The following is a 56235-nucleotide window of genomic DNA, read 5'->3' as shown; positions in this document are numbered from 1 at the left end:
GACGAGAGCCGCCATGCCGCCGCGTGAGGCACGACCCCGGAGAAGTCCTGCCCGGTCCGCCCTGACCGGTGGCAGAACTGCAGGAACGAGCGCAGCATCACCAGCTGCTTGCTCAGGGTCGATGCCTTCAGCCCGCGTGCCGCTTCCAGGTTCACCCACTGCGTCAGCATCGCCGCGGTCAGCGTCTTCAGCGACTGATCGACCGGCGCGGGAAGCCACTCCACGAACCCCGCGACGCGGGCGGTGTAGGCAGCAGCGGTGCCCTCTTGCGTGGACCGCTCCCGCAGCAGCCACGCTTCGAACTCATCCAGCACGTCCCGCGTGTCGGCGCGGCGCTGATCACGATGAATCACCATCTTGGTCCTCCTGACCCGAAGCCAGGCGATCCCAGCGATCGCCTGGTCAGATCAAGCGAACCCCGACTCGGACGCTCATCGTTATGTTGACCGGATCAGGGCCCAACCCGCGCTGGAGCACGCTCCCCAGGACGCCGGTCAACATAACCCCGAGGTCGACATACCATCGCCCGCAGCCTCCTCGAGGCCGGCGGATTCAAACCCCGACTACACCCTCGATTGTGAAGAGCCGGTTCAGCCCAATGCGCGAAGGTGCTCCGCTACCGGGCCCTGTATACCTACGTTGCGGTTATTGATCTCGCTTCTTGTTACCACTATGACGCTTCCACGGATGTGGATTGGTCGCATCGCATGATGCGTCGTGCCGCGCGACTGGGGGATCAGATACCGAACGACTGTTCCTGAATTGATCGGCGATGCGGCGAGCTGTCTTGAGGCTTCTGGGAGAATCGAGGAGGCGGTTGAACTGTATGCCAACGAGATTGGCCGCGACAGCTATGCGAAGTTCTATTTCGCTAATTGGCTGTTCGGGCGAGGGGATCTTCAGGCAGCGCGTGAACAGGTGTCGGAGCCTGCCGATGAGTATCCCGAGCCTGCCTTGTTGCTCGGGAAGATCTCGCTCGCCGAGGTTGATGTATCGTCAGCTCACTATTGGGCCGGTTGCGGCAAGCTATGGCGTGCCAGGCGCTCGTAGGATTGCGCGGCTCGCGGGACGTCGAGCGAGGCTGCCCTAATCGGGGTCTCGGTTTGAGCATCAGGTGTGGGACTTGAGCAGGCAGCTTTCAGGGCTCTTCACAGAAGGCAGTGGATTGATGGGCCGTGTTCGAGCGGCGGCTGACCCGAGTCAAGGATCTCGTCCTGGGGCCCTGGGTCGAGGAGGGGCCCTCGGGTTGGCAGGATGAAGGTGTCTACGCCTCATCTGAAAACCCAAGGGCCCTTGTGCGAAACGCTACCCCACCATGCCTCGATACGTTCTGCCGACTTGATCGTCTCGGGCTGACCGTGACCGCCCAGCGCGTCGAACCCGACCACACCGTGTTGCGCTGCAGGCCTACCACTCCCGCCGCCCCGTGCCCTGGCTGCCGCACCCCTGGGGTGCGCCACGACGCGGTGCTCCGCCGTCTGGCTCATGAGCCGCTTTCAGCGCTCGTCACAGAAGAGAGGGAGAACCGCCTGTGAGTGTTGGTGGTGGCTGAAGGGACTGCTGAAGGTTTGGTTGACTCCAAGACCGCATGACTTCTGGGAGGAGGTTGTGCTGAAAGGATGGCAACCATGCCGAAGATCACTTACTCCGACGAGTTCAAGCGCGACGCGGTCGCGTTGGTCGCCTCAGGCATCCCGCAGAAGCAGGTCGTCAAGGACCTGGGTGTCGCGAAGACCACGCTGCAGGCGTGGGTCCGTGAGGCGAGGTTCCAGTCTCACGGGATGACGCCGACCACGGACCCCGAGGCACGCAAGGACATGTCGCAGGCTTTGCGTAGGATCCGTGAGTTGGAGATGGAAAACGAGGTGCTACGCCGCGCGGCGGCGTATCTGTCGCAGGCTCACATCACGCCCCCAAAATGATCTATCCGCTCGTGAAGGAGATGGCCGCGGTCGGTGCCCGGGTGAGGGTGCCGGTGGCGGTCGCGTGCCGGATACTGGGATTCTCCACACAGGGCTACTACAAGTGGCTCAAGCAACCGGTGTCAGCCCGTGAGGCCGAGGAGCAAGAGCTCATCTCGGTGCTGCATCAGCTTCACAACGACGACCCGGAGGGCGGCTACCGGGTGCTGGCAGACGACCTCGCTGAGTTGGGCTACGAGTTGTCCGAGCGCAGAGTGTGGCGGTTGTGCCGGGTCGCCGGGATCCAATCGGCCATAGTCAAGCGCACATCGCGCTACAAGAAGGCAGGGGCACCGGTCCACGATGACCTGGTGCAGCGTCAGTTCACCGCTGAGGGGCCCAACCAGTTGTGGCTCACCGATATCACCGAGCACCGCACCCGTGAGGGCAAGGTGTATCTGTGTGCGATCAAAGATGTGAACTCCCAACCGGATCGTGGGCTACTCGATCGATTCACGGATGAAGGCCCGTATCGCCGTCAACGCGCTCGAGATGGCGGTGGCCCACCGAGGCCGGCCCGCTGGGGTGATCGTCCATTCCGATAGAGGGTCCCAATTCCGGTCGCGCCGCTTCCGCAAGGCGCTGAAGCGCCACAGGCTACGTGGCTCGATGGGCAGGGTCGGGGCATGTGGCGATAACGCCGCGATGGAGTCGTTCTTCGCGCTACTGCAGAAGAACGTCCTCGACCGTCGGTCCTGGGGCACACGAGAGGAACTGCGCCTGGCCATCGTGTCCTGGATCGAGGGCAAGTACCACCGGAAACGCCGTCAACGCCGACTCGGGAAACTCACCCCCATCGAGTTCGAACTCATCTACAACCCCGCCGCTACACTGGCGGCATAACCCCGGAGGTCAACCAAACCTTCAGCAGACCCCTCCGGAACTTGTGAACTTCCGCGCGGTCCGCGGCAAGAGCGTGCGTTTGGAACCCCGAACGGAAGACCCGATCACGTCCTCGGTGATTTCGGGTCGGTCAGTTCCACTGTTCGCCCGTCCGGGTCCAGGATGACGAAGGACCAGTAGCCCACCCAAAAGGGCTCAGTTCGCAGCGTCTCGACTCCGGCTTTCTTGAGCCGGTCCACGGCTTTCTGGAAGTCGATGGGCGACAGCGCGACGGAGATGGATCTCACCTGTTCTGTCTCGGGTGCGCCCGGGAGTTGGCCCTGACTCCAGCCGGGTTGGAAAGCCCAACCGTTCGGGCGCTCGAGCGAGATGGCCCTCTGGAAGGAAATTTGCACGCAGCCATGGACGAACGCGATGTCATCGGGCTCATCCCAAATCAGCTCCAGTCCCACGAGGTCGTGGTAGAAGTCGCGGGTAGCAGCAATGTCGGTGCAGTACTCGTAGGCGAACCACGTGATCATGACCGTGACAGTATCGCGCGTCAGGTGTTCAACTGGCGCTTTGTCGATCCGCCACGGACATCACGACGGCGGCATGTCCGGATGTTGTCAGGCAACCGGGTCGAGCCTGCGGACGGCGGGCAGACCGGCGGCACGCTCGGCCGCGAAGGCATAAGCCGACTGCAGGGCCAGCCAAGCATGGGCGGTACCAACGCCGGTCCCTCCAGTCGAACAGCAAGGTTAGGGCTCACCCGGGCCTGGCCGTACAGGACTCGGCTCACCGTCACCCGGGAGATCCCGAGCCGGGACACGGGTCACGTGCCGCTACTCGCCCCTGCCCGCGCACGTGCCGGCCTCGCACGCGAGCCGGCTGGTGGAGCCCTGCCCAGCCGGGTACTGTCCCACCCAAAGCGGTGTCGACATCACTCGATACGGCTCCCGTGTTTCGCCTAGAGCGGGGCATCCCACCTCTTCCGGCTTGGAGGCCCTCGTGAAACAGCCCGGCACCGTCGAGAAGATCTACGAGATCTTGTCCGCGACCTACCCCACCTACGCTGAATCCGACGACGAGTGGATGACGAACGGGCTGTCCGACAACCCGTTCCGCAGCACCGTGTCGGTCGCGCTGTCGACCATGACCAGCTCGCCGCGCTGCATCGAGGCCGCCGTCGCCCTGTACGAGAAGGTCGACTCGTTCGCCGGGCTGGCCGAGATGGACGACGACGACCTGCGCGAGACGATCCGCTCAGTCGCGCACTACAACCGCAAGACCAAGACGTTGAAGGCGATGGCCCGACAGATCCTCGACGAACACGCCGGTGAAGTCCCCGCGACCCGCGAGGAGCTGATGGCGCTGCCCGGCATCGGCCGCAAGTGCACCGACATTCTGATGAACACCCTGCACGCCGCACCCACCATCGCCGTCGACACCCACGTCAAACGTCTGGTGCAACGCCTCGGCCTCGTCGACGCCAGCCTGTCCGCGGAGCAGACCGTCGACCCGCTCACCGAGGCCACCCCCGTGCACTAGCGCCAGCACGCCCACGAGTGGCTGGTCCAGCACGGCATGAAGGTCTGCGTCGCGCGCACCCCCAGATGCGGCGACTGCCCTCTCACCGCTCAGTGCGACTACTACAGCGCTAGCTGAGCAGGTGAGCGCCCGCAATAGGACGCTGCTGAGGCTGCTTGGCCGGGCCGAAGACGTAAGCAGGAGAGCAACATGCTCATCAAGCATGACAGTGAGGTCGCGCCCGTCGGCGCGAGCGTGAACCGCACGGCCATCGTTGACATCCCTCAAGGACCCAATGTGGACGAACCGGGCGCCGCCACCGCAGGAGGAAGACCCACCCCCTATTTCTGACGAGCCCCCCGTGCGTCCCGATCTACCAACTACCGAGCGCAGAAGTGCACAGAGTGAAGCGCGTCTCGACATCCGCCACCTCCGGAACTTGTGAACGTCCGCGCGGTCCGCGGCAGATCCGTGCGTTCGTGACGGCTGCCCCGGTGTGATTTGGGGGTTGATGGGGACGTCGTCGATATTCGCCTCTGATGGACCGCTACTTTGTTCCTCATGGTTGAGGATGCGGCACCGATGGACGTGAAGCGGATGCGGCTGCGCTACGCCTGCACCTGCTCGAGCTGCGGATCGGCACTCAGTGCGGGCACGACCGCGGACTACGACCGGGTAAGCAAGACGGTGGCCTGCGTGACGTGCCCTGCCTCGGTCCCGCCCGACCAGACACAGATGGTTGTTCCGCATGCGGTTGTCGACCAGACGACCGAGACAGTCACAACCGATGCAGTTCGTCCAGGGCCGGAGGTGGACAAGGTGCCTGTGTTGGGGGTGGTCGATGGGCAAGGTGGCGCATCTGCGGCTGCTGAGTACAAGCGGCGCCACGATGCCAGGCAGGAACGGGTGTTGGCCAAGCACCCGCGTATGGGACGGTTCCTTTTGGCGGTCTTCGATGACCCTCAGTCGACGCGGGCGTGGTCGGTTGGTGCTGAGGGTGAGCGGATGCTCGGTGGCATGTTGGCGTCCATGGCCGGGGACTCGCTGCGTGTGCTGCACGACCGCCTCATTCCCCGGACCAGGGCAAACATCGATCATCTGGTCGTGTGCCCCAACGGGGTGTTCGTGGTGGACGCCAAGCGCTACCGCAACGCGCGGCCAGCGCTGCGGGTCGAGGGAGGCTTGCTGAGGCCGCGCACCGAGTCGTTGACCGTTGGGGGACGAGACCGGACAACGCTGGCGGCTGGGATGCAGAAGCAGGTCGCCCTAGTCCGGGCCGCCCTGGCCGAGCGGCCAGAGGTGCCGGTACGGGGTGTGCTGTGTTTCGTTGACGCGGACTGGCCGCTGCTCGGCGGCGCGTTCACCGTCAACGACGTGGCCGTCATGTGGCCCAAGAAGCTCAAGGCGGTGCTTACCGAACCCGGGCCACTGGACGAAGCGCAGATCGCAGACCTCCAGTGGCAACTCCACGAAGCCTTCCCCCGCCAGAAGCAGACACCACTAGGTGAGTGAGCACCGGCCGACAGCGGCAAGAGCGGACGCTCAGGTCGAGTCCTGACGCACCAGCGTGAGCAGGGGTGTCTCTGCATGCCGACCCATCACCTGGGTGCCGGACTTGAGCACTCCAAGCCGCTGCCAACCGGCCCTCCGATAGAGGCGGACAGCAGGGTCGTTCGGGTTGTCGACCGTGCTTAGCAGGCACCGCCGCCCCACGTCGGTCAACAGGTGATCGTGCAGGAACGCGCCCAGCCCGCGCCGGCGGAATGATGGGCTCACAGCCATCTCGGCGAACTCGAAGTGTCCACCCACCCACTCCTCGACAATGTCGTGGGGCAAAGCCTCGCTCACAAGCTCTGTCCAGAACTGCCCCCGATGACCGATGTAGCCCCAACTGAAGCCCACCACTTCCCCTGCCACGCTCGCGGTCACCAAGCGGAACCCTTGCCGGGCGGCGTGCCTGCCCAACAGTTCTGATTGAAAGGATTGCATGTTGGGGAAGCCGCCGAAGGCCTCTCTGTACGTGGGCCATACGAGTTCGGCCAAGGCCGACACCTCAGGTTGCGTGTGGACCGTGATCTCCGGCTTCAGGCTGTCAGATGTCACGGAAAACGCTGACGATGACGTTGCCGGGGCCCCGTAGGTACGCCGTTTCGGTTCCCCAGTCCGTGCGCAGAGGACCGTCGAGAAGTTGGGCTCCAGCCTTCTCCGCGACACGTGCCGCCTCGACAACATCCTCGACTGAGTGGTGCAGGATTATTCCGTCGGTAACCCCCCAGGGCACCATGGCTTCGCGGGACAACATGATTCTCACCCCTCCAGCGTCAACCTCCCCGAAGTTCGCGTCGTCCGTCAGGACGCGCCATCCGTACGCTTCGGAGAGCAATCGCGTAGCTCCTTCAACGTCTTCGACCCGGATGTCGATGGCCGTGACCGCCATGATTCGTCCTCCTTTGATAGAGCCAAGTAGGTTTCGCGCCGCCACCGCAGCGCAGGAAGACCCACTCCCTACTTTGACGAATCTCCGCCCGAGCGTCCCGATCTACAAACTACCGAGCGCAGAAGTCCACAGAGTGAAGCGCGGCTCGACACATCCCGGGTCGCGGAAGGTGACCTTGGGAAATCGCCGCGATCGTGCCATACAGCTACGATCGCGTGGTTTTCTCAAGGTGGAACTTGGGGGCGCCCCGCCAGCCTGCTTCTACGGACTTCTGGTCAGCAGCGCGGTGTACACGCTGTCAGCGGGCGGCCGTACACACCGCATTGCATCTCGACACCGGTGCGGGAACGGCAGGCAGGGGCCCCGGGTCAGCCCTGTTCGAGGCCGAGGAACCGGCGCAGTTCGCTGGCCCCCTCCACGATGACCTGACCGTCGGGGCGGACGAAGCTCTCGGGTGTGACGATGACCAACTGTTCGTCGGCGCAGACAGGGCCGTCCTTGGTCACCTGAGCCAAGCGACGTCGGCCGTTGTCCCGGTAGCCCACCTTGCGGCTCACGGCTGCCGAGCGATGGTTGCCCTCGATGTAGGCGGAGGTGCATTCGAGCGCGCACAACTCGTCGAACGCGAACGCCACCGCCAGTTGCCGCATGAGCGTGCCGGTTCCCTGGCCCTGATGGGCCATGCCCAGCCAGGAGCCCGTCTCGAGGGAGCGGGTCAGCGGAAAGTCGTTGGCCATCATGTCCTGCATGCCCACGAGTTGGCCGTCGCGGCGGACGGCCAACGCCAGTTGCCAGCGATCCACAGAGAAGGTCGCTCGTTGAGTCCACCACCACGAGAGCGACGTCGCCGGGAAGCCATCAGCGGTGCCGGGCGCATAGGGGCTCTCATGCCAGGCGTTGAGGAACGGCATGGGCACGTCCGGTGCTTGGATGCCGCCACGCACGAGCTCAACCAACTCGGGGAAGTCGTCGTCGCGCAGCACCTTGAGTTCCACCGGCCCGCAGGTGATGCGGAGCCCGAACGGCGGGTAGATCTCGTCGAGGGTCAGCATCGCCCCATTCTGGCGTATGAGATCAGACGCCCCAAGCTAAGAACCTCAGACCCGCAGACTTGGGGCTCCCTTCCGCGACTCGTAGCCCGAAGGGCGTCACTCGCGTCCCTCTTCCCCCAGCCTCGGCGGCACACCCCCGCAGTGACACAGGTGCTGGGCACGCCGAGAGATTTCGACACCGCTCGTAGAACTCGCGGGCTCATCCAGCGCGGGACGCGACCGGCTCAACCGGCGTCAGGACCGGCCCGCTGCCCAAGCGTGAAGGAGGGGCCGGGGTCGGGGGTATGCAAGTGCTTTTCCGGCACCGGGCCCCACCCAGATCCCTAGTTGCCCGACAACGCCGAATGACAGCAACGCACCCCGACACCGGACGCTCCGGCAACCACGCCGACAACGGTGTCGGCACCGAGCACCCGCATCAGAAATCTTGAAGCCGAGGGTGGGGGACGAAGGACGCGAGTTTCGAGGCCACGCCGGGAAGCAACAACCGAACGTCGCCACCCATGCGTCAGGGCAACACTCGCGTCCTTCTTCCCCCATCCTCGGCGGAGCACACCCCCGCAGCGGAACGGGTGACAGACCGCCTGCGGGGGCCCGTCGTCGTCCGCTGGCTCGCAAGCTCGCAGGCGAACGCTCAGGGACCAGGTGCTGGGCACGCCGAGAGATTTCGACACCGCTCATAGAACTCGCGGGCTCATCCAGCGACGGACGCGACCGGCTCAACCGGCGTCAGGACCGGCCCGCTGCCCAAGCGTGAAGGAGGGGCCGGGGTCGGGGGTATGCAAGTGCTTTTCCGGCACCGGGCCCCACCCAGATCCCTAGTTGCCCGACAACGCCGAATGACAGCAACGCACCCCGACACCGGACGCTCCGGCAACCACGCCGACAACGGTGTCGGCACCGGGCACCCGCATCAGAAATCTTGGAGCCGAGGGTGGGGGACGAAGGACGCGAGTTTCGAGGCCACGCCGGGAAGCAACAACCGAACGTCGCCACCCATGCGTCAGGGCAACACTCGCGTCCTTCTTCCCCCATCCTCGGCGGAGCACACCCCCGCAGCGGAACGGGTGACAGACCGCCTGCGGGGGCCCGTCGTCGTCTCGACGGCGCACTCCAGATCCCGGAGCGGAGCAGGACGCGATCCGGTCACCACCGTGGTCATGACGAGCGCCGCCAGGATGACCAACAACACCACGCGGGCGAGGCGCTCAGCGCCGCCAGACGCAGCCGTTGGCGTCGTAGCCTGGGCGGTGCAGAGCGGTGCCGACATGATGCCCCCTCAATGGTGGTCGCTGACCACCATCCCACGGCCACACCCCACCGCGGAGTCTGGAACCTCAACCCAAGACCCTGGTGGGACCAGCCATGGCCCCCGGTGCCAGCGGTCAGTCGCCGGTGACGAGCGTGCCGGGCAGCTCGATCTGCCCCTCTGCGGGATCCGTGCCGTCGACCACCTTGTCCTGGATCAGGTCGGCGACCTTCTCGGCGATGGCGGGCCAGTCCTGCTTGACGGTGGCCTTGAACGGGCCGCCCTTCTCGATCTCGGCGACGGCGAAGTCCTGCCCGTCCACCCCCACGACGGGGATCTCGGCGTTGCCGGCGGCGTCGAGCGCCTGCGTGGCGCCGAGGGCGGGCTCGTCCCAGCCGCCCCAGATGCCGTCGACCTCGGCGGCTCGGGCAGTCAGGAGGTCCTGCACTGCGGCGCGTGCGTTGTCGACCGGCCCGGGCACGTCGATGTGCTTGGCCTCCAGGATGGTGATGCCCTTCTCCTCGAACACCTTCTTCGCTCCCTCGGCGCGGGCGCGGACGCCCTGGTGCGGGTCGTGGGTCAGCATCACGACGGCGCCCTCGCCGCCGATCGCGCCGATCAGCGCGTTGGCGCTCTGCGTGCCCAGGTCGATGTTGTCGCTGGTCACATTGGCGAGGATGCCGTCGGCGGGCGCCGCGTCGATCGCGAACACCGGGATCTCGGCCGTGGAGGCGGCGTTGAGGCCCAGCGACACCTGCGTCGGGTCGCCCATCCCCAGCACGATGGCGTCGGGGCTCTGGGCAGCGGCGTCCTGGAAGGCCGAGTTCAGCTTGTTGAAGTCGCCCGCGGTGTCCACCACGTTGACGCTCCACCCGCGGTCCTCGGCCACCTCCTGGAAGTCGTCGATGACCTCCTTGGTCGTGGCATTGGCCAGGTAGGGGGTCACGACGGTGACCTTCAGCGCCTCGCCGCCGTCGCCGGGGGCGGGGCTGTCGGTGCCGCGGGCGGCATCGCCGCCGCACGCGGTGAGGGTGAGGCCGACGGTCACGGTGGCGGCGGCCAGCAGCTTACGGAAGGTGGTCATGTTCGTGCCTTTCAACGGCCCAGGGCATGGAAGGTGTCGGTCAGGGCATCGTAGAGGCCCCGGTGGATGGGTAGCTGTCGCTGGTACGCCTCGTGGACAGGCGACGGCTGGGTCTCGCTCAGTTCCCGCCGTGCGCCGAGCAGCGGGAGCAGCGAGTGGGGGATGCCGACGGCATCGGCCGCGGAGCGTGCGGCGGAGTGGGCGGCAGGCTCGACGGCCTCGCCGGTGACGATCGTGGCGCCGAAGACGTCGGCGAGGATGCGACGCCAGGCCGGGCTGCTCGCCGCCCCGCCCACCAGCGCGATCCTGCGCTGGGCGACCCCCATCGCGTCGGCCGCGTGGCGCAGCCCCATGGCGACCCCGGTGAGCGCGGCCAGATACAGATCGGCGGCATCGGTGCCTTCCTGCACGCCGACGAAAGCTCCACGGAGGGCGCCGTCGCGTACCGGGGTGCGCTCCCCGGCCAGGCCGGGCAGGGCAAGTGGGCGGTTGGTCAGGTCATCGACGCGGCCCGCCACCTGCCCCTCCACCTCGGTGAAGCTGAGGCCGGGGAAGAACTGGGCACGCGCCCAGGCCGACGTGGAGCCGGCCGACTGCACCGAGCCGATCCGCAGCAGATGCTCCCACCCCGGCAGCATTAGCGCATGGATGGGGCCTGGCTCGTGGCCCGTGGGCGTGATCGCCGCCAGCCATCCGGTGGTGCCCAGGTACAGGTACGCGTCGCCCGGCTCGACACCCACCAACCCGTCGGTGGTGGAGCCCGCATCGCCCAGACCGTGCACGACGGGGGTGCCCGGCCGCAGACCCAACTCCCCGGCAGCGGATGCGCCCACCTCGCCGACCAGCGCGTCACCGACGCGCTCACCCGTCAACCGCGGGAACTGCTCGACGCGGCCCCCCGCCGCCTCGATCGCATCAGCGAGCCAGCCCCGCGTCGTCATGTCGAGAACCCCCGCGGTGGAGGCGGTCGTCGGATCGCACGCGGCGTGACCGGTGGCCCGGAATGCGACATACCCGGCAGGGCCCAACAGCACGTGGCTGGCCCGTGCCAGCGCGTCGGGCTCATGCTCGGCCAGCCAGGCGAGCTTCGCCGGCACGTTCGTGGCGTCCTGGTGGTTGCCGGTGCGTGTCTCCCAGTCTGTGACCACCCCGCGCAGCCGCGCCGTCTCGGCCTCGGCCCTGGTGTCCGAGTAGAGGATCGCCGGCCGCGTGGCCCGCGCCGCGTCGTCGACGGGGATCACGTTCTGCATGTGCCCCGTCAGGCCCAACGCCGCGACCCTGCCGGCCACCCCGGAGTCCAGCAGGACGGCCCGCGCGGCCTCCCACCAGTGCTCCGGGTCCTGCTCGGCGACCCCGCCGGGCGCGGTGTGCGTCGGATACGCGCGCTCGCGCCGCGCGACGACCTCGCCGTCGGGCGTCACGACGGTGAGTTTGGCGCTGGAGGTACCGAGGTCCAGTCCTGCGATCAGCTCCACGTCAGCCCCGCTTCCTGCTCAGCCTGCTGAGGCTCACCGCGGCGATGATGATCACGCCGGTGAGCACCTGCTGCAGGTAGCTGTTGACCTGCAGGATGTTGAGCCCGTTGTTCAGCACCCCGACGATGCCCAGGCCCACCAGCGTGCCGCCGACGGTGGGCTGGCCCGCCCGGGAGAGGGTCACGCCGAGGAACACCGCGGCGATCGACGACAGCATGAACGGATCCGCCGCCGTCGGGTGCCCGGAGGCCAGGCGTGCTGTCAGCACCACGCCCGCCAGGGCCGCCCCGAAGCCGGAGACGACGAAGGCCGCGAACCGCACTAGGCGCGTGTTGACGCCGGAGAGTCGCGCGGCCTCGGGGTTGCCGCCGACGGCGTACCAACTGCGGCCGATCACGGTGCGCGACAGCACGAACCACAGCGCCGCGATGAGCACCGCGGCGATGAGCACGGGCATCGGCACGGGGCCCAGCCTGCCCTGACCCAGCTGCACGAACCCCGCAGGCAGCCCGAAGATGGTGGTGCCGTTGCTGAGCAGCAGCGCCAACCCGGTGAACGACGTCATGGTGGCGAGCGTGGCGATGAACGCCGACAACCCCAGATAAGCCACCAGGAAACCGTTCAGCGCACCCGCCGCGAGGCCCGCGAGGAGTGCCAGCGCCACGGCGAGCACCGGATGCATCCCGCCGACGAGCAGCTGGGCGACCAGCACCCCCACCAGCGAGCCAAGGGCGCCGACGGACAGGTCGAAGTCGCCCACCACCATCACGACGGTCTGGGCCGCGGCCACCATGGACAGCACCGCCACCTGCTCCAGGATGTTGCTGAAGTTGAGCGGGTTGAGGAAGACGCCCGGCCGCAGCGCGGAGAACAGCACGATCAGGCCGATGAGGCCGATCAGCGTGCCGTAGGAGGCGAGCTTGGCGTAGATGCTGCGGCCGCGCGCCGGGGCAGCGGTAGGGGTGGTGCTCATGCGGGATTCCTGAAACAGAGGTGGAGGATGGATTCTTCGGTCGCCTGATCGGCCGCCACGACGTTGGTGAGGCGACCCTCGCGCAGCACGGCGATCTCGTCGGCCAGGCCCAACAGTTCGGGGATCTCGCTGGAGACGACGACCACAGCGACCCCCTCGTCGGCCAACCGGCGGATGAGGTGGTAGATCTCGGCCTTGGTGCCCACGTCGATGCCGCGGGTGGGTTCGTCGAGCAGGAGCAGGCGGGGCTTGCGCAGGAGGTACTTGGCCAGCACCACCTTCTGCTGGTTGCCGCCGGAGAGCTCATCGACGCTCTGCCGGATCGAGGTGGCCTTGATCTGCAGCTCGGCGAGCTGCCGGGTGGCGAGGCGCTGCTCGCGGGCGCGGTCCATCACGCCCAGGCGGCTGTCGCCCCTCAAACTGCCCAGCGAGATGTTCTCGCCGATGGTGTGGCGCATGATCAGCCCCTGGCTGCGGCGTTCCTCCGGCACGTAGGCGACGCCGGCGTCCATCCTGCGGGGGAGGGAGGCGACAGTGAGGTCGTCGTCGCCGAGGAGCACGCGCCCGCCGCGGGGTCGTTCGGCCCCGGCGATCAGCTTCAACAGCTCGCTGCGGCCCGCCCCGGCCAGCCCGGCGACCCCCAGCACGCGGCCGCTGTGCGCGGTGAGGCTCACGCCGTCGACGGTGTGGCCGCGCAGGTCCTCCACGCGCAGCAGCGGCGACTCCGGCGCGGTCCGGCGGTCCGGGAACAGTCGCTCCTGATGGCGGCCAATCATGGCGGCGACCACGCCGTCGGGGTCCGTGTCGGTCACCGGGCGGGTCCAGACCACCTGGCCGTTGCGCATGACGGTGACCTGATCCGCCAGCGCGAAGACCTCCTCGAGGCGGTGGGAGACGTAGATGATGGCCGTGCCCGCATCGCGCAGCGTTTGCAGCGCGCTGAAGAGCCGCCCGATCTCGCTGTTGGTCAGCGCGGCGGTGGGCTCGTCGAGGATCAGGACGCGGGCTTCGCGTGTGAGGGCGCGGGCGAGCGCGACCATCGTCTGCTGCACGGCCGACAACTCCCGCACCGGGACGTCCACCGGGATCTCCTGGCCGAGGCGGGCGAGGTCAGCGGCCGCGTCCCGGCGGAGCCGCCGTCGATCCACCAGACCCCGACGGCCGGGGCGCCGCATGCCGAGGTAGATGTTCTCCGCCGCGTCCAGCGTGGGCACCAGCGTGAGCTCCTGCGGGAGGGCGACGATGCCCAGCGACTGGCCGGCCTTGACCGATCCCAGCGGCTGCGGCTCCCCGTCGACGAGCACCTCGCCCTCGCTGGTGTGCGTCGCGCCCGAGAGCATCTTGATCACCGTGGACTTGCCGGCGCCGTTCTCGCCGAGCAGCGCGTGGATGCTGCCCGCGTGGAACTCGAGGTTCACCGAGTCGACGACCCGGACGGGGCCGTAGTCCTTGCTCAGCCGGCGGGTCGCCAGCACGGGCGTGCTCACCGTCGGCCTCCCCGTACGAAGGGCAGCGAGTCGTCGCGGATGGTGGCCGCGTCGGCCGAGAGCGTCAAGGCCAGGCCGGTCTCGTCGGCGCGGCGCTCGGCGGAGACCACGACGCTGTCGCCAGCAGTCAGCGCGCGATCGTCGACGACGGCGCGCCCGTCCGTGCTGAACGTCAGGCGCGCGGACAGCAGCGCCGCCTCGCCCGGCGTGCGGCGCAGGGTGCCGGCGGATTCCGCGTCGAGATCCGTGGCCTGCACCGTCTCGGTGGCCCGGCCCACCACGATGCCCGCGTCGGTGGCGAGCATCTCGTAGAGGGACCGCTGGCCGAGTTGGTCCGCGTCGATGCGCTCGGCGATGTCGAGCGGCAGGAGCGAGGACTGCAGGATGAGCGGCTCGTCGTCGACGAAGCGCAGCCGCACCAGTTCGAAGGCGTCCGAGGAGGGCAGCGCCATCCTGCTCTGCTCCAGAGGCGAGACTGTCACCGGGCCGTGACCGAGCACCTCGGTGCGCAGCGTGCGGCCGGAGGCCTCGATCTGCGCGGCGAAGCTGGCCAGCGGGCCCATCGCCAGCCGGTACGGCTGGGCCCGCACGTAGGTGCCCTTGCCCTGTTCGGAGGTGACCAGCCCCTGTTCGGTGAGGGTCGCGATGGCCTGCCGGACGGTCATGATCGTCACGCCGAAGCTCTCCGCGAGCTCCTTCTGCGACGGCAGGGGTTGGCCCTCTGCCAGCTCGCGCTCGGTGATGGCCAGGGCGATGGCGCGGGCGATCGCCACGTACTTGGGCAGCCCGTCGTTGCGGTTGAAGGAGATCCGCTGCGGGCTCCAGGTGGGCTCAGTCATCGCGGAGTTCCTCTCGTCGCACCAGCGCGGGGGCCACCTCGTCGACGATTCGCGCCACGGCCTCGCCACCCTCGGCCGCGGCCCGCACCACGCGCGTACCGATGATGATGCCGTCCGCGCCGGCCTCCATCAGCGCCACCGCCTCGTCGAAGCCGCGCACCCCGAAGCCGACGCACACGTGGTAGCGACGCGTTCCCATCGCCTCGCGGAGCTCGGTGAGCCGCTCGGCGGCCTTGTCCGGGTTGAAGGTGCCGCCGGTGCGCAGATCGGCGGACTGCAGGTAGATCACCGGCTCGTCCAGCGAAGAGGTGGCGAGCAGTCGGAGATCCTCCTCGAGGTGGAGGAAGATCACCGGCTCGATCCCCCTCGTCTGCGCCTGTGCGCCCAGGGCGAGCTGCTCGGCCATCGGCATCTGCGGCACCAGGTAGGCGTCCACATCCGCCTCGGCGAGCCGGCCGAGGAAGTCGGTGGGGGAGAGGTGGTCGAAGTGGTGGCCGTAGGCCATCGCGATGATGGTGTCGTCGTCGCTGCTGCGGCTGGCCGCTGCCAGCGCGAGCGCCTCGGGGATGCCGGCCAGGTGGTGGGCGGCAGACGCGGCCGCCTCCTGGATCAGGGGCCCGTCCAGGTCCGGGGCCGGGCCGGGCATGGTGGCCTCGAGCGCGTCGAGACCTGCGTCGAACGCGGCGCCCACCACGGTGCGGAACTCCGCCGGGTCGGGGTAGCCGGTGGGCAGGAACCCGAACAGGATCCCGCGCTTCTCGTCGGCCGCCTGGGCGAGCCGCCGCTTCAGTCTGGTGGCCATGTCTCCTCGCTGAGAACAGTTCTAGATGACTAGATCACTATGGCACAGGCTGTGGCCGCGGGAAAAGGCCGTTCAATCGGTGGGCCGACGCCGCGCGGCCTTGATGTCGGCCCGCCGACGCTTCGACTGCAGGCGTCGCTCCACCGAGCCCCTCGTCGGGCGCGTGGCGCGGCGCTTCGGTGGCGGCGGGGCGAGCGCCTCGCGCAGCAGCGCCGCCAACCGTTGCCGGGCCGCGGAGCGGTTGCGTAGCTGCGAGCGCTCCTCGGACGCTTCCACGGTGAGCACCCCGTCGGCGATCCGGTGCCGCAGCCTGTGCAGCACCCGGCGCCGCTGCGCATCGGTGAGCACCGCGGTGGCCGCGACGTCGAAGGACAGCTGCACCTTACTGTCGGTGGTGTTGACCCCCTGCCCGCCCGGGCCGGAGGAGCGGGCGAAGCGCTCGAGCAGTTCGCCGCCGGGGATGACCAGGCCGTCGGGGATCCCCGGGCCTGGTTCGACGGTGAGCGCGCTCATGTCGCCGAGTGTAGGGGGCACCTTGGGCCGGGCAAGCAGGGGCAAGTTGTGCACCGACTCCGCTGCACAACTTGCACCTGCCTAGAGCTGATAGCAGCCGGGCTGCTCGCCGCGTTCGTGGCGGTGCGCAGGATGAGGCGGGGGGCTGTTCAGGCCTCCGGGAGTTCCGCTTCGTCGGAGGCCTTCTCCTTGAAGCCGCGGGGCAGTTCCGCCTCCTGATCCAGCGGCTCCCGCTCGTCGACGAGGCCGTCTGGCCCGATCAGCGTCACGTGTTCCGCGGAGCCCCGGATGGAGCCGCCGGTCACCTCGGCGCCGATCGAGACGATGCAGTTGATCAGCGACACGCCCGGGCCGATGGTGGCGCCGTCGAGCACCACGGAATCCGTGACGGTGGCGCCCTCGTGCACGGTGACGCCCGCCCCGATGACGGAGTGGATCACCGTGCCCTCCACCCGGCAGCCTGACGACAGCATCGCGTTGCGCACCTCAGCCGTGTCGACGACGCGGGCCGGCGGGAGCTGGGGCAGCGCGGAGTAGATCCGCCACGTGGGGTCGTCCAGCGTGGCGCCGTCGCCGTCGAGCAGTTGCAGGTTGGCCGTCCAGTAGGACTGGATGGTGCCCAGATCCAGCCAGTAGCCGTCGTGGCGGTGCTCCACCACCTTCTTGTGCTCCACGAACCAGGGGACGAGCTGCTCGCCGTAGTCGCCCAGTTCGCCGTCGCGCTCCTTCAGCAGGTCGAGCGCATCGAGCAGCGCCTCGGTCTTGTAGAGGAACACCTCCGTGGTCACGAGGTTGCCCTCTGGATGCTCCGGCTTGTAGTCGAAGCGGGTCACGCGACCGTCCTCGTCCACCTGCACCACGCCGTAGCGCGAAGCCTTCTCGGCGATGAGCGTGGTCACGATCGTGAGGTCCGCGTCCTCGTCGACGTGGGTGTCGAGCACGTCGAGGAAGTTCATCGTGTACAGATGATCCGCGCTCAGGATGAGGACGTGGTCCGTCCCGTGCTTGCGGATGAAGGTGCGGTGCCGGTGGATGGAATCCGCGTTGCCGGTGGCGAAGCCCTCGCCGGGGCCGCCCTCGAAGGGCAGCAGCACCTGCAGGCCGCCGTGGTTGCGGTCCAGATCCCAGGGGCGCCCGGCCGAGAGGTACTCGTTGAGCGCGTGGGGGAGGAACTGCTCGATGAGACCCACGTCGGACAGGTGGGAGTGCGCCAGGTTCGACAGCGCGATGTCGATCAGCCGGAACGTGCCGCCCACCGGGAGCGCCGGCTTCACGCGCTCCTCCGTCAACGATTTCAGCCGCGAGCCTTTCCCGCCGGCGAGGATGAGGGCCAGGGTGCGGGGGATGTGCATGCGCAGCCTTCCGACAAGGAATGGCGCAAGAATACTCCGGCCCGGGAGCCGCCGATCGGGCGTTGCCGGGCAGGGCGTCCGGCTGCCCTAGTCTTGTGGGGAGGAGGCGACATGGTGAAAAGCGCACTGGAACGTGCAGGCGACCATCAGGTCGCCCGGTCCCGCCGCTTCGCCGGCGTCCGCAAGGTGGCCACCACATGGGGCCGCGCCGTCGTCATCGCGCTTGCGTTCGCGGTGCAGTTGACGATCCTCCTGGCCGCCATCACCTACCTCTCGCAGTGGTCCAACTGGATCTACGCCGTCCAGATGGTGCTCGGCATGGGCGTGGTGCTCTACATCGTCAACCAGCGCATGGAGACCACCTACAAGCTCGCCTGGGTCATCCCGGTGCTCATCGCGCCCATCTTCGGGACGGCCTTCTACCTCCTCTTCGGGTTCCGTCGCACCACGCGCAAACGCAAGCGGCTGTTCGAGGAGGCGCTGGCGCGGGCCACCGAGGCGATCCCGCTGGTCGACGGTGCCGCCGGCCTCGAGCACTGGGGCCTCGCCCCCGAAGTGGGCCGTCAGATCACCTACCTCAAGACCGCCAGCCACTACACCGCCTTCGACGCGACGGACACGGCCTACTACCCCGTCGGCGAGGAGGCCTTCGAGGCGATGCTCGAGGCCATCGGCCGCGCCGAGCGCTACGTGTTCGCCGAGTACTTCATCGTGGCCGAGGGCGTCATGCTGGACCGGCTCCTCGACGCACTGGCCGCCAAGGCCGCCGAAGGCCTGGACGTGCGGTTCCTCTACGACGACCTCGGCAGCTTCTTCAAGCTGCCCGTCGGCTTCCACGACCGCTGCAAGGAGTTGGGCATCTCCGCGGTGGCGGTCAACCCCGTCGGCCTCGGCTTCACGCTGAACTTCCAGAGCCGCAACCACCGCAAGATCCTCGTCGTCGACGGCGAGGTCGCCTTCACAGGCGGCATCAACATCGCCGACGAGTACATCAATGAGAACGACAGGCTGGGCCACTGGAAGGACACCGTCGTGCGGCTCACCGGCCCCGGGGCGTGGGGTTTCACCGTGATGTTCCTGCACATGTGGGATCTGGTCACCCGCGGCGAGGTGGACTATCCCAGTTTCGTGCCGGAGCGTTCCTCTGCCGGGCGGCTCCCGGCGCGCCCGGCCCAGGGGTTGGTGGCGCCGTTCGACGATTCGCCCTTCGACGACGTCTCCCTCGGCCTCGACGTGCACCAGCAACTCCTGCAGGCCGCGACCCGCTCCGTCGACATCTTCACGCCGTACCTGATCGTCAACGACGCGCTCATCGAGCAACTGCGCACCACCGCCAAATCCGGCATCCGGGTGCGCATCGTCACGCCGCACATCCCGGACAAGTGGTACGTCCACATCGTGACCCGCTCCTACTACCGCCTGTTGATCGACGCGGGCATCGAGATCTACGAGTACACGCCGGGCTTCATCCACGCCAAGTCCATGCTCGTCGATGACGACCTCGCCTTGATCGGCACCATCAACATGGATTTCCGCAGCCTCTTCCTCCACCAGGAGTGCGCGGTGTGGCTGCACCAGACGCCGGGCGCCCTGGAGGGGCTGCGCCGGGATGTGGAGGAGACCCTCGCGGTGTCTCAGCGCATCACCGAGGACAACCTGGACCGCGGCCTGGGCAAGACCGCCCTCGCGGCGGTGCTGAGGGTCTTCGCGCCGCTGATGTGAAAAATTTTGGGGGAAGAATCGCGCAGATCGGGCTGTATGGCGGGGATGCATCGAAATCCCCCCGCTAGATTTCGGCCGGATGGACCGGCCTCCACATGGGACCGCCTTCTTATAGGCTCATGGTGTCCCGCCCGTTGATGGAGAGCGTATGACCAGGACGCGCGCCCAGCATCCGCCCGGCTACCTACACGGCAGGCTGCACACCTTCGCCGGCCAGCCGCTGACCCTGTACACAGAGTTCGATGTCGCGGAGTACACCCGCAACTCCCGCGGCCGCATCCCCGTCGACAAGGCCGCGGTCCACCTGACCGGCGAGGCCCGCGACGATCTGGCGTTCCTCTGGAGGCTCGACAGCGCCCATCTCGCCGAGACCCGCGCGCTGCTGGCCACCTGGACCGGCAACGAGGCGCGCATCACTGCCTTCGTCGCCACCTGGGCGTTCGAGCGGCTCTGGCTGGCCCATGCGGCGCGCGATCTGCTCACCGCCCCCGACGGCGAACTCCCTGTACCCCTGGGCCGCAGGTCCCTCACCGCGAGCCTCCGCGCCCTCTACGTCGAGCGGGGCCTGCCCATCGCCGCCCCCATCTGGATCTCCATCGCGGGCGAGTCCGTCACCGCCGGCCACATGGCCCGGCTCGCCGTCCAGGAGGCCGCGCTCCAGGCCGCGTACCTGGCTCTACTACCCCGGCTCGACGGTGAGGCCAGGCGCGTCGTCGAGGAGATCGCCCGGCGGCGCGACGACATGATCAGGTTCTTCCGGCTCGAGGCCGCCGCCCGCATCGCACGCTCGCCGCAGGAGGCGCGCATGGCGAAGCTGCACCTCCGCAGGGGATGGCGGCCGCTGCGCGTGGTCGGGGTGGCGGATCCCGACGAGCAGCGCGCCCTGCGCTCCATCTTCCGCACGGAGGAGGACCGGCGACGGCTGTCCGAAGCCGATGCCCCGCTGCGCCAACTGCTGGCCGAGCGTCCCACCAGGTACGTGGCTGCCGGCTGCTTGCCCACCGGCGAGCCGCAGAAGGTCGCCCGGGGTGCGCAGCGTCCCACACCGGGCCTGTTGTCGAGGAGGGGCCGCCGTGGCATTCGACCTTGAGAAGTACGCCGAGACCTCGGACCGCGTCCGCTGGGAGGATCTCGATTTCAGCACCTTCGACGAGCACCCGCTGCTGCCGGAGACCCTGCGCTCGTTGCGCTACATGTGCGATGTGGAGTACCACACGTCGTGCTACCTGCGGGATCTGCTGGTGACCCGCTCGCACCGCAGGGACGAAGCCCGCGGCTTCATGACCACCTGGAACCGCGAGGAGTTCTGGCACGGCGAGGCCCTCGCCGCGGTGCTGAAGCGCCACGGCATCGTCGTCGACTACGACGAACTCAAGGCCAAGCGCATCAAGCTCGGCTGGCAACTGGCGCTGGGCCCCGTGAAGCAGGCCACCGGCTCCAACCTGGTGGGCGACGACTTCATCGCCGTGCACATGACCTGGGGCGCGGCCAACGAACTCTCCGCCGTGGCCGCGTACCGCAGGCTCGCCGCGCTGGAGGACCACCCCGCTCTCTCCCCGCTGCTGGAGCGGATCGCGCAGCAGGAGACCAGGCACGTCGCCTTCTACACGACGCAGGCCCGCGAGAAGCTGGAGGCCTCCGAGCGCGCCCAGAAGATCGTGCGCTTCGTGATGACCCGCGTCTGGCGACCGGTGGGCTCCGGCATCATGGACGACGCGGAGATCCGCCACGTGATGGGCCATCTGTTCACCGGCCACGGTGCGGAGCTCGACAAGCTGGACCAGCGGGTCGCCCGGTTCCCCGGCATGGCCAGCACCAGTCTGTTCCGCACAGCATTCGAGAAGATGGGCATCCGGGTCTGACGCCGCTCTAGGATCACCCCATGACGCGCCCCAGCTTCGACGAACTCGGCCTCGCCACCGCCCGGCTGTGGGCCTCCCGCAGTGCCGACGCCAAGGTGCGCGTCGGCGCCTGCCTCCTCGACAGGTGGAACCGGGTGGTGGGCGTGGGCTACAACGGCCGCGCCGCCGGCGAGCCCAACGAGCGCGAGTCGATGGCCCAGGGCCAGAGCGGCTTCATCCACGCCGAGGTCAACGCCCTGCTGGCCGCCAACTGGAACGGCGAGGGGCACACGCTGTTCGTCACCCACGAGCCCTGCGCCACCTGCGCGCGGCTGATCATCAACTCCCGCCGCGTGACCCGTGTGGTCTACGAGGAGGGCTACGTGGAGGTGGCCCGCGACGAGGTGGGCCTCCCCTCGGGCGCGCAGATCCTGCGCGACGCCGGCCTCGCCGTCGACCTGGCGGACTGAGGGCTGGCTGGCCGACGACGGAGGCTGTGCGACACTGTTGCGATGCGATTGCCTGACGTGGTGGAGAAGCTGCCCAAACCCTCAGAGCTCTCTGACAAGGCGAAAGCCACGCTCGTGCTCAGCGCGACGCTCGCCGTCGCCCTTGGCATCGCGCTGGCGCTGACCGAGTTGTTCGCAGAGATCCTCGAGTCCGTAGGCGAAGAGGATGGCATCGCCTTGTGGGACCGCCCGGTGCTCGACTGGGCCATCGCCAACCGGACCCCGGGTTTCACCAACTTCGTGGCCTGGTATTCCAACACCGGCGGCCCCATCTGGCAGCCCGTGGTGACCGGCATTGTCGCGTTGATCCTGAGCTGGCGCTGGCGTGACATCACCCCGCTGGTGCTCACCGTCATCGCGGCTGGCGGTTCCCTGCTGATGACCGTGGTGGGTAAGGGTGCCATCGGCCGCCTGCGTCCGCCCATCGAGGAGGCGGTGCCGCCCTACGAGACGTCGATGAGCTTCCCCAGCGGGCACAGCCTCAACGCCCTGGTGATCGTCGGCATCCTCGCCTACCTGCTGATCCGGCACTTCTGGGACCGGTCCTGGTGGCTCAAGGTGCTCATCATCGTGCTGGCCGCGGTATACGCGATCACGATGGGCCTGACCCGGGTCTACCTCGGCCACCACTGGCTCACCGACGTGCTGGCCGCCTGGGTGTTGGGCCTGGCGTGGCTCGCCGTCGTCATCGCCTGCCATCGCGTGTGGCGGGCGGTGCGGAAGCGCTCCGAGCCTCGCTCCATCGAGGAAGAGGGTTCCGCATGAGGTCAGATCCCACGCGCGTGAAGCTGCTGTGGGCCCGTCCTTGGTCAGCAGCATCATCCGCCACCTGCTCAACGACTCCGATACGGATCAGGTGACTGACAGGCTGCGGCGGAAGAGGGCCGCGATCTCGTCGTGGACCTCGATGTAGCCGTCGAGCAGTGCGCGACCCAGGCGCGGCGAATCGACCAACGGGTGCAGCGCGAAACCCTTCCACGCCAGGTCCTCGTCGCGCGTGATGGCCGCCTCCGCGATCGCCTGCTCGGCGGCGCGCAGGCGCGCCATCAGCCCCAGCTCCACGAGGCTGACGGGGCCCACGTCGAGGGGGTGCACGCCGTCGGCGTCGACGACGCAGCCCACCTCGAGCACCACGTCGTCAGGCAGTTCGGGCACGACGCGGCGGCCGTCGGAGAGGTTGGCCACGTCGAGGATCATCCGCTCGGCGCGCCCGGTGGCGAGCGCGCCCATCATGCGCAGCGCCACCTCCTGGTAGCCGCCGCCCATGTCCTCCTCGCGGCGCTCCTCGTCGCGTGCCTCGGCCATGTAGGTGGCCTCGCGCTCGTGCAGCACCTGGTGCCACAGGGCCAGCGGATCCTCCGAGCCCGCCACGTTGTCGTAGAACTGGGCCTGCTGCTCGGCGAGGTACTGCCCGCGGGTCTGCGCCGTGGCGTCGATGCGCCCGACGGCGGCATCGGTGTGGAAGTAGTAGTACAGGTACTCGTTGGGCAGCGCGCCCAGCGCCCGCACGAAGTCCTTGCCGATGAGGCGGGCCTCCTCGATCTCCTCGAGCCGCGCGTCGTCGGCGAGGATCTCCGGCAGCCGGTCCAAGCCGTCGACGCTGACGGAGCGCAGGAAGCCCAGGTGGTTGAGGCCCAGGTAGTCGTAGTCCACCCGGCTCTGATCGTGTTCGAGGGACACGCCGAGCAGCCGCGACACCCGCCGCACCAGCCCGATGGGCGTGTCGCAGATGCCGACGACCCGCTCGCCCAGCACGCGGCGCATGGCCTGCGTGACGATGCCCGCGGGGTTGGTGAAGTTGATCGTCCACGCGTTGGGCGCCACGTCGGCGATGGCCTCGGCCACCTCCATCATCACCGGGATGGTGCGCAGCGCGTAGGCCAGACCGCCGGGGCCGATGGTCTCCTGGCCGAGCAGCCCCAGGTTCAGCGCCACCCGCTCGTCCTGGACACGACCCTCCGGCCCGCCCACCCGGATGGCGGAGAACACGAAATCGGCACCGGCCAAGGCATCGCGCAGATCTGTGCTGGCCCGCAGGGACGGCGGGGCGTCCAGTTGTGCTGCCCGGGCCTGGATGACCCGCTGGATCCCGTCGAGGCGGTGCTGGGAGGTGTCGTAGAGGACGACCTCCTCGATGAAGGGGGAGCCGTCCGACATGACCACCTCATGGGTGGCCACGGCGTCGTAGACCAGCGGCACGCGGAAACCGCCGCCGCCCAGAATGACGAGCTTCATGTCGCTGGCACCTCCATAGCCGGTTCCCGGGTCGCACTCGAGCCTATCCCGGCGGTTTAATGTTCAGTCATCTCCTGCCCAGTTCGTGGCACACTCGGGGCAGGAAAGTCTTAGGAGGACCGACTATGTCGCCCAGCCCACTCAACCGGCTGCTCAAGATGGCCGTGGCCGGTGTCGCCGCGCTCGGCATGCTCGCCGCCTGCGCGCCCGGGTCTGACCCGGCCGGCCCAGCCACCGACGGCGGGAACACCGCCGAGGCCCCCGGCGATATCGACGTGGCATCGCTCGGCGACGTCACGCTCACGGTGTGGGATCAGGAGGTCCGTGGCTCCCAGAACGACGCCCTCGTCGCGCTCAACGAGGCGTTCATGAAGGAGTACCCCAACGTGACCATCGAGCGGCAGAGCCAGTCGTTCGACGACCTCAAGGCGCAGGTCACCCTCGCTTTGAGCGGCAACGACGTGCCGGACGTGGTGCAGGTCAACAACGCCCGCGGGGACATGGGCCAGTTCGTCACGGCCGGCCAGCTCACCGACCTGTCCCCGTATGCGGAGCAGTTCGGCTGGGAAGACCGCTTCCCCGCCTCCGTCCTGTCGAAGGTGCGCTACTCCGAGGACGGCACCACGTTCGGCGAGGGCAACCTGTACGGCCTGCCGCAGACCGGTGAGATCGTCGGCATCTTCTACTCCAAGAAGAAGCTCGAGGCGCTCGGCGCGGAGCTGCCCACCACGTGGGAGGAGTACTTCGCCATCCTCGACCAGGCCGAGGAGGCCGGCGAGCAGCCCATGATCCTGGGCAACATCGACCAGTGGCCCGCCATCCACGTGTTCGGCCCGCTGATGGCCCACTACGTGGAGCCCGCGGAGGCCGTGAGCCTCGGCATGGGCAACGCCGGCGCCAGCTGGACCTCCGACGGCAACCAGGCCGCCATGGAGCAGTTCGCGAAGTGGGGCGCGGAAGGCTACTTCGGCAGCTCCCCGAACGGCACCGATTACGACGCCGCGTGGAACGACTTCACCCAGGGCACCGGCGTGTTCCTGCCGGGCGGCTCGTGGCTGGGCACGGACATGGAGAAGACCATGGGCGAGGACCTGGGGTTCATGGCCCCGCCCCCAGCCGTCAACGGCGAGCTCGCCACCACCGGCGGCACCGGCATCCCGTTCTCCATCCCCGCCAACGCGGAGAACAAGGAGGCGGCCGCCGCCTACATCGACTACATCACCAGCGAGGAGGCCATGGGCCTCATCGCTGAGAACGGCGGCTTCCCCGTGCTCGAGGCCGCGTCGCACGCGCCGGAGAGCGGCGTCCACAAGGAGATCTTCGAGGCCTTCGAGAAGGTCTCCGAGGAGGGCACACTGCTGCCGTACCTGGATTACGCCACGCCGTCGTTCGCCGACACCGCGGGCCAGGGCCTCCAGGAGGCGCTCGACGGTCAGCGCACCCCCGAACAGGTGCTGCAGGCGTTCGAGGACGACTACGCGGGCTTCACCGGCGAGTGACCCATGGCGCGAGGAGAGGGGCGACGGCGGGGCCGCCCGTCCGCGGTGGTGCGGGGACGGTGGACGCCGTACCTGTACCTGCTGCCCGCCCTCCTCGTCTACGGCGCCTTCCTGCTGTATCCGCTGCTGAGGGCCGGCCAGTTCTCGCTGTATGACTGGCCGGGCTTCGGTCCCTCCACGTTCGTGGGTCTCGACAACTACGTCAGCCTGCTGGGGGACCGGCGCTTCCTCGCGTCGATCTGGCACGCGCTGCTCCTGATCTTCTTCTACTCGATCCTCCCCCTGACTGTAGGTCTCGTGCTCGCCGCCGTGCTGCGCCGCGGGCAGGTGCGCGGGCTGGGATTCTTCCGCGTGGTCATCTTCATGCCGCAGGTCATCGCCCTGGTCGTGGTGGCCGTCGCCTGGTATCAGATCTACTCGCCCAGGGGCCTGCTCAACGACCTGCTGAGCGCCATCGGCCTGGAAAGCGTCACCCGCTGCTGGGCGACGCCACCTTCGCCCTCCCCGCCGTCGGCATGATCGGCTTCTGGGTGCAGACCGGCCTGGTGATGCTCCTGCTCCTGGCCGGCATGGGGCGCATCCCCAACGACCTGTTCGAGGCCGCCCGCCTCGACGGCGCCGGACCGGTGCGCGAGTTCTTCGCCATCACGCTGCCCAGCGTCCGCGGCGAGATCGCCACCGCCCTGGTGCTCACCATCATCGCGGCGCTCAAGACGTTCGACCTGGTCTACGTGACCACTTCCGGCGGCCCGGGCACGGCGACGACGGTGCCCAGCTACGAGGTGTACAACCGGGCGTTCAACCTCAAACAGGTGGGATCGGCCTCAGCCGTGGCGATCGTGCTGACGGTGCTGGTGTTCGTGATCAACGTGTTCGTCTCGCGGATCGGGGAAGAGAAGGAGGTGCGGCGATGAGGGTCTCCTCCGGTGAGCGGCTGTTGAACTACGTCATCCTCAGCCTGTTCGCGATCTTCGCGCTGTTTCCCATCGTCACGATCTTCGTCACTGCGCTGCGCCCGCAGATCGGCGTCACCGACGGCGGGTTGCACTGGGACAACTTCGTCACCGCCTGGGAACTCGGCCGGTTCGACGAGGCCCTGATCAACTCGCTGCTGGTGGCGGTGCTGGTGGTCAGCGCGGCGCTGCTGCTGTCGATCCTGGCGGGCTACGCGTTCGGCACCATGCGGTTCCGGGGTTCGACGGTGCTGTTCTACCTGTTCCTGCTCGGGTTGATGGTGCCGGCCGAGGCCATCGTCATCCCGCTGTTCTTCGACCTGCGCACCCTGGGGCTCACCGACACGATCTGGGCAGTCGCGATGCCGCAGATCGCCCAGTCCGTGGCATTCGGCACGTTCTGGATGCGCGCCCAGTTCCGCGCGCTGCCGAACAATCTCATCGAGGCCGCGGCGCTCGACGGCGCCACCGGCATGGCCGCGCTGTGGCGCGTGGTGGTGCCGCCGTCGCTGCCATCGATCGCCACGGTGTCGGTGCTGATGTTCATGTGGACGTGGAATGAGTTCCTCATCCCGCTGATCATGAGCCCCGGCGGCCAGTGGCGCACCGCCCCGCTGGGCCTGGCCGTGTTCAAGGGCCAGTACACCTCGGATCACGCGTTGGTGGCCGCCGCCGGTGTGATCATCGCCGCGCCCATCATCATCGTGTTCCTGATGCTGCAGCGCTACTTCATCAGCGGCATGCTCGAGGGGGCGTCGAAGGAATGATCGACCATCAGCACCAGGAATCCGTGTGCGCCGATTGCTGGAACTGGGACCCGCTCCTGGAGCAGCGCAGCGACGGCGACCCGCCGCTGGACGTGCTGACCACCGGGCCGCTGTTCTTCGACCTGATCTTCTCCGGTCTGCCCCGCCTGCCCGAGCCGGGGGAGGAGCTCTACAGCACCGGCATGGGCTCGTGCCCCGGGGGCATCGCGAACCTGTCCACGGCGACGGCGCGGCTGGGGCTGCGTACCGGCCTGGTCACCGGGTTCGGCGACGACGCCTACGCTGATTGGATGTGGGACACGCTCGCGAACCAGGAGAACATCGACCTGTCCTCCTCGAGGCGGTTCGCCAACTTCCACTCGGCCATCACCGTGTCGATGGCCTTCCGTGGGGACCGCGGCATGGTCACCCACGAGCACCCGCTGCCCGAACCCCTCGACGCCGCCCTGCTGTCGGCGCCCAAGGCCCGCGCCGCCGCCGTCGACCTGAAGCACCCCGGCGCCTGGTGGGACAAGCTGCACGACGACGGCACCCTGATCTTCGCCGACGTCGGCTTCGACGAGACGGGGCGCTGGGACCGGGCCCACCTCGAGGCGCTGGAGCGCTGCCACGCCTTCACCCCCAACGCGGTGGAAGCGATGGGCTACACGCGCACGGACCTCCCCAGCGACGCCGTCCGGGCCCTGGCCGAACTGGTGCCGCTGGCCGTGGTGACCGACGGGGTGCGCGGCTCCTATGCCATCGACTCCACGACGGGGGAGGAGGCCTACTGCCCCAGCGTCGCCGTCGAGGCCATCGACCCGACGGGGGCAGGCGACGTGTTCGCCGCCGCCATCATCCTGGGCACCCTCTCCGGGTGGGGGTTGGAGCAGCGGCTGCGGTTCGCGTCGCTGAGCTCGTCGCTGGCGGTGAGCCACTTCGGCGGTTCCCTCGCTGCGCCGGGCTGGGGCGACCTCGCCGACTGGTGGCGTGGCGTGGAGAAGCTCCGCGACGCCGGCGACCTGCGCGCCGCCCACGTCGGCCGCGAGTACGGCTTCCTCGCGGACGTGATCCCGAGGCACCCGGTGCACGGCGTGCGGCGCGCGCAGGGCACCTTCGCGATGTCGTCCGACGCTGACGCCGGCGTCACCCCACGGCGCGAACCTGGCGCGCTGCCGTGATCGGCCTGGGGACGTTTCTTGGTCAGGGCCGGCCCCGCGCAACGATGCCCCTGGCGACTACTGATGTCCGAGAGAGTGGGGGCCACCACCCGAGACGGCGTAACCCTTGGGGTAAGGCACGCGGCTGGGTCGTCCAGGCGCTGATCGTGGCATTGGTGGCCGCCGGTTTCTTCGCCCTGACCCCCGGAGGGGCGGGCGACCAGGCCGCGTATGCGGCGGAGACCGTCGCGGATGAAGGCACCCGCACGGTGGACTTCACGAAGGACTGGAAGTTCTTCCTCGCCACCCGCACCCCCACAGTGACCGACGTCGGCGGAGACGACGCCGGACCCGACGCCTGAGCCCACGGACACGCCGGACCCGACGGTGGATCCCACGGTTGATCCGACAGATGAGCCGACGGTGGATCCCACCGACGAGCCGACGCCCATCCCGACGGTGACGGTGACCGTGACGGTCACGGCCGAGCCGACGTCGACCGTGACGGCCCAACCGACGGCGACGCCCACTGTGACGGTGACGGCCGACCCGTCGTCGACGCCGACCGTGACCGAGACGGTGACGGTGCAGCCCACGGCGACCGCCACCACGACGGTCACCACCGAGCCGACCGGCCGTCCGCCGAAGGACCACCCGATGTTGACCGCGCCCTACGAGGTGCCCGGATTCCACTCCCTCAACGGGCGCCGGTGGTACACCGAATGTGAGCCGTACTCGCAGACGGTGCGGTGCCGCACCGACATCTGGTCCACCCAGGTGCGCTACGTCGACGGGGCGTTCGTCTCCGAGACGGGGTGGCACTTCAACAACCTCACCTCCCTGCCCTACATGGCTGAGGCGGAGTGGGGCAGCAACCCGCTGGCCAACGCCGGCGAGTTTGCCTCCGCCGGCAGGAAGTGGAGGACGGAGTGTCACACGCCCAACACCGGCCAGGGGGCCTGCCGCTCCTACATCTGGATGCAGAACGTGGCCGAGGCCAACCAGGCGGCAGACGGGTCGTGGAGTTACCGCCTGACCGACATGTGGGTGTTCAACAACCTCGTGCGGTTCGCCGAACGGTGAGCTGAACGCCCCGAGATCGATCCGCCCGTGGATTAAAAGTCCACGGGCGGATCATCGTGAGCGGCGAGCTCCGGGCCGGGTGGAGCGGCGTAGCGCGTCCTGGATCCGGATCGCCAGGGCGGGTTCGAGGTCGCGGCCGTCGGCGCGGAGCGACCGGTTGAGCCGGACGACGGCGTGCTCGGCGTCGGCCCGTCGCCCAGCCTGGGCGAGGGCTTCGACCTCGCGGACGGCGAGCGCGTCATCCAGCGGGGCTCCGAGGCGGCCCTGCGCGATGGCCCACAACGCGGTGTCGAGGTCGCCCTGGCTGAGGGATCTGTCGGCGAGCACGCAGGCCGCGTCGACGATCATCGCCACCATGTCGGCGCGTAGCTGTTGCGCCCAGTGCCATTGGAAGGCGAAGGTGCCCAGTGGCTCGCCGCGGACGAGTTCCAAGGCGTCCCGGAGGGCGGCGGTGCCGGCCATGTTCACGCCTCCGCTGAGGAGGGCGGTGAACTGCTCCCAGTCTGAGGTGACGCGGTCGTCGAGCATGATCCGGCCGGTGTAGGCGTCAGGAAGGTAGGGCAGGGATTCCTCGTCGGCGCCCAGCCAGGTGCGCAGCCGGCTCATGTTGGAGCGGCGGGTGGCGTCTGCCACCTGAAGGTCGCGCAGCATCAGGGTGGGGGTGGCGCCGGGGTGCTGCAGCAGCCAGGCGCAGTACTCCATGCACTGGCCCATCGCGCGGCTGGGGGCGGTGCCGGCGGTGCCGGTCAGGCTCACCTCTCCGAGCAGCAGGAGGACGGGGTGTGGCCGGGGCGGTCCAACCCGTGCCGGGGGAGGGGGAGAACGTTGGGTGGAAGGTCGTCGTCGTCCTTCCACCAGGGGGCGGGCTCGGTGTCCAGCTGGCCTGTTGCCGCGAACAGTTCGACGAGGGCGCGGCGCGCCGGGGTGGACACGAGTTGCGGGGCGAAGCGGCGCCCGCGCAACGTGGCCTGTTCGGCCCCGACGTGCACGTACGTGAACGCGTGCTGCAGGGGATCGGCGGTGGCTGCGAGGACGCTGACCCCCACATCGCCCAGGGCGAGCGCGTCGCCCACCGCATCGAGCTCCGCGGCGGTGAGTGGGCTGAGGAAGATCACGACGGTGGGAGCGAACGCCTCGGCCAGGTTCTCGTCGGCACGCGCTGCGGCCAGGGTGCGCTGCCGCAGCGCGAGGCGCCGTTCGGAGCACAGGCGCGCCAGGCGGGTGAGGCCTTCGGCCGTTGAGGGTTCACCACTGATCCGGGGATCGTCGAGGGCTTCCACCCAGTCGTCGCCGTCCACGATGATCAGCTCAGCCTCGCTGGCCCAGGGCGTGCACGCCAACCCGGTGATGGCGGCCCCCAGCGCGGAGGCCGCCTCACCGCCGGTGAACATGACGGCCCGCTCGGCCTCCACGTCCAGCTGCACCGCCTCGTCGCCCTCCCACCCGAGGACGAGGGTGGTGGGGGTGGGATCCGTGGGTTCGACGGTCCGGTCCTCGGAGCGGTGGGCGAGCGCCGTCCAGAACCGGGCGACCTGAGCCGGTACCGGCACCAGCCTGCGGCCCACGGCGCGGGCCAGCACCTGGGTGCGTCGCCGGGTGGCGACTCCCAGCAGCACCGCGCCGGCCAGGGCCGCACCCACCGGCAGGAGCAGGCCCTGATAATCGGTCTGGTCCTCGTCCATGTCCGCATCTGTGTCGTGGACGTCCACAGGGCTGGTACCGGCGTGCTCGACGGCGGACGCGCCACCATCGGTGGGTGCGGTGGTGGCCTGGGGCGTGGACGGGAAGGACTCCCGCACGGCGTCTGCCGCAGATCCCCGCCGTTCCTCCAGCGGAGGATCCGGCACCCGGAGATCGTCGATCCCCATGGCACCGCTGGCCGCCGGCGCAGCGGCCGGGCCCGGTGTGGGCTCAGGTGGCGGCGGTGGTGCCTCATCGGCGGAGGGCGGCAGCTGCAACTCCCACCCCACGTCGATCTGATCCGGATCCTGAATCTGGTGGAGGTTGGCCTGGTGGATTTCGGGCCAGCGGTGCGGGTCACCCAGTTGGTCCTCGGCGATGTGCCACAGGGTGTCGCCCTCCTCCACCACGACGGTGGGAGCGGGAGGCTCGTCCTGCGGCAACTGCAGCGCGGCTCCGGGCGACAGCCTGGAGGACTCGGTGACGCCTGGATTGAGGGCCACGATGTCGCGCCACCGCTCACCGGAGCCCAGCTCGCGCTCGGCGATGGACCACAACTCGTCACCGGGCTGCACCTCGTAACTGCGCCCGGCAGTGGCCGTCTCCGTCATCGAGGTGGGTGTGCCCGGCTCCGCGGAGGCGATCACGGGCGGTGGGAGGTGGGCCTCCACGGGCGGCGCGGCGACTCCGGTGTCTGCGGAGGCCATCGTCGGGGCCGCCACGGCGGTGAGCACCAGCGCCCCGATGGCAGGGCGGAGCCAAGCCGTGCCGGGTAGCCGGATCCGGATGCGCTGGCGGCTGAGCACGGCGACGAACTCGAAGAGGATCGTCAGCGCGACCACCGCCCAGGCCACCCAGGCGATGGTGCCCAGCAGGGCGAGGATGAGCCGGGAATCCGCGCCGACGGTGAGCGCGTCGACCCAGTCGACCTGTAGCAGGTACGCGGGGTTGGCGAACTGCAGGAGGAACCAGGGCACGCCGATCAGCAGCGCGCCCAGCGCGATCAGCGCTGCGCCCGCCTTCGCCAATCGCTGGCCGAGACCTCCCTGTGCCATGTCAGCCCGGCAGGTTGTCGGTGACGTAGGCGGTGATGACGGTGATGATGATCACCGCGATGCCGGCGGCGCCGGCGAGCAGGATGGCGTTCTCCGTGCTCTGGCTCAGGCCCCGCTCGTCGCGGCGGGGGGCGGGGGCGAGGGCCTGGACGATGAGGCCGAGGGTGTGGTGGATGGCTGACATGGGTTCCTCCTCAAGAACACTTTGGCTGGTAGTGGGGGTCGAAATCGGGTTATCCACAGGAAAAGGTGAAAGGTTGCAATAGTTGTCCACAGGCATGGGATTCGCTTGACATCACCCTCCCGTCAAGGTCAGGAGGGCGGGCGCGACGAGCGCCACGCCCAGTAACAGTGCGGGGATGGTCATCCACAGCGTCATCGATTCGCTGTCCGCCTGGGCCTTGGCCTTCTGCTGGCTCAGGTGCGCGTCGCGCAACTCACGTACCCGCGCCCGCAGCACGTCGGCCAGCCCGGCACCCTGTTCCTCGAGTTGCATGACGTCGGCGAAATCAGAGAGTTCCGGCACACCCCATTCCTCGGCGATGCGGCGCATCTCCGGCCACGGCTGGACCTGTTCCATCCGGGCCCGCTCGAGGCCGGCCGAGATGCGCCGGAACAGCGGGGCGTCCGAGATCGCGGCCGCGTTGGACGCGGCCTGCGCCGCGGAAGCGTTGGCCAGGCGTTCGAGCACCACCAGGTCGAAGAAGGTGTGGATGCCGTCGGTGGCCGAGCGCTTCTGCTCCGCCGCGCCGGAGCGCAGCCGTACGTCGGCGATGAAGAAGCCACTCGACGCGCCCAGCAGCGCGAACAGGAGCGGCGTGAGCCCCGCGGTGCGGCCCAGCGCGAACTGCAAGGCACCCCAGATTGCGGGGAGGAAGAATCCGGTCAGCGTCCAGACGAGCTTCTCCACGAAGAAGTCCCCGATGGTGCGGTCCTGCATCAGCAGAAGCTTCTGTTGCCTGGCGCTCAGCGGCAGCCGGAGCCGACGGTGGAGTCGGTCTCCCCATCCGTCGATGCCCGGCACGGGTTCCGGCTCCGCCGAGGGCAGGCGCCGGTCGAGCACCGCGAGCGCATCGCCCAACCGGATGGGTGCCGCCGTCGCACCCCGGACCACGAGAAGGAGGCCGAACCCGGCCACCATGCCGCAGGCGATCGCGATGCCCATCATCATGGCTGGCTCATCAGGAAGCGCGGTGCCATGGCGGGGACGGTCTGGCGGCGCAGCACCACCAGGCAGCCGAGGTAGGCGAACGCGAGCGTCAGCGCGACGAGTTGCCCGATGGGAGTGCGGTACGGCGTGAAGAACTGGCTGTTGAACAGCACCGCGGCACCCAGCACCGCGAGCGTGATGAACGTCACCTGACGCACCACGGCGCGCGGCTTGGCCCGCTCCGCGGCGACCTCCCGCAGCGCTCGGAGTCTGTCCTGGCTGTTGTCCGAGAGGGCCGCCAGCGTGGCACGGGCGCCCGCGCCCCCGCGGCCCGCAGCGATGGCCAGGGCCGCCACCACCGCGTCGGCATCTGCCGAGCGCAACTCGTCGGCCATGGCGAACAGCGCCTCCTTCATGCTCCACCGCTGGTCGAGCCGGACGCACAGCCTCTGCACCGGGCCGGCGAGCACCGGCGGCGCCTGGTGTCGGGTGGAGAAGATCGCGTCGCGGATGGACCTGCCCGAGGAAAGGGACGTGGCCAGGAGTCGCACCCAGCGGTCGAGCGCCGCGAGCACCTCGATCTCCCGGTTGGGCGGGGCCACCAGGAGGAGCGGCACCACGATGCCGATCCCCGGCACCAGCAGCAGGGCGGGCAGCCAGCCGGTGGTCACCGTCGTCAACACGCCGCCGGCCAGGGCCCCGGCGAACCAGAGCCGACGGCGTGGCGAGAGATCTCTCCACCACGTCTGCCACCTTGTCCACAGGCCTGTGGATGATTCTGTGGGCAGATCGTGGGCGCGGCGCAGCCCGAGGATGACCAGCGTCACCCCCAACCCGACGGCGCAGCCCGCGGCGGCCGCCACCATCACGCCCACAGCGAGACTCCGTCGAACTGGGCGAGCTCCGCCGCCATCGCCGCTTCGGGTTGGAACAGTTCGGCTTCCGCCTCCGTGCCTGCCCGGTACACCAGGTGCGTGGCGGGTCTGCCGCCCTCGAGGGAGCCAGTGAGTTGCCGCACCTCCGAGACGAAGCGGCGACGGGTGCCGCCGCGCCATGCGTCGTCAACGAGTTGGACGTGGACCAGGAAGTCGATGTGGTGCGCGATCTGGTTCATCGCATCCTCGATGCTGAGCACCCGCCCCTGGGCGACCCGGGCGGCCAGGCGGTCGATGGTGGAGCTGGCGGAATGCGAATGGGTGGTTGACAGGGTGCCGGCCCCGGACTGCATGGCTTCGAACATCGCGCCCGCCTCCGCGCCACGCACCTCGCCGACGACCAGGCGCGTGAGGTTCTGCCGTAGAGCCTCGGGAATGAGATCCGCGACGGTGTAGTCGCCCACCCCGACACCACCTGAACTCTCGCCCATGCCGATGCGGGCCTGCAGGGCGAGCACGTTGCGTCGGCTCTTCAGGAGATGGGTGAGCAACTCGTAATCCGTCTCGAGTGTGCCGAAGCGTTCGTTGGGGTGGATGGCCGCGATCAACGCTCTGAGCAACGTTGTTTTTCCTGCTCCCTGATCGCCTGAGATCACGATGGATTTACGGGCCAACACGGCCGATTGCAGCATCCGTGCCAGGTGTGGGGGAAGCATGCCGGTCTCGGCGAGGTCAGACAGCGTCACGTCGGTCAACCGGTGCTGGCGGATGACCACGCTCGGGCGGTAGGACAGCCCGAAGCCGATGGCGTGGAGCCTGAAGCGGTTGCCGAGGGCCAGCGTCATCGTCGGGTGGAGGTCGTCGAAGGGCCGCGGCGGCGAGGCGGTCTCTCCCAGGAAGCGGATCGCGTCGACCAGTTCCTCGTCGGAATCCGCCACCTTGGGATGCGCCACGCGGCGGCCGTCGCCGTACTGGATCATCACCGAGTCGCAGCCGTGGATCTCCACGTTTTCCGCCTCGGGGATCTCGAACAGCGGCTGGAGCCTCCCGTAGCCGAAGATCGCGCTCTCGACGGCATCGGCGTAGCGGGTCTCCAGTTCCATGGGCCACAGCGCCTCCCCGGAATCACCGAGGGCCTGGGCATGGGAGTGCACCACCCGGCGGATGATGGAGCGGCCCTGCACCCTCCGGTCCGCCTCCGGCATGGGCTGGCCGCGCGCGCTCAGCCACTCCGCGCCGGCCAGCGTGATCGCCTCCGCCGCCTCCCGGCGCAGCGTCACCACCAGGTGCCAGTCCACCTCCGACGGCGGCGCGGGCATCCGCGCCGGCGTGGCGGGCGACACCCCGGCCATGGACCTGCGCGCCGGCATGACCGGCCCGGGCGTCCCTGCCATACCCAACCGGCCCAGCGCTCCGGACAGCGGAGGTAGCTCGTGCACGCTCATCGGGGGCCTCCCGTCACGACGGCGGTGGCCTGGCGCGCCCGCGCCAGCCGGTCCGAGACCGCCTTGCCGTCGGCGCGGAGGCGGCCCATGAACGACCCCTCGAAGAAGCGCCGCGGCTCGGGCGCGCCGTCGCTGAGCACCTCAGCGGCCTTCGCGTCCCACGGGACCTCCGCCCAGCAGGGCAGCGAGAACTGCGCGGCGATCTCCGCCGCCGAATAGGGGCGGCCCGGTCCCACGATCACCAGGCCCAGTTGCGTCTGGCGTGGGAGTGCCGCCAACTGATCGGTGAGGGTGTAGAGGTGGAGGCGGGCCCCGGCGAGGGAGCGCAGCGAGGAACGCACCGTGAGCAGCACCACGTCCGCCGCGCTGAGGAGGCCCAGCGGGAGGCCCGACGTGGAGAGGCGCCCGGCGTCCACCAGCACGTCGACGCCCTGCCCATCCAGCGACTCGAACGCCTCACCCAGGGCCGGCCACACGTGCTCGAACAGGCGGGCCGCCCCCGGCGAGGTGAAGCCGGGGAGGAACCTGCGCTGCAGGTCGCCGCCCTCCGCCAGAGGCAGCGTCTGGCGCCACAACTCCGGGGCCAGCGCGTTGCCCTCACGGTGCAGGTGCGCCAGCGTCATGAGCCCGCGCCCGCCGTGATCCATGCCGCGCAGGTAGCCGGCCTGCACCGCGTGCGCGGGTTCGCGGTCGCAATCCGCCAGCAGCGCGTGGCGCGGCCAGGTCAGCGCCATGCCCAACGACGCGGTGGTCACGCCCGGCGCCCCGGTTGCTGAAGTGAACACGATGACCGCCATCAGCCCTCCCCGGTCACAACCACGAGGGCCAGCAGGTCACCGGCCGAGAGCCTGGCCACGGCGTCGGCCTCGCCGTCGGCCACCTGCACGTCCAGTGAATAGCTGGCGCCGTCGTCGAGCAGCCTGGGGCGCGACGCCACCACGGCGTCGACGGCGGTCTCCTCGCCCTCCAACAGCCCCACCAGGCGCACGGTGGTGCCCGGCGGTAGATCCGTGGTGGGCAGTTTGCCGAGCGACAGGCGCAGGCCCACCAGGCTGCGGCCGTCCGGCAGGGGATCATCACCGACGTGCCGCGCGAGCGGGAACGAGCCCTCCGGCAGATCCGTGCGGGCCCTCTGCCCGACGAGCGCCTCCATCTCCTCAGCCGCAAGGCCCTCCACGCCCAGTGCGGCGGGCACCTCCAGCACGGCGAGGTGCTCGCGCGAGACCAGGTCACCCCGCGCCACGTCGGTGGCCATCACGACGACGGCGCGCTGATCCGCGTTCATGGTGTAGAGCGCCGCCGCGCCGATCCCGCCGAGCACGACGAGCAGCACCCCCAACGCGACCAGCTTCGGGCTGCGTCGGGCCCGGAGTTGGACCGCCTCCGGCCTCGGTGCCGTGGGCGGGGTGAGATCCGGCTTCGGTGGACGTTCCTGGTTATGCATGCCTACTGCCCCTCTTCGGTCTGACGAATCTAGGCAGCGAAGGGGTCACTTTTCAGCACGCCGGAGCAAATTGTGGATAACTTCCGGCGAGTCGTCCGAGTTATCCACAGTCATGGTGACTGTCCATTTCCGAGGGTAGGCTGGTCACTGGTTTGATTTCCTGAGAATCTTCAGGAACTCTTATCTCTGACAGAGCATCGACGATGATCACGGGAGCTTCTCTAGTGCGTAAATGGATCGCCTCGCTCGCAGCGCTGGCCGCTGTGACAGTTGGCTCCTTCGTGGCACCCTCCGCAGATGCCCTCCCCATCGCCCCCGCGCCGGTCATGCCGGTCACCGGCATCCCCACCGGGCATGCCGGTCACCGGCATCCCCACCCCCTGCCCCTCCACGTTCCCGTTCCCGGAGGACGCGCCCATCGCTGAGATCGCGGCGCAGCTCACCGAGAACTTCGGTTTCGAGCTGGCCGGTTCTCAGTGGACGGAGGAGCGCCGCCCGTCGATCAAGATCCTGTGGGAGACGCTCGACGCGATGGAGTGCACCACCTACCGCGCTGATCTGCAGCAGAAGGTGGGCGGCAAGGTGGGCCTCAACACCACCAACATCAGCGGCTACGCCTGGGGGGACTGGAGCCTCACCAAGCCCAACTACGTCTCGCTCGATTTCGCCAAGTTCCAGCGCGCGCTGGATTCCGGCGACGAGGGTCGCCTGACCCGCCTCGTCGCGCACGAACTGGCGCACGTGCTCAACTCGGACCGGTACTCGGAGCCGAAGTACTGGACGGATTTCAAGCGACTGCACGCTCAGGAGGGCCGCTTCTCCGAGTACGCCGGCGGCAAGGTCACCGAGGTCTTCGCGGACGTCATCGGCTACTACGTGGGCCGCTGCGCGCTCGACAACCCGTACAACACCGGCGAACACGACGCGTACTACGCCTACGCCAAGGACGTCATCTTCGGCGGCAAGGAATTCGGCCCCGCCCCCGGTGAAGAGCTCAACTGCACCGTGCCCGACGCAGACGCCGAGGCCCCCATGCCTGGCCCTGAGTCGGATGCCGAATGGCTGGAAGGACTAGGCGGAGAGTGATCCGCTGAGCCCGCCGTCGGGCATCCTGGAAGGGTGTTGAAGAAGCCCTGGTTCTGGATCCTCGTTGCCGGCGTGGTGGTGATCAATGCCATCCCGTTGTACCTCATCGGGGCGGTCATGCACGCCACCTTCTACGCCGCCACCGTCCCCACCGAGGGCGAAGACGCCACGTGTGTCTCACGAGTGATGGACGCCAAGTGCACCGACATCAAACCCCACGCCATCGAGAGGATGACCGGGATGGTCCTGCCGCAGGGCACCGTCGTGCAGGAATCGAACTACCGGCAGTTCCAGGACTGGCACATGGATGCCACCCTCATCATCCCGGCCGACGGCATCGCCGAGTGGGAGCAGTCCCTCGGCACGTACGAGCCGGCCACGGTGGAGGCGTGCCTCGGTACCCCTCCCGCAGGCATGACCTGCGCGGATCGGAGCCGCGAACTGGCCGATGAGCGAGGCTCCTACCAGCGGCTGCCGCTGGCTGACGGCTCGCTGCAGGTTGAAGTGATTGCGTTCAACGGCGCCTGAGCGAGGGCTCATGCTCCCGGAGCAGTAGGCTGGGGGCCCCGCCGTTGAGAAAGTGAAGCACCATGCCTGAGGTCAACGCCTACGCCATCGATTCGCCCACCGGACGCTACGAGAAGACCACCATCACGCGCCGCGAGCCTGGCCCCACCGAGGTGTACTTCGAGATCGCCTACGCCGGCATCTGCCACTCGGACATCCACACCGCCCGCGGCGAATGGGGCGAGACGCTGTACCCGCTCGTCGCCGGGCATGAGATCGCCGGAGTCGTCACCGAGGTGGGCTCAGAGGTCACACAGTTCAAGGCCGGAGACCGCGTGGGCGTCGGCTGTTTCGTCGATTCCTGCCGCGAGTGCGAGATGTGCAAGGCGGGCGACGAGCATTTCTGCACCGGCCGCCCCGGTACCGTCGGCACCTACAACTCCATCGGCCGCGACGGCGAACCCACCGCCGGCGGCTACTCGCAGGGCATCACCGTGGAGCAGGACTACCTCATGCGGGTGCCGGACGAGATCTCCCTCGAGCACGCCGCGCCGCTGATGTGCGCCGGCATCACCACCTACAGCCCGCTCAAGCACTGGGGTGCGGGCCCGGGCAAGCGCGTCGCGGTCGTCGGGCTCGGCGGCCTGGGCCACGTGGGCGTGCAGTTCGCCGCCGCGATGGGCGCCGAAGTCACCGTGCTGGGCCGCACGCTCGCCAAGCGCGACGACGGCATGAAGCTGGGCGCGTCGGATTACGTCTCCACCCAGGACGCCGACGCCATGAAGGGCCTGCGCGCCTCGTTCGACATCATCCTGTGCACCATCTCCGACGGCGTGGAGCCCGACACCCTGCTGGCGCTGCTCAAGCCCTACGGCGTCGTGATCAACCTGGGCCTGCCCGAGAGTGGTTCGGCCAGCGTCAACCTGGGTCGCCTGATCAACGGCAACAAGGCGCTCGCCGGCGCCAACATCGGCGGCATCCGTGAGACTCAGGAGATGCTCGACTTCTGCGCCGACAACGCCATCCGCCCCATCGTCGAGATCATCGGGGCTGACCAGATCAACGAGGCCTACGACAACGTCGTCGGCTCCAAGGTCCGCTACCGCTACGTGATCGACACGGCGACGATGGGCTGAGGCGACCCTCCCCCCGCCAACGTTCAGCGCTCCGTGCCAATGGAGAATTCTCCGTGCCCCGCTGTTTATTCTCGCCTGTGATGCGTCGCCGGCGAGGAGCAGTAACTCAGGTGGGGAGAATTCGCCGTTGGCGAGGAGGCGGCGTGGTCACCCTCAAGTGGGACGAGCCGCCAATGCCAGACGTAGCTGTTCCAAGGCCCACTCCACTTCCTCTTCGGTGATCACCAGCGGCGGGGCGATGTCGACGCCCGCTCCTGGAACTCGCCGGTTCCGAGCAGTTCCACCACGCGGAGGCCGACGGCAGCGGCCAGCGGGTTGCCGCCGAAGGTTGAGCCGTGCTCGCCAGGGTGGATGACCCCGAGCACCTCGCGATCGCCGACAACCGCAGAGACAGGCATGATGCCGCCGCCGAGCGCCTTGCCCAGCAGATACAGATCGGGGACGACGTCCTCCCGGTCACAGGCGAAGGTGCGGCCGACGCGCCCCAGCCCTGACTGGATCTCATCCGCGATCAACAGCACGTTGCGCTCATCGCAGAGCTGGCGGATCCGCCTGAGACAGCCCTCCGGTGGCGCGCGCCACCTTGATGCCGGTCTCGACGGCCTCGGCCCCGGTGTTCATCGGCAGCACCAGGTCCTTGCCGCAGAGCTGGGCGAGCGCCGCGGCGAACGGCTCGAGGCGGTCGTTCATGAAGGCGCGGCTGGTGAGGGTGACCTGGCCCAGCTGCTCGGCTGCCGCCTCGAGGAGCGCGGGATGCCGGTGGCCGAAGTTCACCGCGGAGTAGGCCGCGAGGAGGTCGAGGTAGCGCCTACCCTCGACGTCGGTCGCCCACGCACCCTCCGCAGATGCGATCGTGACGGGCAGCGGAGCATAGTTCTGCGCGACGTGTGGCTCGGCGTGGACGGGCGCCGAGGGATCGGCGCGGTGGGTGGTGGGGGCTGACATGGGTTGACTCCTCCCGAGGACCAGGCGGACGCTGTCCTACGGGCCCGGCGGAAGTTCGACCCGCTGCGGGCGGGGAAGATGCGACACGGGCACGCCTCCCACCCATTCTCACCCTGTGTTTCCTGACGTGAACGCGATTGCGGCAAAGGTGAGCCTCGTCGCCGTGGTGGCGATCCTCGGGTGGGTCCGCAACGCCCCACCCGGCGTCGACCCGGGCACCGTCGCCGACCCGCTGCGCGAGATCCCCGGCCGGATCGTCGGCGTCACGAAGCACCCCGCGACGCAGCTGGGCTTCTGGGTGCACTTCACCTCCGGCTTCTCCATGAACGCCTTCCTGTTCATGTGGGGCATGCCGTACCTCATCGTCGCGCAGGGGCTCAGCCAGCTTGAGGCATCGGGCCTGTTCACCATGTTGTCGGTGGCCGCGATGTTCGCCGGGCCCGTCATCGGCGCGCTCACCGCCCGCCATCCCCTTCGACGCAGCACGCTGGCGCTCATCGTGATCTGGAGCCTCATCGTGGTGTGGGCCGCCGTCCTGCTGTGGCCCGGCCGGGCACCCGCGGTGCTGCTGTTCCTCCTGGTGATCGTGCTCGCCGTCGGTGGGCCGGGCACCGGCATCGGCTTCGACTTCCCGCGCACCGCGCTGCCCTCGGCCCGGCTCGGCGCCGCCAACGGCATCGTGATCACCGGCGCCTTCGCCGGCGGCACGCTGCTGATCCTGCTGATGGGAGTGTTCCTCGACTGGATCGCGGGCGGTGGGGACTACACACCCGAGCACCTGCGGCTGGCGTGGGCGCTGCAGGCGCCGTTCTTCCTGGTGGGCATCACGGGGATCCTGCTGAGCCGCCGCAAGCTGCGTCGCCTCATGGCCGAGCAGGGCGTCGTCGTGCCCAGTTGGCGCGAGGTGCTGGAGCGCTACCGCGGCCGTCGCCCGTGAGCAATTGGATAGGGTCGTGGGCCCGGCGAGCCCGTTTTCCCGGCGTGTCGCTCCGTGACCCCATCCAATTGCTCACGGAGAACCCCCCGCGCGGGAGCGGTCAGAACAGACCCTCGGGGGCCGGCGGGGGAGCGTGCGACGGGTCGACGTCATTGAACAGCTTCGAGACGGAGCGGCCGTTGTGGATCCGGTCGATCGCGCTGGCGAACAGTTGCGCCACACTCAGGCACGTCAGGCCGGGGAAGTTCGCCGGGGCGGGCACCGTGTTGGTGGAGACGACCTCCTTGATCGCGTCGACGCTCATCAGTTTCTCCACGGCGTTGCCGGTGAACAGCCCGTGCGTGCAGGCGACGCTCACCTCGGCCGCCCCGAAATCCTGCAGCCGCTGCACGATCTCGATGATGGAACCACCGGTGGCGATCTCGTCGTCCAGCACGATGGCGCGCTTGCCGGCGACGTCGCCGACGATGGCGTCGATGACCACCTTGTCGTCGGCCATCCGCTGCTTGGAGCCGGCGGCGACGGGGAGGTTCAGCAGCCGCGACAGCAGCGTGGCCTGCTTCGCGTTGCCGAGATCAGGCGAGACGACCACGCAGTTGGTGAGGTCCTTTTCGCGGTAGTGATCGGCGATCACGCCGAGGGCAGTGAGATGGTCCACCGGCACGGAGAAGAAGCCGTGCACCTGCGGGGCGTGCAGTGCCATGGTGAGCACCCGGTCGACCCCCGCTGTGGTCAGCAGGTCCGCCACGAGGCGGCCACCGATGGAGATGCGGGAGGCGTCCTTCTTGTCTGAGCGGGCGTAGGCGTAGTGGGGCATCACTGCGGTGATCTGGCGGGCGGAGGCCCCGCGGGCCGCGTCGACCATCAGCAGCAACTCCATGAGGTGTTCCTGCGTGGGCGGGACGAGGGGCTGGACGATGTAGACGTCGCGCAGGCGGCAGTTGGCCAGCAGTTGGGCTTGGAGGCAGTCGTTACTGAAGCGGGAGATCTTCACCCCGGAACGCCGGATCCGAAGATGGTTGCAGATCTCGTCGGCCAGCTCAGAATGCGCTGACCCGGAGAAAACGACGATGTCCTTCACGGCCACCCCTTATCTTTCTCAGATTGCCCTCAGCCTACCGACCCGCGCGACGGTTGGGCCGCCCGACCACAACCTGCACGCCCCGAATGCACGGCGCAGCCGAATCCCCACCCCGGACTCTTCTGGCTCTGCCCAGGTGGGGGTGTAGTTGGATGGCGCAGTGCCGTGTGGGTCATCCGGAGCTACACCGTCAATTGGGAAGAGCCACCTTTCTACTACTTCTTGTAGGATGTCGGTCATGTCGCATCCCATGCACCCGCACGCCATGCACCAGCCGCAGTCCAAGGGCGTGGTCCGCACGCTCCACCACGATGCCGGCGAGCGGCCGCACGTGCTGGTGTGGGAGGTCACCCGGGCCTGCCAGCTGGCCTGCAAGCACTGCCGCGCCGATGCCTTCACCAAGGCCGATCCGCGCCAGCTCACCACCGAAGAGGGCAAGGCGCTGCTCGACGACTTCGCCGCCTACGGCACCCCGCGCCCCATCGTCATCCTCTCCGGCGGCGACGCGTTCGAGCGCGATGACCTCGAGGAGCTCATCGCCTACGGCACCTCCATCGGCCTGCCGATCGCGCTGTCGCCGTCGGTCACCCCGCTGCTGACCGACGAGCGGCTCGCCGCCGTCCGCGAGGCCGGAGTGAAGGCCTTCTCGCTCTCGCTCGACGGCGCCACCGCAGAGACGCACGATTCCTTCCGCGGCATCGAGGGCACCTTCGACGACACCATGGAGGCCGCGAAGCTCGTGGTGGAACACGGTTTCCGCTTCCAGGTCAACACCACGATCTGCCGCAACAACCTGCGCGAACTTCCGCAACTGCTGGCCACCGCCATGCAGATGCAGGCGCACATGTGGTACCTGCTGTTCCTCGTGCCGATGGGCCGCGGCTCCAACCTGGAACCCCTCGACCCGGAGGAGATGGAGGACGTGCTGCACTGGCTGCACGATGTCTCCGACCGCATCGCCATCAAGGTCACCGAGGCGCCGAACTACCGTCGGGTCGCCATCCAGCGCGACGACGCCCGCGCCGCCGGGGAGCCCATGCCGGAGCGCGGCCCGCTGCACGCCTGGCTCACCGAGGAGACGGAGCGGCTGCTGGGCAGCGTGACCGAGCGTCGCCCACCGCGGCCACCGATCGGCGTCAACAGCGGCCGCGGGTTCGCGTTCGTCGATCACATCGGCGACGTCTACCCGTCGGGCTTCCTGCCCTACAACTGCGGCTCGGTCAAGGACAAGCCGTTCCACGAGATCTACGCCGAGGCGCCCATGATGAAGGCGCTGCGCGACCCGTCGTCGTACTCCGGCAAGTGCGGGATCTGCGAGTTCAACTGGATCTGCGGCGGCTCCCGCGCCCGGGCCCACGCGATGCTCGGCGACCCCCTGGCCTCAGACCCGACGTGCGTCTACCAACCGGAGGGGGCCGAGCCCGCGCCCGCTTCCTAGAGCCTGGATTACGTCAGCGGGAGTCGCCGAGGGCGTCGACGTGCCGGTGGATGACCTCCCAGGCGGATTCGTCGCTGACCGCCCGGAAGTGGCCCTCCACCTCCAGGGTCTCGTTGGTGGCGCCGTCGAGGTGTGAGCCGCCGGGGATCATCTGATCGAACGCCGGCGACAGCGACACGATCCGACGGTTGACCTCCCGCTCGGCGATCAGCGTGGCGAGTTCGGGGTGCGCCGGGTGGAACATCCCCAGCGGGGAGCGACGCAGCAGCAACGTGCGCTGGGCCCGGTCCCAGAGGGTGGACCCGTTGAACGGGGTCGCCACGGCGATGAGGCCGGTGAGCACGCCGTCGGCCCTGGGGTCGAGCAGCATGGCCTTGCCGATCAGGCCACCCTTGGAGTGCGCGACGATCACGGCATCCTCCACGCCGAGCGTCTCGAGAGCCTCGAAGCCCTTGTCGACCGATTTCATCAGGCCCCGCAGGTTCCACCCCAGCGCCGGGAGTTGATGCACCGTGTGGCCCCGCGCGGCCAGCCACTGCGACATCGGCGCAAGATAGCGGGCGTTCTCGAGGATGCCGGGGATGATCACGACGGGTGGGCCGGCGCAGTCGCCATCGTTCGGCACGGCGGAGGTGCGGCGGGGGCGTAGGGAGGAGAACTGGTCCCGGAACGCGACGGCCCAGTCGCCGGCCGCGACCCGCACCGAGCGGGGGTTGCGCAGCACCGTCCACGCGTTCGCCGTCGGCGCAAGCTCAGGCTCGTGCCGGTCTGCCACCCCGAAGCCAGACTCCGGCATGGTGCCGTCGCCGCCGTCCATGCGTTCGGTTGTCTCCTGAGCCGGGGGTGCGGCGCCCTTCGACCAGCCGCGGACGGCTGGCTCAGGGGACGAATCCAGCGGCTCGACGATCAGCCGGGCGACCTCCTCCGCGTGGGAGTGCATGGCCTGGTGCGACCCCGGCACGACGGCGACCTGGGCGCGTCCGCCCGCGCGCTCCGCGAGTTCCTCCAACCACTCGCGCGGCGCCATCAGGTCGTCCTCGCCGGCCACGATGAGGGTCTCGACGTTGGTCAGGCTGATGCGGTCCTCGATGGGGTAGTGCAGCATGGAGGGGAAGACCTCGTACATCCACCGCGGCCCGCAACTCGCGAAGGCCCGCACCGACGCCACAGCTGAGGGCACCGATTCCTTCACCGCCGACTGCACGAACTGGCGCACGACGGTGCTCGCGCGTCGGGCGCGGGAATCGACGACGGGCGCCAGCAGCACCATCCGCGACATGAGCCCCCGCTGCTGCGCCTCGGCCTCGACCACCACCTGGGTGCCCATTGAATGCCCGATCCACACCGCGTCCTCCACCTCGAGCTCCGCCGCGGCGCGGCGGGCGAGCGTGGCGAACTCGCCGATGCGCAGCGAGTCGTCGGGGCAGGGGGTGGGGCCGAAGCCGGGCAGGTTGAGCGCAACGAGGCGGCCCGTGTCGCCCAGCGCGTCAGCCAACGGGCGGAAGTAGCTCGACGCCACCCCCAGGCCGTGGACGAGGACGAAGGTGCGCTCGGGGTCGCCGTCGGAGGTCAGCGCCTGGAGCTGGAAGCCGTCGATGTCGATCGAGGTGCTCGTCAGGTGCATCACCCCAGGATACGTGGGTGTACGCCGCCAGCCTTACTCCGTGCCGCCAGCCCTAGCAGGTGGGGCCAGCCCTGTAGGGCTGGCCGCTCCGGTTAAGGGTGGCGCCCGGCGCGGCCTGCGACTGAGGTGACGGCGCCGGCAGCCGCTGGAAGAGGTCACCCGATGCGGGCGGCGGCGAACTCGTCTTCGGGCGGCAGGTCCGCCTTCGGTGGCTGTTTGACGAAGAGCGCAACGATCAGGCCGATCAACAGCACCGCGACGACGCCGAGGATGCCCCAGTGCTGGGCCAGGGTCTCGGAGCAGGCGGCGAGCTCCTCCGGCGTGGTGGCCGCAGCCTCGCAGGCGAGCATCTCCGGCGGCTTCTCGGTGAACTGCAGGCCCACCCAGATCATCGCTCCGAACATCGTGGGGGCGAGGAAGCTGACGGCGCGCCCGGTGGTGGCGTACAGGCCGAACAGCTCGCCGCTCTTACCGTCCGGGATGAGGCGGGCGAGGAAGGAGCGGCTGGCCGACTGGGCGGGGCCGACGAACAGGCACAGCGCCAGCCCGAGGCCCCAGAACACGGGCTTGCCGCCGTCGTGGAAGATGAACACGCCGGTGCCGAGCAGCACCAGGCACACCAGCGAGAAGACGATGACGGTCTTGGGGCCGAGCTTGTCGTCGAGCAGCCCGAACGCCATCGTCGCCAGGCCGGCCACGACGTTGGCGGCCACACCGAAGATGACCACTTCGCTGAACTCGAACCCGAACGTGCCCGCTGCCAGCACGCCGCCGAAGGCGAACACGCCGGCCAGGCCGTCGCGGAACAGGGCGGCCGCGATGAGGAAGAACAGGGTGTTGGGGGCCGTGCGCCACAGCCGCTTGATGGAGGAGAACAGCTCGCGGTAGGAGCCGACGATGCCGAGCTGCCGGCCCGGATCCGTCGGCGGCTTGTCCTTGAGCGCCACGAAGATGGGGATGGTGAACACCAGCGTCCAGACGCCGCACAGGATCATCGACAGACGCACCTGGTCCGCGTCGAAGCCGGACCCCATCAGGGCGATGATCAGCAGCAGGATCGCGATGCCACCCAGGTAGCCCAGGCCCCAGCCCAGGCCGGAGACACGGCCCACGTTGCGTGGCGTCGAGACCTGGTCGATCGCCGCGTAGTAGTTGACGTTGGCGATCTCGGAGACGACGTTGCCGGCGCCCAGCAGCAGCGCGCCCAGCAGGAAGTACTCGGGGGCGGGCGCCACGAAGTACATCGCGGCGCAGATGGCGGCCAGCAGCCACGTCTGCCAGCGCAGGTGGAACATCCGCTTGCCGGTGCGGTCCGCGCCCTGCCCCAGCACCGGGGCGAGCAGCGCGATGAACAGGCCGGCCAGGCCCGTGGCCCATGCCAGCTTCATCGTCACCTCGTCCTTGGGTCCGAACGACGAACTGGTGAGGTAGACGGCGAACACGAATGTGGTGATCACGGTGGCGAACGGCTGGGTGCCCCAGTCCCACAGCGCCCAGGAGATGACCTTGCCCTTCGAGGCCCTCGTCGACGACAGCGCACCGCCGATGTCAGGGCCTGGGGTGATTTCCGGGAATGCAGAACTGTTCACCCGCGCACCATAGCCTCCAAGGGTGAACTTTCGGGGTGCAGTTCAGCGACACACCCCCAAGTGGGCGGGAAAAGTGGTGTCTTGGCTCGTCGAACAGGTTACGCTCAGGCCAGGTGGGCCACCGTCCACCCGGAAATGAACACTCAAGGAGGAACCCATGCGTATCGGTTCTGCCATCATCCTCATGGCCATCGGCGCCATCCTGGTGTGGGCCGTTGATGCCGACGTTCCCTACGTCAGCCTCGACGTCATCGGCTACATCCTGATCGCCGCCGGCGTCATCGGCCTCATCTGGGCGCTGCTCGCCTCGCAGCGCAGCCGCGTCACGGAGTCCCGCACCGTGCAGGACCCCAACACCGGCGAGACCGTTCGTCGAGCGGAGTCGCACGAGGGCCTCTGATCCACCACCAGCCGGAGGGGCCCGCCCGTTGGGGCGGGCCCCTTCTTCATCTTCTTCTTCGTGGGACCCGGCCAGTCTTGGACGACCGATTTTGTGGAGTCATTCCAAGTTGTAAGGTTGTCCCGCAGCGATAGGAACCCGCACCGGCGCCCATGACGGTCGCCCGGGAGTAAAGGAAGGCAACACATGACCGACAACGGAGTCCTCACGTACGGGGATCTGGAACTCGATCTGCCGATCGTGGAGGCCACGCAGGGCAATAACGGTTTCGACATCAGCAAACTGCTGGCCACCTCGGGTGTCACCACCCTCGATCCGGGCTTTGTGAACACAGCGTCGTGTACCTCGGCCATCACGTTCATCGACGGTGAGAAGGGCATCCTCCAGTACCGGGGATATCCCATCGAGCAGCTCGCCGAGAAGGCCACGTTCATCGAGGTGGCCTACCTTCTGATCTACGGGGAACTCCCCAAGCAGAACGAACTCGACGAGTTCTACGGCAAGATCTCGCGCCGGATGATGCTCGACGAGCGCCTCCGCGAGCTCTACCGCAGCTTCCCGCGCGGCGCGCACCCCATGCAGGTGCTCGGCGCCGGCGTCACGGCGCTGGGTGCGTTCCACCGCGACAACCTCGACGTGCACGACCCGGCCCAGGTGGAGGAGTCGTCGCTGCGCCTGCTCGGCTCCATGCCGACGCTGGCCGCCTACGCCTACAAGTCGTCCATCGGTGCGCCGTTCCTGTACCCCAAGACCAGCCTCGGCTACGTCGAGAACTACCTGCGACTGTCGTTCGGTACCCCCATGGAGGAGTACGAGATCGACGAGGACCTGGTGCGCGCGTTCGAGACGCTGTTCATCCTGCACGCGGATCACGAGCAGAACGCCTCTACCTCGACGGTGCGTCTCGTCGGCTCGGCGGATGCCAACATCTACGCCTCGATGAGCGCCGGCGTCGGCGCCCTGTCCGGCCCGCTGCACGGCGGTGCGAACCAGGCCGTGCTGGAGATGCTGCGCGACATCAGCGCCGAGGGCATGGACATCAAGGACTTCGTGGCCCAGGTCAAGGACAAGAAGTCCGGCGTGAAGCTGATGGGCTTCGGCCACCGCGTCTACAAGAACTACGACCCGCGGGCGAAGATCATCAAGGGCCACGCGGACAAGTTGCTGCGCAAGACCGACACCAGCAACCACCTGCTCGACATGGCGCTGGAGTTGGAGGAGACGGCGCTCAACGATGACTACTTCATCGAGCGCAAGCTGTACCCCAACGTCGACTTCTACACGGGCCTGATCTACGAGGCCATGGGCTTCCCCGCCTCGTACTTCACCGCCCTGTTCGCGCTGGGCCGCCTGCCCGGCTGGATCGCCCAGTGGCGCGAGCAGCACGCGGATCCGGCGCGTAAGATCGGCCGTCCCCGCCAGATCTACATCGGCGAGACGGAGCGCGACTACGTACCGATCAACGAGCGCTGATCGAGTTCGACGTGTGGCCCCGGGTTTTCCCGGGGCCACAGTCGTTTCTTCGGCGTTCGGAACCGCACCACCATGACGCTCTGACTAGGAGTGATGCCTTTCCGCACAACTCCGTACAGCCAAAACCGTGCCGTCGCGAGGCCGTTCGGGCGATGATGGTGGTGCCTGGGCGGCGAGCATTGGGGGGCGGTCCAGGCAACTCGTGAGAGGCGCGGCGCCGACATCTGCCGGCGCCGCGACCCATGTCCCCGGGCGAAAGCGATGATCACTTTCCCCGCATTGGCCGAACCTGGCAAAAATCAGCCGGTTTAGCGGTTGACTAGAGGCACAACCAGGAGGTCTTTATGCGCAGAACCCTTGCACTGTCAGCCGCAGCCTCGCTCGTGGCAGGTTTCGTCGTCTCAGCCGGAACCATGCCAGCCCGAGCCGAGGACCCGCTCGTTCTCCCCACCCCGCAGTCGATCACATACGACGGCGCCGCGGTGGATCTCGGCGGTGCGGTCACCGTCGTCGCCGACGCTGATGTCGACGCACCCGCCAAGCGGGAACTCACCCAGGCCCTCGAGGCCGCCGGCGCCACGGTGACGTGGGCCACGGCGGAACCGTCGTCGGGCACCGTGATCCACTTCGGCGTCACCGACGCCGGTACCCAGGAGGTCGCTGACGACCTCGGTATCGAGGACGCCTCCGCCCTGGGCGATGAGGGCTACGTTCTGGCCAACGGCGTCGTCGACGGTCAGCCCACCGTCCTTCTCGAAGGCAAGACCGACCGTGGCCTGTTCTACGCAGTCGACACCTTCGAGCAGCTGATCCAGGGCTCGACGCTGGCCGCCGCGAAGGTGCGCGACTGGCCGCTCATGCCCATCCGCGGCGGCATCGAGGGCTTCTACGGCATCCCGTGGTCCCACCAGGCCCGGCTCGACCAGCTCGAGTTCTACGGCGACCACAAGATGAACACCTACATCTACACGCCCAAGGACGACGCGTACCTGCGCGTGGAGTGGCGCGAGTTGTACCCCGCCGAGGATCTGGCGAAGCTGGCCGAACTCGTCGACGAGGCCCGCGAGCACCACGTGGAGTTCGTCTTCGCGCTGTCGCCGGGCAACGACATCTGCTACTCGAAGGACGCAGACTTCGACGCCACGATCGCGAAGTTCGAGCAGTTGCGCGAGATCGGCGTGCGCACGTTCTACATCGCTCTCGACGACATCGACCCGTACCTCAAGTGCGCGGAGGATCTGGCCCGCTTCACGCTGCCCGGGTTCCGCAAGCTCGCCGAGGGCCAGGCGCACTACCTCAACCGGGTGATCAACGAGTTCATCAAGCCCAACAACCTCGAGCCGTTGCAGACGGTGCCCACCAACTACGCGGGCTCCGCGCCGGACGCCTACAAGGCCGAGTTCGGCACCCAGACCGACGATTCGCTGATCATGCAGTGGACCGGTGAGGGCGTCTTCTCGAACACGATCACCATGGAATCCGTGGCGCGCGCGAAGACCACGTACAACACCGAGCACCTCTACATCTGGGACAACTTCCCGGTCAACGACGGCCAGCCCGACAGGCTGTTCCTCAACCCCCTCGACGGCCGCGCGGCCGATCTGTACCAGCACATCGACGGCTTCACGTCGAACCCCATGGTGCAGCCCTACGCATCGATGATCGCGCTGGCGGGCTACGCCGATTACACCTGGAACGGCCCGGCCTACAACCCGCAGGTCACCCAGACCCGGATCCTCGATGAACTGGCCGGCGACGACCCGTCGGTCCGTGAGGCGCTGGAGGTCTTCGTCGACCTCAACCAGGACTGGCGCCCCTACCGCCCTGCCTCGGCCCAGGCCCCCGCGCTCGGCGCCGACATCGACGCCTTCTGGGCCGCCGTCGACGCCGGCACCACCGCCGGCACGCAGCCACTGAAGGATCGCCTGGCGGTCATCGCCGGGCTGGAGACATCCCTGGCCGACATGGCCGAGACCGGCTTCTACGACGATTCGCTGCCCTGGATCCAGGCCGCCGCCCAATGGGCGGCCTCCCTGTCCGAATCGATCGAGGGCCTCGAGGCGCTCGAGACCGACGATGGCGCGGCCGCCGCTGCAGCCTTCCTCGCCTCCGTCGAGGAGCGGGCGAAGGCCACCACCACCTACCGCGTCGACGGCATGGACGGCCTCACCTTCGTCGCCGACAAGTACATCCCGAAGGTCGGCGACACCCGCTTCGATACCTTCCTCACCGAGGCCTACGGCCGCTACATCACCTGGCTGGACGCTGATGCCTTCGCGGCCGGCACGTTGCCGGTGACGGCGTCGCGCGCCGACAACCTCGGCCAGTGGGAGTCGAACGCGGTGGCCAACATGACCGACGGCAACTTCAACACGCTGTGGTGGTCTAACGCCGCCCCCCAGGCCGGGGACTGGGTGCAGGTCGACCTGGGCTCCGTCCAGCCCATCGGCGGGGTGTCGGTGCACCAGGCCGACAACGACAACAACCGCGGCGACATGTTCTACAACGCCGCGCTCGAGTACTCCACCGACGGACAGACCTGGACCAACGTGGGCCAGTACACCGACGACGTGGTCATCGCGGCGTCGTTCCAGCAGCCGGTCGAGGCGCGCTACGTGCGCGTGCGCGCCACCGCCCCCAACTCGGGTGGCCAGTGGATCAAGATCCGCGAGTTCCAGGTGCTGTCGCCTGCGGCTCAGGTCGTCACAGACGTGCCCGGGGCGAATGCCGGCGCGGCGCTCGACGCCAGCCTGTTCACCGCAATGGAGGGCACTGCGGAGGCCGGCCATGTCCTGTCCCGCACGCTCGATGAGCCGGTCACCAATGCTCTGGTGCGTGTGCTGGGCGCCGAGTTCGGCGGCACCGTCGAGGCTCAGGTCGACGGCGAATGGGTCGTCGTCGGCGAGGCCACGGCCCCGTGGTTCGAGGGCGTCGTCGAGGGCGAGGTCACGGCCGCGCGCATCGTGTTCGACGGGGGCGCGGTGAGTGTCACAGAGTTCATCGTGTCGCAGTACGACGGCACGCTGCCCACCCCGACGGTCGATCCCACTGTTGATCCCACCGTGGACCCCACGGTCGATCCGACGGTTGATCCCACGGTCGATCCGACGGTTGATCCCACCGTGGACCCCACTGTCGATCCGACGGTTGATCCGACGGTTGATCCGACGGATGACCCGACCGAGGATCCGACGGACGAGCCGACCACCCCGGCGGTGGACAAGTTCGTGCGGGAGGCGCCGTACACGCTGGCGGGTCTGCACCGGCATCTGAATGGTCGCGATTGGAACACGGTGTGTGAGGAGTACTCGCAGACGGAGCGGTGCCGCACCGACATCTGGGCCACCGTGGTGGTGATCGAGAACGGCCAGTTCGAGGTCAAGCAGGGTTGGGCGTTCAACAACCTCACCTATCTGCCGTACATGAGCGAGGCTGCGTGGAAGGGCAACCCGTTGGGTGACGTGGAGGCTACCGACGACGTGTCGACGGGTGTGTTCACCTCGGCTGGTCGTCAGTGGCGCACGGAGTGCAAGACCGCTGCCACTGGTGGGGATGCGTGCCGTTCGTACACGATGACCACGGTCTACGCTGCGACGCCGAAGGCGGAGGGTGGGTACACCTTCTCGCAGCGTAACCAGTGGGTGTTCAACAACATTGTGATGTTCGGAGGCCCCGAGAAGAGGTAGTCGCTGGTTGAGCCTCGTCGGCGTGCGTGGTCCCTGAGCGTCGCCGGCGAGGAACGAGCCAGCGACGACGGAGGGCGCCCGTAGCGTGATTGTGACCTTCATCCTCCGCCCTCGGCGGAGCACACCCGATGTGGAACAGGTGTCAGATCGGCTGCGGGGGCCTTCGTCGTGCCCGGCTCGTTCCTCGCGGGGCACGCTCAGGGACCGGGTCAGGCTGGGTTGCGCTCAGCCCACCAGCTCTTCAGCAGTTCGACGGCGGCGTCGTGCTCGATGGGACCGTGCTCCGTGCGGTGCTCGAGGAGGAACGTGTACGCCTCTCCCACCTCTCGACCCGGCTTGATCCCCAGGATCTCCATGATCTGCGTGCCGTCGAGGTGCGGTCGCAGCGACTGCAGCTCCTCCTGCTGGGCCAGCTCGTCGATGCGCCATTCGAGCTCCTCGTAGGCGCGGCGCAGCTTGGTGGCCTTGCGCACGTTGCGCGTGGTGCAGTCCGCGCGGGTGAGGATGTGCAGGCGCTCCAACTCGTCTCCCGCGTCACGCACGTAGCGACGCACGGCAGAATCGCTCCACTCCCCGTCGGCGTAGCCGTGGAAGCGCAGATGCAGGTCGATGAGTTTGGCCACCGACTTCACCACCGCGCCCGGGTAGTTGAGGGCCTTCAGGCGCTTGGTGGCCATCTTCGCGCCGACGACGTCGTGGTGGTGGAACGTCACCTTCGACCCCTCGAAGCGGCGGGTGGGGGGCTTGCCGATGTCGTGCAGCAGCGCGGCCAACCGGTTGACGATGTCCGGCTCGTGCCCGCGGGCCTTCTCCAACTCGATCGCCTGGTCCAGCACCGTCAGGGAGTGTTGGTAGACGTCCTTGTGGTGGGCGTGCTCGTCCACCTCGAGTTGCAGTGCGGGAAGTTCGGGCAGGATGATCTCGGCGACCCCGGTGCGCACCAGCAGGTCGATCCCCTCGCGCGGCTCGTCGGTCAGCAGCAGCCCGGTGAGCTCCGTCTGGATCCGCTCGGAGGAGACGATGGAGATGCGCTCGGCCATGTCCTTCATCGCCTGCACCACCTCCGGCGCGACGGTGAACCCGAGCCGGGCGGAGAAGCGCGCCGCCCGCATCATCCGAAGCGGGTCGTCCGAGAAGCTGTTCTCCGGGGTGCCGGGGGTGCGGATCAGGCCGTCGGCGAGGTCCTCGAGGCCACCGTACGGGTCCACGAACTGGCGGGTGGCCACGTTGATGGCCATCGCGTTGATGGTGAAGTCGCGGCGCACGAGGTCGCCGTCGATCTCGGTGCCGAAGTTGACCTCCGGCTTGCGGGATTCGCTGCGGTAGATGTCGGCCCGGAACGTGGTGATCTCGATGAGCCACTCTTGGCCGTCGGCCTTCTTCATCGCGCCGATGGTGCCGAAATCGCGGCCGATGTCCCACGTCGACGGCGTGAACTTCTTCAGCAGTGCGTGGGTCTGATCCGGGCTGGCCGAGGTGGTGAAGTCGAGGTCGTGGCCGAGCTTACCGAGCAGCGCGTCGCGCACTGAGCCGCCCACCAGGTACAGCTCATGCCCGGCGTCGCGGAACAGCCTGCCGAGGTCGTCGATGACTGGCGCGATGCGCAGGAGTTCCTGCATCGCGTTGGTCTGGGCTGTGGTCAGGCTGGGCACAAACGACAATCTTATCTTCAGGACCGGTTGATCCCGAACCCGGCGGCGGCGGATACGCTCTGATCCACGACCGAAGGAGGCGCGGATGGCGAGGCGGAGACTCGGCGGGATGGTCTTCTTCGCCATCCGCGACGGCGCGGATCTGCCCACGTGGCTCCTGATGCTGGGCGTCAGCGCGTTGTTCGGAGCCGTGCCCGCCTACCTCCTGTTTCGCCGCCCGCCGAAGTTCGGCGAGACCGAACGGCAACTGCGGATCCGCAACCATCGCGGCACGGTCCTCATCTATCTGCTGCTCACCACCGCCTTCGGCCTGATCGCCGCCGGCGCACTCGTGCTGGGGGAGTGGCTCCCCGGCATCCTGTCCGGGGTGTTCGGGCTGCTCTTCGCGGTGGCCGCCGTGGCGTCGGTGAGTGGGAGCATCCACATGATCGGGGTCCAACTCGACGAGCCTGAGGCAGATCCGGATGCAGAAGTCGCTGCCTCGGCCGACCGGAATCCGAGACGACATCGTCGCCGTGGCACTGTTCACTGACGAATCGGTGGAGACGATCGTGCCCGCCGCCCTCACCGCCGGGCACCGGGAAGCGAATACGAAGAGCTTCCCCGACCTGGTGGAGTACCTGCCGTGGGTGCCTGATGAGTGGGATCTCATCGGCAGCGGCACCGACGCCCTCGAAGATGTTGCCCGGGCGGTTCGGCCGCTGGCCGCCGATGTCGAGGACATGAACCCGCCAGGGCGAGGCGACCGGTTCATCGAGTTCGCCCGTTCGCGCGGTCTCTGATCCGGGCGGGGCGATAGACCTTCCGGGGAAGACTGGGGGCACAATGTGAGGCATGCCTGATCTCTGGGAGAAGTTGCTGCTGGCCGGCATCGTCATCGCCGTGGCGCTCGCGTTCCGCCTCGTGCTGACCTACGCGATCAGGCGCATCGTGCGCACGCTGGTGGCCCGGGGCAAGGCGAGCCACGACGACGAGGACCTCGGCGCGCGGGCTCGTCGCATCCTCGCCCGCGCCAGCGGCGTGAGCCGTGAGCGACACCGGCAGCGCGTCGAGACCCTGGGTTCCCTGCTGCGCAACGTCGTCGACGTCGTGCTGCTGGTGGTGGTCGTCCTCACGGTGCTGGCCACCTTCGGGGTGCCGATGGCGCCGCTGCTGGCCTCGGCCGGCGTGGGCGGCGTGGCGCTGGGCTTCGGTGCCCAGTCCCTGGTGAAGGACTACCTCTCCGGCATCTTCATGCTGGCCGAGGACCAGTTCGGTGTGGGCGACCTCATCCGCGTCGGCGACCTCACCGGCACCGTGCAGGACGTCACCCTGCGAGTCACGAAGCTGCGCGATGCCACCGGCACCGTCTGGTACGTCCGCAACGGCGAGGTGCTGACGCTGGGCAACGTGTCCCAGGGCTACTCCACCGCCACCATCGACATCCCCGTGGCCATCAACGAAGACCCTGAACGTGTACAGGACGTGCTGCGCACCGCCGTCGGCCGGATGGACGAGGAGCCCGAGTTCGCCGAGCAGTTGCTGGAGCCGCCGTCGGTGCTGGGCGTGGGCTCCATGGAGGGCGGCACCATGACGGTGCAGGTCTCCATCAAGACCGGCCCCAACCAGCAGTGGGGCCCGATGCGTGCGGTGCGCGCCCGCGGGCAGCGCGCCCTCGCCGAGGCTGGCATCCGCGGGCCCATCCTGCCTGGCGTGGGCCGCCGGGAGA

General features: G+C 68.6%; 56 protein-coding genes and 1 pseudogene (2 of these 57 only partly in view). 29 read left to right on the top strand and 28 right to left on the bottom strand.

All coding sequences use genetic code 11. The annotated features are described in order from the left end of the window. On the bottom strand, nucleotides 1–356 hold the beginning of the coding sequence (locus tag BN1186_RS04170) for a tyrosine-type recombinase/integrase (protein ID WP_052459764.1). The gene continues 583 nt to the left of window position 1, outside the view; only the first 356 of its 939 coding nucleotides appear in the window; the start codon lies at nucleotides 354–356; its stop codon lies off the left edge, out of view. A 361-nt stretch (nucleotides 357–717) separates the two neighbouring features. Between BN1186_RS04170 and BN1186_RS04165 the strand changes: the two genes are divergently transcribed. Then, complete coding sequence (locus BN1186_RS04165; protein WP_139650824.1) at nucleotides 718–1050, top strand: hypothetical protein; 333 nt, start codon at nucleotides 718–720, stop codon at nucleotides 1048–1050. A 578-nt stretch (nucleotides 1051–1628) separates the two neighbouring features. After that, nucleotides 1629–2804: pseudogene (locus tag BN1186_RS04160) on the top strand (IS3 family transposase). A 104-nt stretch (nucleotides 2805–2908) separates the two neighbouring features. Here BN1186_RS04160 and BN1186_RS04155 read toward each other — a convergent pair. Then, nucleotides 2909–3325 carry a VOC family protein gene (locus BN1186_RS04155; protein ID WP_040282701.1) on the bottom strand — a complete coding sequence of 139 codons (417 nt, stop codon included), beginning with the start codon at nucleotides 3323–3325 and terminating at the stop codon, nucleotides 2909–2911. Between the two features lie 469 nt (nucleotides 3326–3794). Between BN1186_RS04155 and BN1186_RS04145 the strand changes: the two genes are divergently transcribed. The 4 genes from BN1186_RS04145 to BN1186_RS04140 all read left to right on the top strand — a co-directional run bounded on the left by BN1186_RS04145 (nucleotide 3795) and on the right by BN1186_RS04140 (nucleotide 5825). After that, nucleotides 3795–4334, top strand: a complete 540-nt coding sequence (locus tag BN1186_RS04145; RefSeq protein WP_052459763.1) for an endonuclease III domain-containing protein — start codon at nucleotides 3795–3797, stop codon at nucleotides 4332–4334. A 36-nt stretch (nucleotides 4335–4370) separates the two neighbouring features. Beyond that, a complete protein-coding gene (locus tag BN1186_RS16445) occupies nucleotides 4371–4451 on the top strand; it encodes a hypothetical protein (RefSeq protein WP_425471470.1) in 81 nt (26 codons plus the stop codon). Between the two features lie 72 nt (nucleotides 4452–4523). Beyond that, nucleotides 4524–4664, top strand: a complete 141-nt coding sequence (locus BN1186_RS15390) for a hypothetical protein (protein WP_180349014.1) — start codon at nucleotides 4524–4526, stop codon at nucleotides 4662–4664. A gap of 246 nt (nucleotides 4665–4910) precedes the next feature. Continuing rightward, the gene (locus tag BN1186_RS04140; protein ID WP_074436925.1) at nucleotides 4911–5825 is read left to right on the top strand and encodes a nuclease-related domain-containing protein; all 915 of its coding nucleotides are present in this window, start codon (nucleotides 4911–4913) and stop codon (nucleotides 5823–5825) included. Between the two features lie 30 nt (nucleotides 5826–5855). Here the strand turns inward: BN1186_RS04140 and BN1186_RS04135 are convergent, their stop codons facing one another. The 11 genes from BN1186_RS04135 to BN1186_RS04090 all read right to left on the bottom strand — a co-directional run bounded on the left by BN1186_RS04135 (nucleotide 5856) and on the right by BN1186_RS04090 (nucleotide 17576). After that, on the bottom strand, nucleotides 5856–6365 hold the full coding sequence (locus tag BN1186_RS04135; RefSeq protein ID WP_052459762.1) for a GNAT family N-acetyltransferase: 510 nt from the start codon (nucleotides 6363–6365) through the stop codon (nucleotides 5856–5858). A 40-nt stretch (nucleotides 6366–6405) separates the two neighbouring features. Further along, nucleotides 6406–6750: a VOC family protein gene (locus BN1186_RS15385; protein ID WP_040282698.1), complete on the bottom strand. Its 345-nt coding sequence runs from the start codon at nucleotides 6748–6750 to the stop codon at nucleotides 6406–6408. 368 nt (nucleotides 6751–7118) lie between these two features. Next, complete coding sequence (locus tag BN1186_RS04130; protein ID WP_040282697.1) at nucleotides 7119–7802, bottom strand: GNAT family N-acetyltransferase; 684 nt, start codon at nucleotides 7800–7802, stop codon at nucleotides 7119–7121. Between the two features lie 1385 nt (nucleotides 7803–9187). Further along, the gene (locus BN1186_RS04125; protein ID WP_052459761.1) at nucleotides 9188–10135 is read right to left on the bottom strand and encodes a sugar ABC transporter substrate-binding protein; all 948 of its coding nucleotides are present in this window, start codon (nucleotides 10133–10135) and stop codon (nucleotides 9188–9190) included. A gap of 11 nt (nucleotides 10136–10146) precedes the next feature. Next, nucleotides 10147–11610, bottom strand: a complete 1464-nt coding sequence (locus BN1186_RS04120; protein ID WP_052459760.1) for a xylulokinase — start codon at nucleotides 11608–11610, stop codon at nucleotides 10147–10149. 1 nt (nucleotide 11611) lies between these two features. Beyond that, nucleotides 11612–12583 carry an ABC transporter permease gene (locus tag BN1186_RS04115; protein ID WP_052459759.1) on the bottom strand — a complete coding sequence of 324 codons (972 nt, stop codon included), beginning with the start codon at nucleotides 12581–12583 and terminating at the stop codon, nucleotides 11612–11614. Beyond that, nucleotides 12580–14070 carry a sugar ABC transporter ATP-binding protein gene (locus tag BN1186_RS04110; RefSeq protein WP_040282694.1) on the bottom strand — a complete coding sequence of 497 codons (1491 nt, stop codon included), beginning with the start codon at nucleotides 14068–14070 and terminating at the stop codon, nucleotides 12580–12582. Before BN1186_RS04110 ends, BN1186_RS04115 begins: the two co-directional genes overlap by 4 nt. Beyond that, on the bottom strand, nucleotides 14067–14909 hold the full coding sequence (locus BN1186_RS04105) for a GntR family transcriptional regulator (RefSeq protein ID WP_040282692.1): 843 nt from the start codon (nucleotides 14907–14909) through the stop codon (nucleotides 14067–14069). The genes BN1186_RS04110 and BN1186_RS04105 overlap by 4 nt, the downstream gene beginning before the upstream one ends. Beyond that, on the bottom strand, nucleotides 14902–15711 hold the full coding sequence (locus BN1186_RS04100; protein ID WP_040282691.1) for a tryptophan synthase subunit alpha: 810 nt from the start codon (nucleotides 15709–15711) through the stop codon (nucleotides 14902–14904). Before BN1186_RS04100 ends, BN1186_RS04105 begins: the two co-directional genes overlap by 8 nt. Before the next feature lie 72 nt (nucleotides 15712–15783). Further along, a complete protein-coding gene (arfB, locus tag BN1186_RS04095; RefSeq protein WP_040282690.1) occupies nucleotides 15784–16224 on the bottom strand; it encodes an alternative ribosome rescue aminoacyl-tRNA hydrolase ArfB in 441 nt (146 codons plus the stop codon). A 149-nt stretch (nucleotides 16225–16373) separates the two neighbouring features. After that, complete coding sequence (locus BN1186_RS04090; protein WP_052459758.1) at nucleotides 16374–17576, bottom strand: glucose-1-phosphate adenylyltransferase family protein; 1203 nt, start codon at nucleotides 17574–17576, stop codon at nucleotides 16374–16376. Nucleotides 17577–17687: 111 nt separating this feature from the next. Between BN1186_RS04090 and BN1186_RS04085 the strand changes: the two genes are divergently transcribed. The 5 genes from BN1186_RS04085 to BN1186_RS04065 all read left to right on the top strand — a co-directional run bounded on the left by BN1186_RS04085 (nucleotide 17688) and on the right by BN1186_RS04065 (nucleotide 22413). Further along, entirely contained in the window at nucleotides 17688–19298 is a 1611-nt protein-coding gene (locus BN1186_RS04085; protein ID WP_052459757.1) for a phospholipase D-like domain-containing protein, read from the top strand. A gap of 148 nt (nucleotides 19299–19446) precedes the next feature. Then, nucleotides 19447–20388: a hypothetical protein gene (locus BN1186_RS04080; RefSeq protein ID WP_052459756.1), complete on the top strand. Its 942-nt coding sequence runs from the start codon at nucleotides 19447–19449 to the stop codon at nucleotides 20386–20388. Continuing rightward, entirely contained in the window at nucleotides 20372–21160 is a 789-nt protein-coding gene (locus tag BN1186_RS04075; protein ID WP_040282688.1) for a ferritin-like domain-containing protein, read from the top strand. The genes BN1186_RS04080 and BN1186_RS04075 overlap by 17 nt, the downstream gene beginning before the upstream one ends. A gap of 20 nt (nucleotides 21161–21180) precedes the next feature. After that, complete coding sequence (locus tag BN1186_RS04070; RefSeq protein WP_040282686.1) at nucleotides 21181–21609, top strand: deaminase; 429 nt, start codon at nucleotides 21181–21183, stop codon at nucleotides 21607–21609. Nucleotides 21610–21651: 42 nt separating this feature from the next. Further along, entirely contained in the window at nucleotides 21652–22413 is a 762-nt protein-coding gene (locus BN1186_RS04065; RefSeq protein ID WP_052459755.1) for a phosphatase PAP2 family protein, read from the top strand. A gap of 87 nt (nucleotides 22414–22500) precedes the next feature. Here the strand turns inward: BN1186_RS04065 and BN1186_RS04060 are convergent, their stop codons facing one another. Next, nucleotides 22501–23883: a family 4 glycosyl hydrolase gene (locus BN1186_RS04060; RefSeq protein ID WP_040282684.1), complete on the bottom strand. Its 1383-nt coding sequence runs from the start codon at nucleotides 23881–23883 to the stop codon at nucleotides 22501–22503. A gap of 125 nt (nucleotides 23884–24008) precedes the next feature. Here BN1186_RS04060 and BN1186_RS04055 point away from each other — a divergent pair, with 125 nt between their 5' ends. The 7 genes from BN1186_RS04055 (at nucleotide 24009) to BN1186_RS04030 (ending at nucleotide 29324) form a co-directional block, all read left to right on the top strand. Continuing rightward, entirely contained in the window at nucleotides 24009–25382 is a 1374-nt protein-coding gene (locus BN1186_RS04055) for an ABC transporter substrate-binding protein (RefSeq protein WP_040282682.1), read from the top strand. Between the two features lie 3 nt (nucleotides 25383–25385). After that, nucleotides 25386–25901 (top strand): carbohydrate ABC transporter permease, encoded by a 516-nt coding sequence (locus BN1186_RS15940; protein WP_246043234.1) that lies wholly within the window; start codon nucleotides 25386–25388, stop codon nucleotides 25899–25901. Then, a complete protein-coding gene (locus BN1186_RS15935) occupies nucleotides 25898–26296 on the top strand; it encodes a carbohydrate ABC transporter permease (protein ID WP_246043233.1) in 399 nt (132 codons plus the stop codon). The genes BN1186_RS15940 and BN1186_RS15935 overlap by 4 nt, the downstream gene beginning before the upstream one ends. Further along, nucleotides 26293–27102 carry a carbohydrate ABC transporter permease gene (locus BN1186_RS04045; RefSeq protein ID WP_040282680.1) on the top strand — a complete coding sequence of 270 codons (810 nt, stop codon included), beginning with the start codon at nucleotides 26293–26295 and terminating at the stop codon, nucleotides 27100–27102. Before BN1186_RS15935 ends, BN1186_RS04045 begins: the two co-directional genes overlap by 4 nt. After that, entirely contained in the window at nucleotides 27099–28262 is a 1164-nt protein-coding gene (locus BN1186_RS04040; RefSeq protein ID WP_040282678.1) for a carbohydrate kinase family protein, read from the top strand. Before BN1186_RS04045 ends, BN1186_RS04040 begins: the two co-directional genes overlap by 4 nt. 146 nt (nucleotides 28263–28408) lie before the next feature. Continuing rightward, the gene (locus BN1186_RS04035) at nucleotides 28409–28603 is read left to right on the top strand and encodes a hypothetical protein (protein ID WP_040282676.1); all 195 of its coding nucleotides are present in this window, start codon (nucleotides 28409–28411) and stop codon (nucleotides 28601–28603) included. Between the two features lie 25 nt (nucleotides 28604–28628). Then, complete coding sequence (locus BN1186_RS04030) at nucleotides 28629–29324, top strand: hypothetical protein (RefSeq protein ID WP_139650822.1); 696 nt, start codon at nucleotides 28629–28631, stop codon at nucleotides 29322–29324. A gap of 51 nt (nucleotides 29325–29375) precedes the next feature. On the opposite strand, the gene BN1186_RS04025 is transcribed toward BN1186_RS04030, so the two are convergent. From BN1186_RS04025 to BN1186_RS03990, 8 genes are all read right to left on the bottom strand, one after another. Beyond that, on the bottom strand, nucleotides 29376–30080 hold the full coding sequence (locus BN1186_RS04025; protein ID WP_040282675.1) for an AfsR/SARP family transcriptional regulator: 705 nt from the start codon (nucleotides 30078–30080) through the stop codon (nucleotides 29376–29378). Then, the gene (locus BN1186_RS04020; protein WP_082031105.1) at nucleotides 30077–32059 is read right to left on the bottom strand and encodes a LysM peptidoglycan-binding domain-containing protein; all 1983 of its coding nucleotides are present in this window, start codon (nucleotides 32057–32059) and stop codon (nucleotides 30077–30079) included. Before BN1186_RS04020 ends, BN1186_RS04025 begins: the two co-directional genes overlap by 4 nt. 1 nt (nucleotide 32060) lies before the next feature. Then, nucleotides 32061–32243: a hypothetical protein gene (locus BN1186_RS04015; RefSeq protein WP_040282672.1), complete on the bottom strand. Its 183-nt coding sequence runs from the start codon at nucleotides 32241–32243 to the stop codon at nucleotides 32061–32063. A gap of 111 nt (nucleotides 32244–32354) precedes the next feature. Continuing rightward, nucleotides 32355–33230: a hypothetical protein gene (locus BN1186_RS04010; RefSeq protein WP_040282671.1), complete on the bottom strand. Its 876-nt coding sequence runs from the start codon at nucleotides 33228–33230 to the stop codon at nucleotides 32355–32357. Next, nucleotides 33227–34075, bottom strand: coding sequence for a type II secretion system F family protein (locus tag BN1186_RS04005; RefSeq protein WP_040282804.1), 849 nt, complete (start codon nucleotides 34073–34075; stop codon nucleotides 33227–33229). The genes BN1186_RS04010 and BN1186_RS04005 overlap by 4 nt, the downstream gene beginning before the upstream one ends. Continuing rightward, the gene (locus BN1186_RS04000; RefSeq protein WP_052459752.1) at nucleotides 34075–35529 is read right to left on the bottom strand and encodes a TadA family conjugal transfer-associated ATPase; all 1455 of its coding nucleotides are present in this window, start codon (nucleotides 35527–35529) and stop codon (nucleotides 34075–34077) included. Before BN1186_RS04000 ends, BN1186_RS04005 begins: the two co-directional genes overlap by 1 nt. Further along, nucleotides 35526–36326, bottom strand: a complete 801-nt coding sequence (locus tag BN1186_RS03995) for a hypothetical protein (RefSeq protein WP_040282669.1) — start codon at nucleotides 36324–36326, stop codon at nucleotides 35526–35528. Before BN1186_RS03995 ends, BN1186_RS04000 begins: the two co-directional genes overlap by 4 nt. After that, nucleotides 36326–36973, bottom strand: coding sequence for an SAF domain-containing protein (locus tag BN1186_RS03990; RefSeq protein ID WP_082031104.1), 648 nt, complete (start codon nucleotides 36971–36973; stop codon nucleotides 36326–36328). Before BN1186_RS03990 ends, BN1186_RS03995 begins: the two co-directional genes overlap by 1 nt. A gap of 354 nt (nucleotides 36974–37327) precedes the next feature. Between BN1186_RS03990 and BN1186_RS03985 the strand changes: the two genes are divergently transcribed. From BN1186_RS03985 to BN1186_RS03975, 3 genes are all read left to right on the top strand, one after another. Beyond that, on the top strand, nucleotides 37328–38059 hold the full coding sequence (locus BN1186_RS03985; protein ID WP_040282665.1) for a hypothetical protein: 732 nt from the start codon (nucleotides 37328–37330) through the stop codon (nucleotides 38057–38059). Between the two features lie 33 nt (nucleotides 38060–38092). Further along, entirely contained in the window at nucleotides 38093–38587 is a 495-nt protein-coding gene (locus BN1186_RS03980; protein ID WP_040282663.1) for a hypothetical protein, read from the top strand. Nucleotides 38588–38649: 62 nt separating this feature from the next. Continuing rightward, entirely contained in the window at nucleotides 38650–39702 is a 1053-nt protein-coding gene (locus BN1186_RS03975) for an NAD(P)-dependent alcohol dehydrogenase (RefSeq protein WP_040282662.1), read from the top strand. A 221-nt stretch (nucleotides 39703–39923) separates the two neighbouring features. Here the strand turns inward: BN1186_RS03975 and BN1186_RS16340 are convergent, their stop codons facing one another. Both BN1186_RS16340 and BN1186_RS16335 read right to left on the bottom strand, forming a co-directional pair. Continuing rightward, complete coding sequence (locus BN1186_RS16340; protein ID WP_052459751.1) at nucleotides 39924–40223, bottom strand: aminotransferase class III-fold pyridoxal phosphate-dependent enzyme; 300 nt, start codon at nucleotides 40221–40223, stop codon at nucleotides 39924–39926. A 7-nt stretch (nucleotides 40224–40230) separates the two neighbouring features. Continuing rightward, nucleotides 40231–40647 (bottom strand): aminotransferase class III-fold pyridoxal phosphate-dependent enzyme, encoded by a 417-nt coding sequence (locus BN1186_RS16335; protein WP_052459750.1) that lies wholly within the window; start codon nucleotides 40645–40647, stop codon nucleotides 40231–40233. Between the two features lie 115 nt (nucleotides 40648–40762). Between BN1186_RS16335 and BN1186_RS03965 the strand changes: the two genes are divergently transcribed. Then, nucleotides 40763–41584 (top strand): MFS transporter, encoded by an 822-nt coding sequence (locus BN1186_RS03965; RefSeq protein ID WP_139650820.1) that lies wholly within the window; start codon nucleotides 40763–40765, stop codon nucleotides 41582–41584. Nucleotides 41585–41684: 100 nt separating this feature from the next. Here the strand turns inward: BN1186_RS03965 and BN1186_RS03960 are convergent, their stop codons facing one another. Further along, entirely contained in the window at nucleotides 41685–42665 is a 981-nt protein-coding gene (locus BN1186_RS03960) for a ribose-phosphate diphosphokinase (RefSeq protein ID WP_040282799.1), read from the bottom strand. Between the two features lie 229 nt (nucleotides 42666–42894). Between BN1186_RS03960 and BN1186_RS03955 the strand changes: the two genes are divergently transcribed. Further along, nucleotides 42895–44103 (top strand): TIGR04053 family radical SAM/SPASM domain-containing protein, encoded by a 1209-nt coding sequence (locus BN1186_RS03955; protein ID WP_425471468.1) that lies wholly within the window; start codon nucleotides 42895–42897, stop codon nucleotides 44101–44103. Nucleotides 44104–44116: 13 nt separating this feature from the next. On the opposite strand, the gene BN1186_RS03950 is transcribed toward BN1186_RS03955, so the two are convergent. Together BN1186_RS03950 and BN1186_RS03945 are read right to left on the bottom strand one after the other, a co-directional pair. After that, complete coding sequence (locus BN1186_RS03950) at nucleotides 44117–45727, bottom strand: alpha/beta hydrolase (protein WP_052459748.1); 1611 nt, start codon at nucleotides 45725–45727, stop codon at nucleotides 44117–44119. Between the two features lie 155 nt (nucleotides 45728–45882). Further along, nucleotides 45883–47316 (bottom strand): MFS transporter, encoded by a 1434-nt coding sequence (locus tag BN1186_RS03945; RefSeq protein ID WP_082031103.1) that lies wholly within the window; start codon nucleotides 47314–47316, stop codon nucleotides 45883–45885. Between the two features lie 157 nt (nucleotides 47317–47473). Between BN1186_RS03945 and BN1186_RS03940 the strand changes: the two genes are divergently transcribed. The 3 genes from BN1186_RS03940 to BN1186_RS03930 all read left to right on the top strand — a co-directional run bounded on the left by BN1186_RS03940 (nucleotide 47474) and on the right by BN1186_RS03930 (nucleotide 52875). Continuing rightward, on the top strand, nucleotides 47474–47716 hold the full coding sequence (locus BN1186_RS03940; protein WP_040282661.1) for a DUF6458 family protein: 243 nt from the start codon (nucleotides 47474–47476) through the stop codon (nucleotides 47714–47716). 186 nt (nucleotides 47717–47902) lie between these two features. Continuing rightward, complete coding sequence (locus BN1186_RS03935) at nucleotides 47903–49189, top strand: citrate synthase (protein ID WP_040282659.1); 1287 nt, start codon at nucleotides 47903–47905, stop codon at nucleotides 49187–49189. Between the two features lie 344 nt (nucleotides 49190–49533). Then, nucleotides 49534–52875: a beta-N-acetylglucosaminidase domain-containing protein gene (locus BN1186_RS03930; protein ID WP_074436920.1), complete on the top strand. Its 3342-nt coding sequence runs from the start codon at nucleotides 49534–49536 to the stop codon at nucleotides 52873–52875. A 209-nt stretch (nucleotides 52876–53084) separates the two neighbouring features. Here the strand turns inward: BN1186_RS03930 and BN1186_RS03925 are convergent, their stop codons facing one another. After that, a complete protein-coding gene (locus tag BN1186_RS03925; protein ID WP_052459771.1) occupies nucleotides 53085–54494 on the bottom strand; it encodes a CCA tRNA nucleotidyltransferase in 1410 nt (469 codons plus the stop codon). Nucleotides 54495–54612: 118 nt separating this feature from the next. Here BN1186_RS03925 and BN1186_RS03920 point away from each other — a divergent pair, with 118 nt between their 5' ends. The 3 genes in view from BN1186_RS03920 to BN1186_RS03910 are tightly spaced (at most 52 nt apart) and all read left to right on the top strand, a layout consistent with a single transcriptional unit that may run on beyond the window. Continuing rightward, nucleotides 54613–55059 (top strand): hypothetical protein, encoded by a 447-nt coding sequence (locus tag BN1186_RS03920; protein ID WP_139650816.1) that lies wholly within the window; start codon nucleotides 54613–54615, stop codon nucleotides 55057–55059. Then, entirely contained in the window at nucleotides 55043–55309 is a 267-nt protein-coding gene (locus BN1186_RS03915; RefSeq protein ID WP_040282655.1) for a hypothetical protein, read from the top strand. Before BN1186_RS03920 ends, BN1186_RS03915 begins: the two co-directional genes overlap by 17 nt. 52 nt (nucleotides 55310–55361) lie before the next feature. Further along, nucleotides 55362–56235, top strand: the 5' portion of a protein-coding gene (locus BN1186_RS03910; protein ID WP_040282654.1) for a mechanosensitive ion channel family protein. It continues 14 nt past the right edge of the window; 874 of the gene's 888 nt are visible here — the first part of the coding sequence; its start codon is at nucleotides 55362–55364; the stop codon falls past the right edge of the window.

Origin of the sequence: Tessaracoccus massiliensis, assembly GCF_000826065.2 — a bacterium.
Lineage (GTDB): Bacteria > Actinomycetota > Actinomycetes > Propionibacteriales > Propionibacteriaceae > Arachnia > Arachnia massiliensis_A.
This window is presented reverse-complemented; position numbering and strand designations above follow the sequence as displayed.

Coding starts and splice junctions, on each gene's coding strand:
- BN1186_RS04060 (WP_040282684.1), bottom strand. CDS start 23,883: ATGAAGCTCGTCATTCTGGGCGGCGGCGGTTTCCGCGTGCCGCTGGTC.
- BN1186_RS04085 (WP_052459757.1), top strand. CDS start 17,688: ATGGTGAAAAGCGCACTGGAACGTGCAGGCGACCATCAGGTCGCCCGG.
- BN1186_RS03930 (WP_074436920.1), top strand. CDS start 49,534: ATGCGCAGAACCCTTGCACTGTCAGCCGCAGCCTCGCTCGTGGCAGGT.
- BN1186_RS15940 (WP_246043234.1), top strand. CDS start 25,386: ATGGCGCGAGGAGAGGGGCGACGGCGGGGCCGCCCGTCCGCGGTGGTG.
- BN1186_RS03955 (WP_425471468.1), top strand. CDS start 42,895: ATGTCGGTCATGTCGCATCCCATGCACCCGCACGCCATGCACCAGCCG.
- BN1186_RS04000 (WP_052459752.1), bottom strand. CDS start 35,529: ATGAGCGTGCACGAGCTACCTCCGCTGTCCGGAGCGCTGGGCCGGTTG.
- BN1186_RS03990 (WP_082031104.1), bottom strand. CDS start 36,973: ATGCATAACCAGGAACGTCCACCGAAGCCGGATCTCACCCCGCCCACG.
- BN1186_RS04005 (WP_040282804.1), bottom strand. CDS start 34,075: ATGGTGGCGGCCGCCGCGGGCTGCGCCGTCGGGTTGGGGGTGACGCTG.
- arfB (WP_040282690.1), bottom strand. CDS start 16,224: ATGAGCGCGCTCACCGTCGAACCAGGCCCGGGGATCCCCGACGGCCTG.
- BN1186_RS04125 (WP_052459761.1), bottom strand. CDS start 10,135: ATGACCACCTTCCGTAAGCTGCTGGCCGCCGCCACCGTGACCGTCGGC.
- BN1186_RS03985 (WP_040282665.1), top strand. CDS start 37,328: ATGCCGGTCACCGGCATCCCCACCCCCTGCCCCTCCACGTTCCCGTTC.
- BN1186_RS04020 (WP_082031105.1), bottom strand. CDS start 32,059: ATGGCACAGGGAGGTCTCGGCCAGCGATTGGCGAAGGCGGGCGCAGCG.
- BN1186_RS15385 (WP_040282698.1), bottom strand. CDS start 6,750: ATGGCGGTCACGGCCATCGACATCCGGGTCGAAGACGTTGAAGGAGCT.
- BN1186_RS04090 (WP_052459758.1), bottom strand. CDS start 17,576: ATGCACATCCCCCGCACCCTGGCCCTCATCCTCGCCGGCGGGAAAGGC.
- BN1186_RS04010 (WP_040282671.1), bottom strand. CDS start 33,230: ATGATGATGGGCATCGCGATCGCCTGCGGCATGGTGGCCGGGTTCGGC.
- BN1186_RS04055 (WP_040282682.1), top strand. CDS start 24,009: ATGTCGCCCAGCCCACTCAACCGGCTGCTCAAGATGGCCGTGGCCGGT.
- BN1186_RS03925 (WP_052459771.1), bottom strand. CDS start 54,494: ATGCAGGAACTCCTGCGCATCGCGCCAGTCATCGACGACCTCGGCAGG.
- BN1186_RS04070 (WP_040282686.1), top strand. CDS start 21,181: ATGACGCGCCCCAGCTTCGACGAACTCGGCCTCGCCACCGCCCGGCTG.
- BN1186_RS16445 (WP_425471470.1), top strand. CDS start 4,371: ATGAAGGTCTGCGTCGCGCGCACCCCCAGATGCGGCGACTGCCCTCTC.
- BN1186_RS03995 (WP_040282669.1), bottom strand. CDS start 36,326: ATGGCGGTCATCGTGTTCACTTCAGCAACCGGGGCGCCGGGCGTGACC.
- BN1186_RS04155 (WP_040282701.1), bottom strand. CDS start 3,325: ATGATCACGTGGTTCGCCTACGAGTACTGCACCGACATTGCTGCTACC.
- BN1186_RS03950 (WP_052459748.1), bottom strand. CDS start 45,727: ATGCACCTGACGAGCACCTCGATCGACATCGACGGCTTCCAGCTCCAG.
- BN1186_RS15390 (WP_180349014.1), top strand. CDS start 4,524: ATGCTCATCAAGCATGACAGTGAGGTCGCGCCCGTCGGCGCGAGCGTG.
- BN1186_RS04040 (WP_040282678.1), top strand. CDS start 27,099: ATGATCGACCATCAGCACCAGGAATCCGTGTGCGCCGATTGCTGGAAC.
- BN1186_RS03920 (WP_139650816.1), top strand. CDS start 54,613: ATGGCGAGGCGGAGACTCGGCGGGATGGTCTTCTTCGCCATCCGCGAC.
- BN1186_RS04140 (WP_074436925.1), top strand. CDS start 4,911: ATGCGGCTGCGCTACGCCTGCACCTGCTCGAGCTGCGGATCGGCACTC.
- BN1186_RS04105 (WP_040282692.1), bottom strand. CDS start 14,909: ATGACTGAGCCCACCTGGAGCCCGCAGCGGATCTCCTTCAACCGCAAC.
- BN1186_RS04100 (WP_040282691.1), bottom strand. CDS start 15,711: ATGGCCACCAGACTGAAGCGGCGGCTCGCCCAGGCGGCCGACGAGAAG.
- BN1186_RS04045 (WP_040282680.1), top strand. CDS start 26,293: ATGAGGGTCTCCTCCGGTGAGCGGCTGTTGAACTACGTCATCCTCAGC.
- BN1186_RS04015 (WP_040282672.1), bottom strand. CDS start 32,243: ATGTCAGCCATCCACCACACCCTCGGCCTCATCGTCCAGGCCCTCGCC.
- BN1186_RS03935 (WP_040282659.1), top strand. CDS start 47,903: ATGACCGACAACGGAGTCCTCACGTACGGGGATCTGGAACTCGATCTG.
- BN1186_RS04065 (WP_052459755.1), top strand. CDS start 21,652: ATGCGATTGCCTGACGTGGTGGAGAAGCTGCCCAAACCCTCAGAGCTC.
- BN1186_RS04130 (WP_040282697.1), bottom strand. CDS start 7,802: ATGCTGACCCTCGACGAGATCTACCCGCCGTTCGGGCTCCGCATCACC.
- BN1186_RS04080 (WP_052459756.1), top strand. CDS start 19,447: ATGACCAGGACGCGCGCCCAGCATCCGCCCGGCTACCTACACGGCAGG.
- BN1186_RS15935 (WP_246043233.1), top strand. CDS start 25,898: ATGATCGGCTTCTGGGTGCAGACCGGCCTGGTGATGCTCCTGCTCCTG.
- BN1186_RS03940 (WP_040282661.1), top strand. CDS start 47,474: ATGCGTATCGGTTCTGCCATCATCCTCATGGCCATCGGCGCCATCCTG.
- BN1186_RS04115 (WP_052459759.1), bottom strand. CDS start 12,583: ATGAGCACCACCCCTACCGCTGCCCCGGCGCGCGGCCGCAGCATCTAC.
- BN1186_RS16335 (WP_052459750.1), bottom strand. CDS start 40,647: ATGTCAGCCCCCACCACCCACCGCGCCGATCCCTCGGCGCCCGTCCAC.
- BN1186_RS03975 (WP_040282662.1), top strand. CDS start 38,650: ATGCCTGAGGTCAACGCCTACGCCATCGATTCGCCCACCGGACGCTAC.